The following is a 57,671-nucleotide window of genomic DNA, read 5'->3' on the forward strand; positions in this document are numbered from 1 at the left end:
CCGATATCTACACATTCCACCGTTACACCGGGAATTCCAGTCTCCCCTACTACACTCTAGCCTGCCCGTACCCAGCGCAGATCCACCGTTAAGCGATGGACTTTCACACCAGACGCGACAAACCGCCTACGAGCTCTTTACGCCCAATAATTCCGGACAACGCTTGCACCCTACGTATTACCGCGGCTGCTGGCACGTAGTTAGCCGGTGCTTATTCAAAAAGTACACTCACTCTCGCTTGCTCCTTAATAAAAGCGGTTTACAACCCGAAGGCCGTCATCCCGCACGCGGCGTCGCTGCATCAGGGTTCCCCCCATTGTGCAATATTCCCCACTGCTGCCTCCCGTAGGAGTCTGGGCCGTATCTCAGTCCCAATGTGGCCGGTCGCCCTCTCAGGCCGGCTACCCGTCGAAGCCTTGGTAGGCCACTACCCCACCAACAAGCTGATAGGACGCGATCCCATCACATAGCACACAAGGCTTTCCCAACAACCCATGCGAGTAGTTGGAGCATAGGGCATTACCACCCGTTTCCAGGAGCTATTCCCCACTATGCGGCAGGTTGATCACGCGTTACTCACCCGTTCGCCACTCTCACCACCCTAGCAAGCTAAGATGGATCCCGTTCGACTTGCATGTGTTAAGCACGCCGCCAGCGTTCGTCCTGAGCCAGAATCAAACCCTCCACAAAAAAAATCGTGAAAGAATCCAATCAAAGACTCTTAAAATAATAAAAAATCAACGAAAAACAACTAAAAAGTCATTCAACGCACAAAAATAGACACTCATTAAACTCTTCCAAGTACCCATATACACGGGCGAGTATCACTGGCATTATCAAAACATAAAAAGTAGTACAAAACACGCTCTTGAGTTCTCAAACCACCACAACACAAACACACACAAAACACTAAGAAAAATGATTCATGCCGTATCAGGCAGCGAATAAAAACAATACACCACCACACCCACCCCACGCAACCCACACCCCCACACACCTACAAAACACACGCCCCACCGGCGTGTCGCACACTGGTGGGGCGTTCGTGAGATATTACTTCTTCATTCGCAGTACTGTCAGGCCTACTCCTGCAAGCAGCATTCCCGCACAGAGCACCACCATCACACTCACACCTGTCCGTGCGAGTACTGGCTTAGCTGGTGTCACTGATACGACCACTTCTGGTTTCAGCAGTGCTGAGTACATAACATCGACAGACAGATCTTCCGGTTCACTCACCTGAACCTCGTCGATCTGGCTCGGCAGTCCAGCGTTATATCCCTCTACTACTGGAGACATCAGAGCTGTGAATACAGCTTCGCTCCACTGGCCGTACGCCACCTCGCCTGTAGCCTTATCCCGAGTATTCACACGCTGCAGCGTGACTGTCTGTGTCACACTGTCTGCCACACTCGTCTTCGTCACCACGTCCAGGAAGCGAATCACACGCTTCACCTCACGAGACTCTGTGACGTTTTCGAAAGCATGAGCATAGAGCACATCCACAGTCACAGCATCCTGTGGCTCACTCACAGTCACTTCTGGAACAGATGCAGGTTCACCTGCTTCATACCCGTCTACAGATGGAACATCGAGAGCAGCAAAGCTACCAGCCACCCACTGGCCCTGTACTACATCACCCGTCACCAGATCTCGCGTATTCACACGCGTAAGTGTCACAGCCTGTGTCACACTATCGGCCACACTCTCACCGTTTACAGCATCCAGGAAGCGAATCACACGCTTCACCTCACGCGATTCAGGAATCTGCTCGTGGGCATGGGAGTACTCGACGGTGAAGGAAGAATTGGCAGAAGCAGGAGCAGCAGGAACGATGGCCGGAGAGCCGGTCTCGTAGTTCGTCACGCGCGGCGCGGTCAGAGCGCTGAACTCGCGGACGCCCCACGCGCCTTCGGTCACCTCGCCTGTCACGGTGTTCGTGCGGACGGTGCGCGTCAGAGTGACGTCCTGCAGCACTGAGTCAGCCACGCGCGCACGCGTGACGGCATCCACGAACTCGACCGTACGCGTGACGGTGCGGGACTCGGTGCGGTCGGTCACGCAGCCAGCGATGCCCGAAATGGTGTACTCGAGGGTGACGCTGAAGCCGTTCGGATACGCAGGCGTGCCCTTCGTGTACGTGATGCTCACGGGGTACGTGCCGTCGTGCGTAAAGTCCACCTTCGAGGAATCGATGCGCAAATCCGCAGCGGTCCAGTTCAGCGCGGAATCATCGTCTCCATAGATGCCTGCCACGGCGGCCACTACCTGGCTCTCGTCCCAGCCACATGGGTCGAGCGCAGTGATCTTATGTGTCTTCAGCTCGATGCGAGCGCGAGACGGCGTCCACTGCGCGTAGAGAGTCACGTCACCCGAGATGCCCATCATGGTAGCGCCGAGGTCATACGCTGTCCCCGACCCGTTAGCAGCCATGTTCCACCCAGCGAGGACGAAGCCTTCGCGAGCGTACTCAGTACCCTGCGACAGTGTAGCCGAGCCTGGCTCGCCTTCCGTATACGTGACGGACGCGCTCGGGATAGTGCCCTGGCCGCCATTCGGATCATAGGAAATCGTGGCAGTGCGCTGCGGATAGGCTGCGAAACTCCACGCTCCCACGAGATGAAGATCTGCGCCAGCGAAGGAGACGGAATCTCCAGACACCTTATTTGCGTCGTCTACAGAGTCCTTATACCAGCCTTCGAAAGTCCAGACACCCGTCCTCGTGCGGACAGTCTGCGGGATGTTCAGCGCGGCGAGATTCACCGTGTCCGTGCCGAGATGCTCGGACGGGTCGCGCGGCAGAAGCTTCGTCACATCCTCTGGAAGTTCGGAGCCAGCAGTCACGCTCGTAAAGTCATAGGTCACGCCCACGTGGCGGATGTATCCGAGAGCGAGCGCGTTCGAGGTGGACTCGGGGATGTCATTCTGCGTGTTCGTAGGAAGGCTGAGCCATCCAGATCCGATGCTCCCTGCATCTGCTACAGCCACGCCACGTACTGTACCCTGCACTTTCAGAGTCTGAGCACCCGCTGTCGCTCCGAGCTCAGCTGCCTTCGCATCGGTAATCTTCAGAACGCGAGAGTTCAGCGCTTCTGCACTCAGATCACTCCGTGCTGATTTCAGCTCAGCTGCTGGAACGGCTCGAAGACTCATATCCTGAAGCACAGTCTCTGCAGCACTCTTCCCCTCTGCAGGAGTGACCTTATCTTCTGTAATACGGTCTGCAGCGGTATCACGCATAATCATGCGGATGATGATGGTATGCGCGCCATTCGGTTTTACAGTAAAGCGCACGCGCGGATCTGTATTCGAAACGAGGGAATTGAAGCTGTGTTTCGTAGAACCTAAGCTCGTATCATCTGCAGGATTCAGAATCTCCAGACGATTTCGCGTTCCATCCATGGCATAGAGTGGACGCCAGGTGTACGCACTCGTCTCAAGAGTCAGCGTCTCTGGCACAGTAATGCCCGGATCCAGCGTGGTCACCATGTCCACATACGTGTATCCCACCTGGCCAGAATCTGTGCTGAGCTCAGCATCTGAGGCCATCAGCGTCGGATAGTTACGCGTCAGCACATTCGTGTGATTCCCATACCCAGCCGTAGGGTTCTTATAGGCGAGCATGGCTGTGGCATCATCCATATGAATATGCGAACTCAGCACTACTTCGTTTATGCTCGAGGTGTCATCTTTCTTCGCATAGGTATCCAAAATGGTCGTGGTCTTCTGGCCGGAGGCTTCCTCAGTGGACGTCCGTTCGAGCTTCGTGTCTGGCAGAACTGCTTCAGCAGCAGCCTCGCCTTCACCATCTACAGTGACTGTACTCGTCAGGTTTATCTTCGCCATGCCGCCTATGAGCGCCAGACCGAGGCCGAAATTACCCGTAGGAAGCGGATCATTCGGATCATTCAGACTAAAGTAGATTCCGTACAGCTTCGCGTCTGCAGGAATCCCATTCGGGAATGCCATACGCACAGTATCCTGTGGCGAGAAAAGACGCGCTCCGCTCTGGATCCAGCCCGTTTCACTGTCAGGCTCTTTATCTGACCAGCCGAGGAACGTCTTTCCTATACCGCGGAAAAGCCCGAGATTTGCTTCAGGAGCGCCGAGTTTATCATCCAGCGAAGCGAAACTGCGCGTCGTATCCGTCTTCGAGCCTGATTCATTCACCCACTGGCCCACGAATGTGACGCTTCCCGCGCCTACATCACCCTCCGCCGCGAAGGCCGCCGTGCCGCCTCCGAAAGCCAGGCTTCCACCCAGCATAAAAGCCACGCTCAGCACGAGCGCGCACACTGCGCGGAGCATAGACCGCCCCTTTTCCCCCATTCTCTTCATCATGTCTCTCTTCTCGTACACTTCTCGCCATCGCTGTCTGCGAAGTACTAGTACACGCCCCATTTTACTGGGCAAGGCATACGTCTAGAATGAAAATATGACACGCCATGATTTCAGCGCTGAAGATTTCTACCGTGGGCTCGACGAGATCTTCGCGCACCACGAAGCGGCTACGAAAGCCCTACCCTACCTCGAGCACGCCCTCGCCTCGGCTCGTGCCACGCAGGACCTCACAGCCGAGCTCACCGTTATCAGTGAATTTCTCGGTTTCGACCGCTCGCATGGCCGCCACGAGCACTCCCGGGAGCTTTCGGCCCGCGCACTCGACCTACGCACCCAGCTCCACCTCGAGAACACCCCCGAAGGTACCATCATCCTCATTAATGTGGCCACCGCTCTGCGCCAGGCTCAGGATTACACGCGAGCGCACACTCTCTACGAACGCGCCATCGACGAGGCCGAGACCACTCTGCCAGACACGGACCGGCAGAAGGCCGCTCTGTATAATAATTTCTCCATGCTGCTGAGCGATACAGGAGATCTTCCGGGATCGCGTGAGCAGCTCCTGACCGCGCTCGAGCTGATGCGCACGTCGAGCCCCGCTCCTGAAAAGGACCCGGACATCGCCACCACGCTCACGAACCTCGGCCTGCTCGACCTCCAGCTCGACGCGAAAGATAGCGCTCTCGAGCACACGCACGCCGCGCTGAGTATCTACGAGGAGCATCCTAAGCTGCAGGAATCGGCCCATTACACCTCCGCCCTCGCCGGGTATGCGCAGGCGCTCTTCGTCAGCGGCCGCCCAGAACACGCACTCGTCTACTACGAGAAAGCGCTGGCTCTCATAGAAAAGTATTACGGGAAGTCGAGCGATTACTATGCCACGACGCTCGAAAACGTGCGGCTCGTTCGCGCATCTATCCCCCGCGAGCATCTCACCGGTCTGCAGCTGAGCCGCGCCTACTGGGAAGAGTACGTGGACACGCTCTTCGCTGGAGACCTCGCACCGCTGAGGGCCCGCGCGGCTGTGGGACTGTCTGGTCATGGATCAGAATGCTACGGTTTCGACGATGAGCTATCGCGCGACCACGATTTCGGCCCGCGCTTGTGCATCTGGCTGACGGACGAGGACTTCGCGCAGTACGGTGCCGCGCTGTCTGCTCGTTACGCCGCGCTTCCGAGCACTTTCCGTGGGTATACGCGTTCGGCTGCGTCCCCGCGCAGTACGGGACGTTCAGGCGTGATGAGCATCGACAGCTTTTTCGAGTCCATCACTGGTATGAGTCACGCGCCGGCTCAGGTGGGCGAGGAGCATCTGTGGCTGAGTTTAGACGAAGCGACGCTCGCAGCTGCCACGAATGGCGAGGTCTTCGCCGACCCGCTCGGCGCTTTTTCCGCGCACCGCCGCGGTTTTCGGCTCATGCCTGAGGACGTGCGGCTGTACCTCATCTCCCAGCGCCTCGGCATGGCTGCGCAGACCGGCCAGTATAACTATGCGCGGATGCTGCGCCGCTCGGACCGCGCTGCTGCCGTTCTGTGCGTCAGCGAGTTCGTGCAGACCGTCTGTTCGCTCGTTTTTCTGGTCAATTCTCCCGCCAGCGCAGGCTACCTTCCGTACTATAAATGGCAGTTCGCAGCGCTGCGCCGCCTGTCCAGCCGCATGGGCACGCGGCTCGCAGACGTGGGAGACACACTGGAAAAGCTCGCCACCTGCCCGCTCGACGCTCACGCTCAGGAGTGGATCGATGAGGTGTGCGGGAAAATTGGCAGACAGCTCAGAGCAGACGGGCTGACCACGAGCACGGACAGCTTCCTCGAATGGCAGCGCCCGTACGTGGAAGCGCACATCGCGTCCAGCAGCCCGCTCGTCCACAGCATCCAGGAGGAAGCATGAATCCAGAAGACATCGTATCCGCGGAATGGCAGCAGTTCCAGCAGGTGAATAACGAGGGCGGACGCGCGAATTGTCAGGGAAACTGGCCTATGTTCCACACCATGCGGCTCAGCCAGTTTCTCACGTGGCCGGACGATCTGCGCGAAAGCTATGCACGCGACCTCAGCTCGGGCAGAAACCTGCTCATGGAAAAATACGCGTGGATGATGGCCTCCACCGAGCCGGACTACTTCCACCGCGAGCTCGAACCGTATCTCCTGCACATCTCAGACGAACGACGCGCCGAGCAGGAACGCATCATCGCCCAGCAGGTCGAGTGGGCGCGAAGCTTCCACGCGCGCTACCCGCACCTCGGCGCGAACATGCGCGTGCTCACCACACAGCAGGACACGCGCGAATCCACGAGTTTCGAGACGTATCTGCGCGGCGAGCTGTGCACCTACTCAGACGAGACGGTCCAGCTCTACGCGGCATTCGTGCGCTCACTCGCGGACTCCGGAACGAATCTCACAGAGCGGATTCTCCTCGAAACTGTGCGGCTCAGCGGATATGACACACTCGAGCAGGCGGAGAGCTATCTCAGCATGTGACCATCTTTTTTCGGCACAAAAGGGCGGAAATAAAGGCGTTAGCACACTCGTAACATATCCGTAATTCCCTCCACGCGCTCACATTTATATCCTAGGTAACTAGACAGAGGGAAGGATGCACGCCACAAGCAGCTCCTCCACGCTGTGTTCGACGAAACGAAATCCTACGAAAGAGTAAGCGAGGATACATCATGGCTATAACGAACGACTACCTCAAGCGCGTCTACGCACAGGCAGAAAAGCGCGACGGCGATCAGCCAGAATTCCTGCAGGCAGTACGCGAGGTCTTCGAAACCCTCGGCCCAGTGGTGGAAGCAAACCCACAGTACGAGGCAAATGGCATTCTCGAGCGCTTCATCGAGCCAGAGCGCGTGGTGAAGTTCCGCGTGTGCTGGGTGGATGACGAAGGCAAGACCCAGGTGAACCGCGGCTACCGCATTCAGTTTAACAGCGCCATCGGGCCATACAAGGGCGGCCTGCGCTTCCACCCTACTGTAACCGAATCCGTGGTAAAGTTCCTCGGCTTCGAGCAGATTCTGAAGAACTCCCTGACCACCCTTCCTATGGGCGGCGGTAAGGGCGGTTCCGACTTCGACCCTAAGGGCAAGTCTGACGCGGAAGTGATGCGCTTCTGCCAGGCTTTCATGACCGAACTGCAGCGCCACATCGGCCAGTTTACAGACGTTCCAGCAGGTGACATTAACGTAGGCGCTCGCGAAATCGGCTACCTCTTCGGCCAGTACAAGCGCATTCGCGACGAATTCACCGGCGTTCTCACCGGTAAGGGCCTGGAATGGGGCGGATCCCTCGCTCGCACCGAGGCGACCGGTTATGGCCTGTGCTACTACACCGCAGAAGCGATGGATAAGCTGCGCGGGGACTCCTTTGAGGGAAAGACCGTGGTCATCTCCGGCTCCGGTAATGTGGCCATCTTCGCCACCGAAAAGGCGCAGTCCCTCGGGGCGAAGGTCGTGACCGCCTCGGATTCGAACGGCTACATCTACGATCCAAACGGCATCCAGCTCGACGTGGTGAAGGACATCAAGCTCGGCCACCGTGGACGCATTAAGGAATACGCCGACCGTGTTCCAGGATCCGAGTATCACGAGGGCTGCGCAGGCGTATGGAGTGTGCCATGCGACATCGCTCTGCCATGCGCGACACAGAATGAGATAGACGGAGCTTCGGCTCAGACGCTCGTGGATAACGGCTGCACCGTGGTGTGCGAAGGCGCGAACATGCCATCGACCCCAGAAGCCATCGCGGTCTACCAGAAGGCTGGCGTGCTCTACGGTCCAGCTAAGGCTGCAAACGCTGGTGGCGTGGCGGTCTCTGGCCTGGAAATGAGCCAGAATTCGTACCGTCTGTCCTGGAGCTTCGAAGAGACTGACGCGAAGCTCAAGGCCATTATGGAAGACATCGTGGCTAGCTCGCTGGCTGCTGCCGAGAAGTACGGCACGCCTGGCGACCTCATGGCTGGCGCGAACATCGCTGGCTTCGTGAAGGTGGCGGATTCCATGGTGGCGCAGGGCGCGTACTAGGGCGCGGCTGGGGTTATTACTCCGCGATACTGAGAACGGAGCTGCGCACAAAATTGGCCAATACTTTTGTCCATTTTCCCACTTTCCATAGGCTGAAAACGGACAAAAGTATTGGCCAAGTGTGGAGACTCATACAGTCTTCACACTTCCATCACATCTCTTTCCCTAAGAGAAAACTTCCTCCAGGATATTCTCGTTTTTCATGCTTACAGCCGCTAAAAACGAGAATATCCTGGAGGAAGTTGAGAGAAGTAGCTCCCACCTTCACATTCCATTCACATTCTCCTTACTGATATAAAAGTTACGCTAAAGATTTAGCCATTTTTGACCCCCGCCAGGGCGAAAAATGGCTAAATCTTTAGCGTAAGTTTTTGCGCGCGAGACTTTCCCGTTTACAGCGCTTCCTGCTCCTGTCCTTTAGACTCTTCAGGATCCTGAGACTCCATGAGAACAGTTGCATCGTCGTCGTCTTCTCCCGGCTCAGCAACTGCTGCACCTACTGTCTCACTCTCCGGGGATGCTTCGCTCTCCGCAGCCTTCGCGCGCAGCATCCGTCCACGCACGACGGCCACCACGGCCGCCACTACGAGAACGAGGCCGGCTACCACGAGCACTGCTCCCATTCCGAAGAACCGCATATTATCCGCGATAAAGAGGCTGTCTGGGTATCCATCCAGCACGATGAAGCTGATGGCTGTGATGACCATGCCGAGGATGGCGAGGAACGCGACGAAGACGTTTGGCGTTTTATTATCCTCGTATTTATTCACGAGATGCACCTGGACTCGTGGACGGTCTGCCGCGCGGTACAGCGGCGGCTGGGCCATGCGTGGAGTCTGCGCGTAGAACGGCACCTGCTGGCCCGGCTGAGACCCCGGCTGAGCCTGCACGCCCGGCTGAGCATACGGCTGCCCCGGATATCCCGTACCTGGCTGAGGGTACCCACAGTACGGAGTATATGGCATGTATGGCGCTGCGCCCGGCTGACTCGGCTGACCCGGCTGTGCAGGCATCCCCTGTGCAGGCTGAGGCTGACCCGCCTGCGGCATCGCCTGAGTCGGCGCGCCCTGCAGATACGCTGGGTTAATAGGCTGCGTCTGATCCTGATCCTGGCCCTGAGCCTGCCCCTGATTCTGACTCTGGCCCGCCGAGTGCGGACCTGCTGGCATCGGCATCGTCGTGTTCTCGAAATTTTCCATGATGTATTCCTTTATGCTTCCGTGAATGTGACGGTTCCGAATGGCATGAGCGTGCGTACGTGCAGTTCGATGTCCTTGTCGAGGCGACCGTCGCGCTCCTGCTCGTACGCCTTTTCAAGCGCGTCATACGTCGAGCCGAGCAGCGGCCCCACGTCCGTCCAGTTCCAGCGCAGGTCGTCGTTATCCGTTTTTACTGAGAGGAAGGAGAAGTTATCGAAGTCGTCCGCATCGTATCCGCGCGAGTCCGTTCCGTTTGGCGAGTTTTCCAATTCTTTCTTCTTCTCGCTGAATGCATCGCGGAAACGCTGGGCGTACTTACTCCGGACGTTTTCGAGCACACGGTTATTCCAGCCTGTGCCACCATCATCAGTGATTACTCCTAGCTTATCCGACCCATAGCTGCAGCCGCGAGGCACGCGCACATTCAGGTTTACGCTGCTCACATTCACGTTAAAAGTGCCTGCTGGGCAGGAGGATTCCACGCTCTGACCGTCATAATTCGTCCACGTGTGCTTGCCCATCACGCTCTCCCAGTCAGTCAGATCCAGGGTCACGTTCGCCGTGTGGAACTTATCCGTGGAAGTGAAAACTACTCCTTCGGTCAGCTTCTTCTCGAGGTTCTTCGTAATCTTCAGCGTCTCGCCATTACCCACCATGACGCGGTGTGGATATGTGCTGGAGACCTGACGCCCGTAGTTCAGCGTATAGCTCGACTCATACGCGTAGCTCGAACCCACAGCCACGGTGGTGATAATGAGGCACAGCACCACCCCGAAGGCAGCAAGTCCCGCATATCCGCCGCTCCTGCGTCCCATGAGTGCCAGCACGAGAGTGAGAATGCACAGTGCCATAGTCACTGCCGTGCCCCACATCATCCACAGGCGAGCCCATGCGAGGTAGTCATAGGCGGAGATGCGGATGAATTGGCCAGAAAGGTACGTCACTCCCGCACTCAGGAAGATCACAGCCCAGACGAGCAGACGCACGACCGGACCGGCGCTCTTACGCGTGCGGATGACGCGTTCGCGCTCGACGACGGGCAGCGGCGCGGCCACAGGCGGCACATACGCGGCCTGCGCGAACGCTCCAGCAGGCGCAGCAGCGGGTGCCGGCGCCTCAGCCTGGCTCACCGCGTGCTGAACGAGGATGAAGAAGGCCGCCACCGAGGCGAGCCCCCAGAAAGTCACCGCCGTACTCAGCGCGCCGATGATGAAGACGATGAGCGCCGCGATGGCCTCACCGCTCGAGCGGCCCGCGGTAAAGAGGTCCTGCAGGAGGATCTCGCCGCGCGTGTTCGGCAGCAGCAGCCAAGCCAGCGGATAGACGAGCAGGCCTGCGCCCACGATGGTGAGCAGAATCATGAGGACGCGCACGAGCGCCACGTCCCAGCCGAGGCGCTGCGCGATGCCCGAGCACACGCCGCCCACCCAGCGCTGGTCGCCGCGAGTCATCTCAGAGCGGCGGAGCCAGGAAAAGAATGCATTATCGTTCATGCTTCCAGTATGCCGAATCTGTGGCGCGCGCGTTATCGGGGACACCCCTGAATAACCCCCTATTCTCGCCTGATTCGAGGCCCGACTACTCGCCCTGACCCTCCTCGGATGGCATAATGGACACTATGACTGAAAAAACGACTCCACCACCACTCTACCCCGCGAAAGCACCGCTATACCGGCCCTACCAGGGGCGCGTCTTTGCCGGCGTATGCCGGGGAGTCGCACAGCATCTGGGGATTCCCGTGTGGCTCGTGCGGCTGGTGTTCGTGGTGCTCACACTGTCCTTCGGGCTGGGGATTATCGCGTATTTGTTCCTGTGGATTACGCTGCCGTCGTATAACACGTCATATAACGTGGCGTATGGCATGGTGCCGGCTGGGCTGGCGCAGGCTCCGCTTGCGCAGGCTCCGCTGGCACAGCCGCTCGATCCCTCGGCGACCGGCGCACCTGCCGCCACCTCTCCTGCCGCCGCCTCCCCAGCTGAGTATGTGGGAGATACCATCGGCCGCGCCTTCGCACCCTCTGTAGGAACGGACGCCGCTTCGAACCGCACGTCATCCACACACAGTCAGGCCCCCGCTTCCACAGGCCCGTACCTGTGGAATATCATCGGCATTATTTGCGTGGGACTCATCATCATCTTTCTGGGGTTCGACTGGGCCGTGGAACGTCACATTCTCTCACCCGTTATCGCTGTGGAAGTGGCCATAGCCGCCGTGTGTGCGCTGGCTGTGTGGCTGTACTTCGAGCGCGTAAATAAAGGGAGCATTCTTATGACGGGGGCTGCCCTGGCTGCGTTCATCGTGGGAGTCTTTCTTCTGCTCATGGTCATGTACGGGCGCCGCGCAGGCCTTCCTATGTTTGGCGTGTTCGTCATCGGCATTTTCAGCGCGTTTATCATCGCCGCGCCGTGGCTCGCGCACGCACATCAGAAATTGGCAGAAGAAACAGCGCAAAAAGAGCGCGAAGAACAGCGCGCAGATATGGCGGCTCATCTGCACGACTCGGTGCTGCAGACGCTGAACCTCATCCGGCAGAACGCGCAGAACGCGGAGGCCGTCGCCCAGCTCGCGCGCACGCAGGAACGAGAGCTTCGGCGCTGGCTGTACGAGGGACGCGAGGCCGAAAGCGTCTCGCTCGCCAGCAGTATGAAGCTCGTGGCGGGGCGCGTGGAGGACACGTACGGCGTGCCCATCGAGGTGATTACGGTGGGCGACGTGCAGCCGAGCGAGGCGACGGACGCTCTCGTGAGCGCGACGCAGCAGGCGCTGACGAACGCGTGCACGCATGGCGCGGCGCCAGTGTCGCTGTATGTGGAGTCGAGCGGTGGCGCGGGCGGCTCAGGCGGGCGCGTCGAGGCGTTCGTGCGCGACCACGGCGAGGGCTTCGATATCGCGAACGTACCGGCGGACCGCCTCGGTGTGCGCGAGTCTATCGTGGGCCGCGTGGAGCGTGCTGGAGGTACAGTAAAGATAGTGTCGCGCGCTGGCTGGGGGACGGAAGTGCGCATGAGTATGCCGCTGGGCTAAGTGGTGCTGAGTGAAGGAGTGTCAATTGATCCGAGTAGCTGTAGTAGATGACCACGAGATGTTTCGCGCGGGAGTCATCGGCGCGCTGAGCAGCGTGGGCGCGGATACGGTGGAGATAGTGGGCCAGGCGGGAGACGTGGACGGCTCGGTGGCCATGATCGCGGATACGCAGCCGGACGTGGTGCTGCTGGACGTGCATGTGCCGGGCGGTCAGGGAGGCGGCGGCGCGGAAATTCTCACGCGGTCTCGCGCTTTTTCCGCCGCGACGACGTTCCTGGCTCTGTCTGTGTCCGATTCCGCGGAGGACGTGGGAGCTGTGATCCGGGCGGGCGCGCGCGGATACGTGACGAAGGCCATCGGGCCGGCAGATTTGCTCGCATCCATTCAGCAGGTGTATGACGGGTATGCGGTGTTTTCCCCTCAATTGGCCGGATTCGTGCTGCAGGCGTTCCAGGGGGCGGGGACTGCTTCAGCGTCTCCTCAGCCGAGCGAGGCATCCGTTTATGAGGACGACGACGAGCTGAACTCACTCAGTGAGCGCGAGCAGGAAGTCATGCGCCTCATCGCGCGTGGATATACCTATAAAGAAGTAGCAGCGGAGCTGTTCATCTCCATTAAGACAGTGGAAAGCCATATGTCGAAAGTGCTGCACAAGCTCCAGCTCTCGAACCGCGCTCAGCTGACGCGGTGGGCGGCACAGAGGCGGATAGTGTAGGGGGGCGAGCGGCACGGCGACGCAGCGACGCAGTGGCGCAGAGGCCCGGCAGAGGGGCTGCCAGATAGTGCTTCGCTGCACTGAGAAAATTTTCGGTAAAACTGCGAGTTTGTAGTCACGAATGACCGTTGACTTTATGAAGTCAACGCATAAACGGCTTAAGTCCGTAAAATCGGTGGTCATTCGTGACGACAAACTCGCGTTTTTCACATTTCGTTCACATCAGATAATGCATCTGCGAACGCGTCCTCTACAGACTGGTACCGCGTGGCATCGCGCTCTCCACGCATTATCTCGCGCGCTTCCTCTAGAGCAGCTTCAGTCTCCGCATTATATCGAGTTTCCTTAGTCATACTTCCCTCTTCTCTTTCCTGAGTTTGTAGTCACGAATGACACTCCCCTTGACGAGATTAAGCCATTCTTGCGTTGACTTCATAAAGTCAACGGTCATTCGTGACTACAAACGCGCACTTATGAGCAAAATTTCTCTATTACGCAAAACCTACTCCTCGCGCCGCGCATACTGGCGTTCCATCCCCACCACCCCTGTCAGCACGAATGGTCCGCAGTAGTAGTCAGGATTCGTGGCATAGTCCTCTGGCCCATACGGCACGGCATCGCGGAAGATGTTCTCGTACTCCCCCACGCTCACCTTCCGTCTCGCATCCAGCAGAGCATTCACGTCTGGCAGGAACTTCTCATACCCCTCGACCAACCGCCCGGTAAAGAGCTCGCCGACGGCTCCAGATCCGTAAGAGAAGAGGGCGAGTTGGCCTTCGAAAGCAGGAGAAGAGCACAGCAGCGAAAGCAAGCCGAGGTACAGCGACGCGGTGTAGAGGTTCCCCACGCGGCGGGAGAAAGCGATGCTCGACTGGAAGCGCGCGCGAAGCTCATCCGACACCGCGTCCAGCTCAGCGAGCCGAGCCAGCGCCTTCGCGCCCATTTTCGTATACGGAAGATGGAAAAGCACAGCCGCGCAGTCAGCAGCGGACAGGCCAGACGCGCCCCATACGCGCGCGAAAAATTCGAGGTACTGCTCGGTCGAGTACTTGCCGCGCGCCTGCGCCTCATCCGTGTAGACCGGACGCCAGAAGTCCTGAATGCTCTCCGAGTAGACGGTCGAATCCGCAGAAAGCGCGAGAATACGCGGATTTTCGGACACGAGCATGGCCACTGCGCCGCCGCCCTGCGTCACCTCGCCGCCCGTGGCCAGACCGTACCGCGCCACGTCAGACGCGATGACGAGCGCCTGCGCGCCCGGATGAGCAGCTACGTAGTCGCGCGCGGTCAGCAGGCCAGCCGTGCCGCCGTAGCACGCCTCTTTAATCTCCATCACGCGAACCGTATGCGGAAGCCCGAGCAGCTCATGAATATACAGCGCACCTGCCTTCGATGCGTCCACGCCAGACTCCGTGCCGAGGATAACGAGGCCGAGACGCTCCGGGTCGATGTACGCGAGAAGATCTGCAGCAGCAGCCGCGCCCATGGTCACCGCATCCTGGCTCGACGGGATCACGGCCTGCTCATCCTGCCCGATGCCGATGGTGTACTTATCCGGATCCACGCCGCGCGCTTCGGCGAGCTCGCGCACGTCGAGGTAATACGCCGGAGTGTACATACTGATGCGGTCTATACCTATGTTTCCTCTGCTCGGCTTCATGTCAGTCTCCGTTCTCGCTCTGCTCATCCTGTGCGACGAGTTCGCGCGCGCGTGCAGCCGTGCGCTCGCTCGCCGGAAGTGCGCGCAGCTGGGCAGCGATACGTTCTATCTGCCCTCCGCTCGCTCCTGCAGCGATGGCGAGTGCATTCATCTGTAAATTCATATGCCCCGCCTGAATCCCTGGCCCGGCGAGCGCGCGGATGGCAGAGAGATTCTGCACGAGACCGAGGGCAGCGAGGACGTTCTTAAATTCCGTTATACTGCCGTACGCGCCCATAGCGCGCGCGGCCTTCGCGAGAGGAATGGAGCTCGCCGCTCCCCCCACGATGCCCACCTGAAGAGGCAGGCGGATACGGCCGAAAAGGTGACCGTTATCGAGGACAGTCCACGTGGATAGCGGCTGGTAGGAGCCATCATACGGTCCGGAGTGCGCAGCGAAGGCGTGCACGCTCGCCTCCAGCGCACGGGTGTCATTACCCGAGGCAAGAACAGCCGAGGATATGCCATTCATAATGCCCTTATTATGGGTGACAGCACGCAAGTAATCACTCTGAGACAGCTCAGACAGAAGCGCGATACGCTCCACAAGTGCTTGAGGATCCATGCCACGCACAGCTACATCCACCGGCTCGAGCTCCACCTCGGCCGTGGTTACACTGTCATCACCAGCATTCGACAGGATGGCCACGAGGGCCTGTGCACCGAACCAGTCTTCGAAGACCGCACGGAGAGCTTCGGATATGGTATTTACCGCATTTGCTCCCATGGCATCGCACGGATTAATAGTGAGAAGGATGCGCGTGAAGCGCCCGTCCGGCGTAGCGCGCACCTCGAGAGACTCCAGTCCCCCGCCCCGTGCATGCATACTCGGTAGAGCCTCCTCAGCACGAGCGAAAAGGAATGTTTCACGTGAAACGATGACTTCCTGAGCATAGTCTGCCGAGACGTCATCCGAAAGAAAGACCACTTCGCCGAGAACGCGATGCGGCTCAGACTCGGCATGAATACCCGCGCGCGCAGTCATCCGCGCACCGTTCGACGCCGCTGCCACCACCGAAGCCTCTTCGACCACGAGAGGAACGGTATACTCGCGGCCATTCACGCGAAGTCCCGGAACTACGCCGAGAGGCAGAGCATACTGGGATATCTGATTTTCGATGAGATGCCCCGCCACGTCAGGCTCCAGAATGCCATGAGACTGCGCACGCGCAAAAGCCTCGTACTCCTCAGACCCGCCGAGTACGCCCTGCTCGCGCAGGACATCCAGACGCTCAGCAGCACTGAGCTGATAAAACTTCCTCGCAGCCATACCTAGGCCACTTCCACCTGCATAGCCACGCCGATGCCGCCACCCACGCACAGTGCAGCCACGCCATGATGTTCTCCGCGAGCGCGCAGCGCGTGAATAAGAGTAGTAAGAATGCGTGCACCTGAGCAGCCCAGCGGATGCCCCAGAGCTATGGCTCCACCGTGTACATTCAGCTTCGCTTCATCCAGGCCGAGCTGCTGGCTGACTGCCAGCGACTGAGCAGCGAAGGCTTCATTTACTTCCACGAGGTCCATGTCATTCAGGCTAGCCCCCGTGGTCTTCATAAGCTTTTCGATGACGTGCTTCGGAGCATAACCCATAAAGTCGGGGTCGATGCCACCTTCGCAGTATCCGTGAATCTCAGCGAGATACTCGACGCCCTGCTCTTCAGCGAGATCCTTACGCATGAGAATAAGCGCGCAGGCACCGTCATTAATACCACTGGAATTACCGGCGGTCACAGTCCCGTCCTCCACAAACACGCTCTTGAGTCCAGCGAGCTTTTCGAGAGACGTATCTGGGCGTGGAGCTTCATCTGCATCCACGACCACATCACCACGGCGTGTGCGCACGGTCACCGGCACGATTTCAGCCGCGAAAGCGCCAGACTCGGCCGCCGCTACAGCCTTCTGATGGGATGCGAGCGCGAAGGCGTCCTGCTGCTCGCGCGTAATGCCGAACTCTGCGGCCACATTTTCTGCAGTCACCCCCATGGCTTCCCCGGTAAACGCGTCGGAGAGACCGTCGCGGAAGATGGCATCGACCATTTCCGTGTTCCCGTACCGGAAACCGTCGCGCAGCTTCGGCAGGTAATGCGGAGCATTACTCATGGACTCGGTACCGCCCACGAGGACCACGTCTGCGTCTCCCATGACGATGGCCGCCTGGCCGAGGCGCACTGCTTTCAGTCCCGATCCGCACACTTCATTAATGGTCATGGCTGTGGAGCCGGTGGCCATGCCTGCTTTCAGCGCTATCTGCCGGGCGACGTTCTGCCCGGAGTTCGCCTGGAGGACGTTCCCGAAGATAGACTGGTCTATGCTGTCCGCGCTCACTCCGGCGCGCTCGATGGCCGCGCGTGCGGCGAGCGTACCGAGGTCTACTGCGGACAGGGAGGCGAGCGCGCCGCCGAATCGTCCTATGGGCGTGCGCACGGCGCTGACTATAACTACATCTATCATAACGGATTATAGTTTACGAGTTTTCTGGACGTTCGTGGGGTATCTGCTGAGCCTTTGCGCTATTCCTCTACAATTTTTCCTCTCTGAGCGTTCCGCCGCAGCGACGCATTTCCCGACACGCGCTTACGAAGCATCAAAAAATCCCCTACGGTGGAAAAGTTGGCTCCCCTCCGTAGAAGAGGTCTATCCGCTCACGGGAAAATTGGGAGAAATAAGACAGAAGGAGAAAACTGTGCCAGACGCACAGAAGCATACTCGCGCCCGCGTGGCGCATCCATACCGCGTTCTGAGCGCGCTCTACGTGGCCGCGTTTACCGGAATGTACAGCGAGACGGCCATGAACATCATCCTGCCGACTATCGGCGAGCAGTTCCACGTCTCGACCTCGCTCACGCAATGGCTCGTCGTGGGCTACATGCTCATGATAGGCCTCGTCCTGCCGTTCTCGTCCATCCTACTCAAGCATTTCAGCCTGAAGTCGCTCACGCTCTTCGCGCTCGGATGCTTCGCGGTGGGCGCCGCCATGAGCGCCCTGGCGCCGAACTTCGCGCTACTGCTGACCGGCCGCGCCATCCAGGGCATAGGCCTGGGTCTGGCACTACCTATGATGTTCTCGCTCGTGCTCGAAATCATGCCGCCGGAGAAACTCGGCGCGGCTATGGGCATGACCACTCTCGTCATCATGATCGCGCCTGTCATAGGACCGACTCTCGCCGGCATACTTGCAGGGCTGCTCAGCTGGCGCGACGTCTTCTGGTCCATCGCTCTGCTGGCTGTGGTGGGCATGGTTCTGGCTGTGCGCTTCCTCATTTCTCCATATGAACTCACGCGTCCGCACGTAGACATGCTGTCCGTAGTGCTGTCTGTGCTCGGCTTCGGCGGTCTCGTGCTCGGCGCGGGTATGGCCAGCGAGTACGGCTGGCTGAGCGTGCCTGTGCTGGCAGCGCTCGTGGTGGGCGTTCTGTGCCTCGTATGGTACTGCACGCGTCAGCTGCGCTTGGCTGAGCCTGTGCTGAATCTGCGCGCCTTTGGCTTCCGTGACTTTACGCTGGGCGTGACGCTCGTCATGCTGAATTTCGGCATTACCCTCACCGTCATGTTCCTCCTGCCTCAATTCTTCCAGAACGGCGTGGGCCTGGCTGTGGCACTGGTGGGCGTCATCATGATTCCTGGTGGCGTGCTGAATGCCTTTACGGGGGCTATGTCCGGGCGCGCATATAACCGTCTGGGTGCGCGAGTACCAGGACTGGCTGGCTTCGGTGTGGCCGTGCTGGGCCTCCTGGTACTGCTGTCCCAGACTTTCGTGTCCGAGCCGAACGCTGTGGTGGTCGTTCTCGCACACTGCATCATCATGGTGGGCGTACCACTGGCCATGAGCCCACTGCAGACCTATGCCTTAAGCACGCTTCCTCGCGAGCTGAACCCGGATGGATCAGCCATTATGAACACGCTTCAGCAGGTCGTGGGCGCTGTGTTCACCGCTGTGGCTACCTCACTGCTCGTGGCAGGTCAGTCTGCGTATGGGGATGCGGGATCTGCTTCTGCACGCTTCTCCTTCGGAACGCGCTGGGGTCTGTTCTTCTCGCTGGCCATAGCACTGCTGGGCTTCGTGGGCGCTTTCTTCGTGCGCGATACGCGTAAGACTATGGCTCGTCCTGCTGCTGAGGCTCAGGATGAGCTGAGTGCGCTCATGAAGACGGATGTGTATACCATTTCCGAAGATGCTACTGCTATGGATGCCATTCGCGTGCTCACCTCGCGCGGTATCTCGGGCGCTCCTGTGGTGCGCGCAGATGGCTCTCTGGCTGGCTTCGTCTCCGACGGCGACATCCTGCGCCTCGTGGCGGACCAGGTGCCAGAATTTACCACGTTCTACAGCGCCATTATCCTGCATAATACGGAAAGTTTCTCCGACCGTGTGCGTGAGAATATGTCCCGACCAGTCAGCGACTTCGCGACCACGCGTGTGATTAGCGTGGATGTGCACGACTCCATGGCACACATCTGCGAAGTGCTCGTCACCCATCACCTGAAGAAGGTGCCTGTGATGGACAGTGGACGCATGGTAGGCATACTGAACCGCTCAGATGTACTCGGCTACGTGATGGAACAGTACTAAAGGAAAAGGGGACCCGGCAGGGTCCCCTTTGTGTATGTGCTAGTGGTGGAATTGGCCTTAACGCCGCGCCTTCCACCACGCGCGCACGTAGTAGAACGCATAGCACAGCGCGGTAAACGGAATCATGTACAGCAAGGTGTCGCGCTGAGCGGCATCGAACAGGATGAGCACGAGGACCGCGGCCGTCAGCACAAGGGCGAGAACCGGGATGAGCGGGTAGAGCGGAACGCGGTAGCCGAGGTCATCCGCGCTCGTCCCCTCGCGCTCGAGCGAGCGCCTGAAGAGCATCTGGCACACGACGATGGCAGCCCACACGACCAGCGTGGCCAGGCCCGAGACCGCCACGAGGGCGAGGTAGACCGTATCCGCGGCGAAGACCGACGTGAGCAAGCACAGCATGGAGCCCACCATGGAGACGAGGACAGCGCGGACCGGAACACCGTGCGCATTCGTGCGGGCCAGTGCCGGAGAAATCATATCCTCGCGCCCCAGCGACCAGACCATGCGCGCGCAGACATACAGGCCGGAATTCGCAGCGGACAGAACAGCCGTCAGCACCACGAAATTCATGATATCCGCCGCGTACGGCAGACCGATGGCCTGGAACACCATGACGAACGGAGACGTGCTCACACCCGAACGATGCCACGGAATGAGAGCAGCCATCACGCCGATGGAGCCGATGAAGAAGATAACCAAGCGGAAGACAGTCGTATGCACAGCCTTCGGGATAGCCTTCTGCGGATCCTTCGTCTCGCCGGCCGCGACACCCACCACTTCCGTGCCCGAGAAGGCGAAAATGACGGTGAGAAGCGTGGAAAAGACAGGCAGAATGCCCACCGGGAACCAGCCGCCCGAGTAGAAGTTCGAGAACCATGGGGCGCTGTCGGGGGCGCCTGTGTTTTGTGTAATCTGTGCGGCTCCCGTGGCTCCCGTAGCTCCCGTAGCTCCCGTGGCTCCCGTGGCTCCTGCGGCTCCTGCGGCTCCCGTGATCTGAGCGGACATGGGAACGAAGCCCACGATGGCCGCCGCACCGATGAGGATAAAGGCCACGATGGCCACTACTTTAATGCTCGAGAACCAGAACTCCGCTTCCCCATACATGCGCACACTCAGCAGATTCAGCGCGAGAACGGCCGCCATGAATAGCGCCGACCACACCCACTCCGGCGAATCCGGGAACCAGAACTTCATGAGCATGCCCGCCGCCGTAAACTCCGAAGCGAGCGCGACGGCCCAGTTCAGCCAGTAGAGGATGGCCACAGCGAAGGCCGTACCCGGGCCGATGAATTTCTTTGCGTAGAGGTGGAAGCTGCCTGCGTACGGCATGGCCACAGAGAGCTCGCCGAGGCAAATCATGACACAGTACACGAGCAGAGAGCCTGCAGCGTAGGCGAGGATGGCTCCGAGCGGGCCAGCGGCATGGATGGTCTCGCCAGAGCTCACGAACAGACCCGTGCCGATGACTCCGCCGAGGGAGATCATGGTCAGGTGGCGCGAGGACATGCGGCGCTTGAGGCCGTCTGGGGCGGCTTCGGGTGGGGCGGCTTCGTCTGCGGTCTCTGGGGTGGGTTCAGTCTCGGTGGCGGTATCTGCCATGGTGCTCCGTTCATCGTTCATCCACGTCTCATCAGGGAGATTCTGAGATTTGTGAAAAATTATGTAGATTTCTTCAGTGTAGCGCGCAGCACGGTTATTTCACGGACACGTTGTGTGTAAATCATCTCACGCAGAGGCCCATTTTCTCTGTTCCGAGGACCTTTCTGGGCAAAAAGTGAGACGATTTACACACAACGTGGCCACGCGGGTATACGCAGCACCGCCCCACAGCCCGCACCCCCGCAGCACCACCCCACAGCCCGCACCACAGCCGACCCCACAGCCCGCACCCCCACGCAAAAAGGGCGAGACCCGCATACCACACACAGGTCTCGCCCTCATAACCGCTGAAGCTGCCCTACCCTTGCTGCTTCAGCAGGTCTTATTATACCGGGAGTACAGCGAACTCACCCCCGCACTCCCCTTACGCCTTCGCGCGCTCAGCCGCGTAGTCCTCGAGCAGGAACTGCGTCAAGCGACGCCCTTCCTTACCGAAGAGGACTGGCATGGAGTTAATAGGCATGGTCTCCATGAAGAGCTGCACGCCGAGGTTATCTTCTGGGATGGCTGGCAGCTCACCGGTGGCACCCTTCTCCAGCATGTGCTGGACTGCGAGCGCGCCCCACGTATCGGCCTTAAACTCGCCATAGTTCGACCACTCGTTCAGCTCCGCGTAGAAGTCATCTCCGGCCAGAGACATCGTTTCACGTGAAACGATGTCACGCGAGGACGTAGCCACTTCCACCCCATACTCGCCAGCGACTACGCGCCAGCCGCCGTCCTTCTCGGACCAGTAGGCGAAGGCGCGGTCGTCGAGGTCGATGCTTACGCGCACACTCTCGCCAGCCTTCACGAAGACCTTCTGGAAGCCCTTGAGCTCGTGGACTGGGCGCTGCACTGGAGTGGTATCTGCAGGATTTACATATACCTGAATCACTTCAGCACCATCCACTGCAGAGGTATTCGTCACTGTGGCGCTCACACGCGCAGAGGTCGCGCCCGTAGCTTCCACAGCCACGTCCGACACAGTAAAGGTGGAGTAGCTCAGGCCATAGCCAAATGGATAGGCCACGTCCACGTCGAAGGTGTCGTAGTAGCGGTAGCCTACGAAGATGCCTTCGCCATAGTCTACGACGCGGTCACCGCCAGGCCAGTTCACCATGGAAGGGTCGTCCTTGATGTCCAGCGGGAAGGACTGAGCGAGCTTACCGGAAGGATTGGCATCACCAAACAGGATATCCGCCACAGCAGAGCCGCCCGCCTGACCGAGCAGCCACGTCTCGAGGATAGCTTTCGCGTTCTCCTGCCATGGGTTCATCTGCACGGCCGAGCCATTCGAAAGAACGGCCACCACGTTCGGATTCACCTCAGAAACAGCAGCCAGAAGCTCGAGCTGCTTGGCAGGCATGTCCAGATGCGTGCGGTCAAAGCCCTCAGACTCCTCTTCCTCAGGAAGACCCATAGCGAAGACCACCACGTCTGCCGCGCGTGCAGCCGCGAGAGCCTCAGCCGTCAGCTCATCCGTCTGCTCCGAGCGGTCCAGCGTGAAGCCTGGCGCGAAGGTGAAGTCTGCACCGCGCTCCTCAAGAGCGTCCAGCAGAGAAGTCATCTTCGTCGGATTAATGTGCGAGGAACCGCCACCCTGATAGCGTGGTGTACGCGCGAACTCGCCGATCACAGCCACGCGCACACCCTCAGCGGCCTCAGCACCATCGCCAGCCCCCAGCGGCAGCAGCCCATCCTCGTTCTTCAGCATGACGATGGATTCCTGAGCCGCACGGCGCGCGATGCGGTGGTGCACGTCCTTGTCGAAGACGAAGCCTTCCCGCTCCATAGCTTCGCGAGCCTTCTCCACGAGGTCGAGCATACCCTGAGCCATGCGGTCGAGCTGCTCTTCTGGTATGCGGCCATCCTTCACAGCCACGACTATCTCGTCATCCGTGTAGCTCGGTGGCATCTCGAGATTCAGCCCAGCATTCAGCGAGGCAGCGCGGTCATGAACTGCACCCCAGTCACTCATGACGATGCCCTCAAAGCCCCACTCGCCGCGCAGAACGTCGGTGAGCAGCCAGCGGTTTTCCGAGCCGAAGACACCATTCAGCTGGTTATACGCGCACATAATGGTCCATGGCTGTGCAGTCTTCACGATGTGCTCGAATGCTGGCAGGTAGATCTCGCGCAGAGCACGCTCGGATATGCGTGCGTCGATGCGCAGACGGTCGGTCTCCTGATTATTCGCAGCGAAGTGCTTCAGCGAGGTGCCGATGCCCTGAGACTGCACACCTTCCACGATGCCCACAGCCTCGTGTCCGGCGAGGAAAGGATCTTCCGACCAGTACTCGAAGGAACGCCCGCCGAGCGGATTACGCTTGATGTTCACGCCAGGGCCGAGGATGACGGCCACATCTTCCTGAATGCACTCTTCACCCATAGCCACGCCCACTTCGCGCACGAGGTCTGGGTTCCACGAGCTGGACATGCCTGCAGCTGGTGGGAAGCAGGTAGCTGGCACAGTGTTCTTCATATCCAGCGCTGCCGTCTCGCTCTTTTCCTTACGCAGGCCATGAGGTCCGTCCGTCAGCATGTATCCTGGCACGCCGAGGCGCTCTACTGGCTGGAAGTGCCATGCGTCGCCACCCGAGGTCAGGGACGCCTTCTCTTCTACTGTTAAATCGTGTACGTTCACCATTGAGTTATCTCCATTAACGTCTATGTGAGGTAAGTATCTTCCCGCCCATCCCGACGATGGTGAGTAGGTACTTACCTCCGTATTTTAGTCCGACAGTCTTACCGCGACACGCTAGCCGAGGATGACCGCGAGATTCCAGCGACCGAGAGTAATCTCCTGGCCCGCTTCTACGGCCGTGCCTGCTGGCAGTGGCGCTGCTTGCCCCGTCAGCTTTCCGTCCTGTCCGATGACTTCCGGCGCCACGAGCACTTCGCCGGCTACCGGCGAGGCGAAGGTGACTGGCTCGGCCGAGTAGTTCAGCAGATACGTGGCGGTCTTTCCTTCTGGCGTGACGGTCTGGCGCACGGTGACCGTGCCTGCGAGGTCTGCGCCCGGCACACGGATGCCCGCATGCTCGACGGCTTCGCGCAGGATAGCGCGTGCAGCGTCTGCAGATGGCAGCGTCGCGATGTACTCGGCATCGCCCGCGCCGAAAGCGTGGCGCGTGACGGCTGCGTACGAGTTCCACGCGTAGTGGTCGTATGCGGCGAGCACCTCGACATCGTCGCTTTCCGGCTTCAGAAGTTCAATTAATGCTTCAGCGTGCGATGCTCCCTCGAGCACCGGTCCCGAGATGGTGACCACACCATCAGGGCGGGTGAATTGGTTATACGAAACGCCGAACACATCGGTCAGATCATGCGGAGCCTTATCCTGCCAGACCTTCGTATTCTCGTCAGTCACGAACGAACGCAGCGAGCTGACGAGGTGGCCACCGTCGCGCACGTACTCGCGCAGCGTGTCGATGGTGGACTGAGGAGCCACGTACAGAGCAGGCGTGAGCACCATCGCGTACCGGTTCACGCGCTCAGCAGGCGCATTCACAGGCAGAATGTCCACTTCCACGTTCAGTTCAAAGAGCGCGTCATAGAAGCGGCGCACGACGTCGTTATACTGCGTACTGCCACCGAACGGGAAGCCCGACTCGAGGTTAAACCAGTTCAGCGCGGTCAGAGCCTCATTCGAGACCATGATGGCCACACGGTTCTGCTTTGTAGAGTGCAGGAGGCGGCCACCCACAGCAGGGTCGGCCATCTCACGGCCGAAGACGCCAGCCTCTTCGTAGGTCGGATTCTTCTCGAAGTCGTGCGAGAGCACACCCTTCCAGTACGTCTCGAAAGAGTTATGGATGGAATGCCAGTGCCAGTACATGACACCGTCAGCACCGTTCGCCACGTGAGAGTACGCCTGCAGGCGCAGCTGACCAGCGTATGGCAGCCAGCCGTGCTGTCCCTGTGCCTCGGTCTCGAGGACGATGAAGTTCCGTCCGTCCTTCACGCTGCGGGCCACGTCTCCACCGAAGCCTATCTCCTTACCGGTCAGGTGCTCTTCGGTCGGATGGTAGATATCCACGCCGGAGATATCCAGAGCCTTACCGGCTTCGAAGTGGTTCACTGCTGGCTGGACGCCGTAGGAGTATCCACGCCACTCGTAGTCGAAGTTCTGAGTGATGAACTGGTCGTCACGCATGTACTCGCGGACGATTCCCGCCTGCCAGGCGAGGAATTCGGTGACTACAGCGCGGCGGAACTCATCGAAAGTGCCCTTCAGCGAGCCATTAATAGTTCCGGACACATCAGGGAAGTTTTCCCACGCATCCACGCGGTTCGACCAGTAATCCAGACCGAAAGCCTTATTCAGTTCGTCCGTCGAACCATGGAAGCGCTCGCGCAGAGACTTCACGAAGAGCTTCTGCATGTCTGGGCTGCAGGAGTCATAATACTTCGTCTCGTTATCCACCTGGAAGCCGATGACCTGAGGATGCTGAACCGTGTGCGAGATGAGCTGGCGGATAATGCGCTCAGCGTAGAAGCGGTACGTCCCGTTCACGATGTCCATGTTCTGGCGAGCACCATACTTCGCCTGACCAGAGCCGTCCTGGACAGCGAGCACGTGAGGGTCGAGCTCCACGAGCCAGCTCGGCACTGCTGCCGTAGGCGTGCCGATGATGACCTTAATGTCATACTTTTGCGCAGCTTCGAGAGCGCGGTCCACGTGAGCGAAGTTAAAGACGCCTGGCTCTGGCTCTTCGGTGCTCCACGTGAATTCGGCGATGCGGATGACGTTCATGCCCGCTTCGCGCATCATCTGGAAGTCCGTCTCGATGCGGTCGAGATTATGAGGAAGGATATATTCGTCGTAGTACGCAGCTCCGAAAAGGAACTGATCGACCTGTGTGTGTGCCATGAGAGATACCTCGTCGTATGTAGGTGAATGGATGGATGGATGGTTGGATGGATAAAAGGTGGGTTGTGTAAGAATTCGCCGTTTCGTACAGCCGAAGAAAAAGGAAGAATTGGCCATACGAAACAGCGAAAACGAAAGGTTCGAGCGGAACTCAGCGAAACGCCTTAGTCCAGCACGAAGGTGTTAAAGGAGCGCGCCGGCAGCGTAACGCTCAGCCCCTGCTCAGGGCGTGCAGGGTTCGCGAAGGTGAACGGCATATCCCTATCCAGCGCGTTCTGAGCCACGACCACGACCGTGCCGTCCTCGTTCTCGAACGCGATGGCCATGGAGTTAAAGTGGCCGGTGCTGCCCAGCACGCGTGCGCCAGACTTCACGAACTTCGCGAAGTGCTTCATGACGTAGTACTCCGGGTTACGCGTGAGCTCGCCGGTCTGGGAGTTCACGGTGTACAGAGAGTTCTGCATCCAGCCCCACGTGGACACGACCTCAGTGAGGACCATGTTCCAGTAAGTGTAGGTGGTGGAGCCGTTACGGAAGTAATGGTTCATGAGGTGGAAGATGTACTCGGCGTAATCCCACGCGTTTTCGCCATTACCGCACTCGGACTCGGTCTGGAAGATCTCCAGCTCTGGCCAGGATTCGTTCGTGCGCTGGATAGCTGCGCGGCCAGCCCACTGGTAGCCCACGCCGGAGATGTACTTGCGGGCCTCGTCATCGAAGAGGATGTTATCGACCCAGCGGTTATAGTTATCCATGCGCATGCCGTAGCCCACGCCCGTGAAGGCCATGTCTTCTGGGCCGTTCAGCGTACCGAGGCAGATCTTCGTGTCGAGGCCTTCGCGCTCGAAGGTCGGCCCGAGGTAGTCGCGTACGAAGACCTTCATGTCCTCGCTCGTGTACAGGCAGCTCGGGAACTTCTGGTCTGCGAAGACTTCGTTCTGTGGGAACAGGTGCGTCACCTTAATGCCGCGTTCTGCATACGCACGCACGTACTTGACGAAGTAGTTCGCGTAGGCCTGAAGATTTTCCGGCTCCATGACCAGACGGCCGAAGTTATACACCTTAGGGAACTTCATCCACGTCGGAGGCGACCATGGGCTCGCGAAGAGCTCGAGGTCTGGCTGGTACTTCTGTGCGCGGCGGATGTACGGGATGAGCGTCTGCTCGTCGCGTTCGACGCTGAAGTCCTTCAGCTCGGTGTCGCCGTCCGTTTCGTCATAGCTATACCAATTCAGCGAGAAGTCGTTCGCTCCTACAGGCGCGCGGTTAAACGTGAAGTTCATCTCGCTTGGGTCGAAGAGCTCCTTAAAGACCTGCTCTGCGTCGTCCTCGCTCGCATACTGCGTCAGCGCCTGGTAGCCGAGTTCGTTAAAGCAGCCGCCGAAGCCGCGGATGGCTTGGAACTTTTCGCCCGTCAGCTGGAAGTCTGCGGATGCGTTCTGCGTACTGCTGTCAATCTTCTGCTCGACAAACTTATTCTCTTGCGTCGTCGAAATCCATGTAGTCATGGTGTTCACCTTTCACATAAGTAGATAAGTAGTATTAAGAGCGCACCTGATACAGCGGAGAAATGAGAGGCAGGTACGCTCTTAAGTTTTGTGTTTTGTGTTTTGTGTGGGGCTTCCCTACTGACTGCGTTACTTCGTCGAACGAATCATGTAGAAGAAGACCACTGCTATGACCGAGAAGGCGATAGCTACTGGGAAGACACCGTTATATCCAGCGACGCCCACGAGGATACCCGTCAGGATAGGTCCTACCATCTGGCCGAGCGTGGTAGCGATGTTCAGGATACCGAGGTCCTTACCCGACTCTTCTGGGTTCGGCAGGACGTCGATGTTCAGAGCCTGATCCACTGCGCCATATACTGCGTAGCCGAAGCCTGCGAGTGCCGCGAAAGCAAACATGGACCATTCCGTCTTAAAGACCCATGGAAGCAGGTAGCCCACACCCATGCAGACAGATGCTGCTGCTACTGGGAGCTTACGGCGGCCTATCTTATCCGAAATGAAGCCAGAGCCGAGGGAACCGATGAGACCAGCCACCATAACCACAGTGGACATGCCAGCCATGATGGTAGCAGAACGAGTCTTTTCGATACCCATGTAGTCCTGCAGGATGAACAGCTGATAGTTCAGGATCATGTAGTAGCCGAAGATGAGGAAGGTACGGCCGAGGAAGGCGAGCCAGAAGTCGCGAGCACCCTTCGTAGGAGGGATGAAGGACTTGAGCAGATCACCAAAGCCGGACTCTACAGGAGGCAGGTCTGCTGCAGACTTTTCCGTAGGCCAGATGAGCACTGCTGCCAGGCCGGAGATACCCATGAGGATACCAGAGACGAGGAAGCCAGGAAGCACAGCATTAATGAAGAATGCTGCGATGATGGTACCCATAGACTGGCCGATGGTGGTACCCAGAGACATGAATGCAGACATCGATGCGCGCATATCTTCTGGAACGCGGTCAGACAGAGCAGCGATGATAGGGGCTATCATGGCATTCAGGCCGAACATGCACACGCAGTACCAGAAGCCGATGAGCCATGGGTTATCGAATGCGCCCGTCAGGAAGAGGGATACGCCACCGACGACGCCACCACCCAGAATCCATGGGGTACGGCGGCCGAAGCGCGAACGGGTTCGGTCTGAAAGGTTACCGAAGAGCAGGTTCGAGACGAGGGACGCCAGAGCCGTAGCCGAATTCAGTGCAGTGAAGATGGCCGTGTAGTTCTGTGGCGCGACGTCCTTCAGATGCTGAGGCAGCAGAACAGCCGAAACTACAGCAAGTCCGCCCATCCACAGCAATGCGAAGAAGAGGAATGCGAGGTAGTAGCGCCAGCGGTCGAGGACCGTAAGCTTTGCCTGTGGCACTTCAGTAGTTACTTCACTCATGTAAATCTCCTTTGATGAGTGTCTCCATTAACGTGAACTATGAGTGTTCGTTTGTTTACTTATGCGTTAAATGTGAACGTTCACATTTTCCTGTTCTACTGTAGCACAGGTTCTGCCGAGCTGCCAACCCATCGTGCTCACTTTTAACGAAAATCTAGTGTAGCACAGGGTTAGTAAATTCATTTAACTAACGTATCTCCTCGACGAAAAACGCTCAGAACCCATGTAATTTCAACGCGTTCGAGGTCCACACTCTGAGACACACTGATAACGTTCACAGAAAAATTGACCTGCGACACGCAGACAGATGAAGCACCCAGCAGAAGCTCCCCCACGCACTTAGCACACCCTGTCCGCTAGAATAGAGCCATCAGAGAAGAATGACACGAAAAAATGTAAGGGAAGAACGGAATATGACCGATGAACACGGCATCCCATCGATGGGAAACTTCAGCCCACGCGATGACGGCGCGGACAGTGGCGACGTTCTGAACGAATCGCGCTGGGAGATACCGAATCTCGACGGCATCGACTTCGGAGCGCGCGCTCAGCAGGATATCGAGAACACTCAGTCTCTCACCCAGCTCTCCGAGCACACCTCCAGCGCACTGCACTCTCTCCAGGCTGAAGAAAAGCGTGAAGCAGATGAAGCACTGAAGGATCCTGTAGGAGAAGCCCAGCCGGCCCAGCCAGCTCAGCCTGCTGAAGAAACGCAGTCCTTCGACCCTCTGGCTGAGTTCGCTGACGAGCCGGAGCCTCCAGCTGAGCCTGTAGCACCAGCCACCGCATTCCCGGTCACAGTACAGCAGCCAGCACCAGCGGCAGTGGCAGAGCGTGCAGAGACGCCAGAGTCTCAGTCCGCACTGGATGAATTGGACGAGTTTGCAGAATATGAGCAGACGAATGCCACGGGCTCGCTGCCTCCTGTAACGGGCGCTATCCCAGCCGTCCAGCCAGCCGCGCCGGACTCTCTGCGCTCCTCGCACCGCTCGCCGAAGTCCGAAGAAGCCAAGCAGCAGAACTCCACGAACCGCTTCCTCATCATAGGCGTCGTCAGCGTGCTCGTCCTCGCTCTCATCATAGGCTTCACCATCTTCTTCAGGAATACAGCCAGCGCTGCCACCCATGAGCAGCTGCTGAACACCTGCACTCAGAGCCGCCAGGCCGCTACACAGTCCTCAGCATCACTAAACACCACCATCTCTGACGCACAGAGCGTGGCGGACACCCAGTCTGCAGATGTAGAAGACACGGCAGTGCTCACGAAAGCGAAGAATGCCATAGACCAGGCGAAGGCATCCATAGAGAACGAAAAGAATCTGGATTCCTGCGCCACTGAGATGACGGATAACCAGCTGCGCTCTCTGGCGGATAATGCGGATAAGATAGTAGCGAATCAGAAGACCTATACCACTACTATCAGCCAGACGAAGTCTGCCGTGGAAAAATCGAAGCAGAGTAAGACCCAGGCCACCGCAAAGAACTCGCTGACCGCAAAGCGCCAGGAAGCGCAGTCCCTCTACGAACAGTCGAAGGGGAAGGTGACGGATGAAACCACACGCGAGAATCTGAAAAAGGCCATCGACGCAGCAGATGAACTCATCGCTCAGAGCACGAAGAAAGTAACGGCAGACCAGTACTCCGCAGCTGTGGAGACCCTGACGAACACCATCACCGCTGTCCAGAACTCCATGAAGACCTACGAAGAACAGGAAGCGAAGAAGAAGGCCGAGGAGGAGCGTAAGAACGTGGCAGGCATCTGCTCGGCGTACGCTGGAACCTACTCGAGCGGGGCTACACAGTTCACCCTGCGTGGGGACTGCTCACTCCAGTATGGCGATAGCTCCACCGGCACGCCGACTACCTGCACCTTCGCAGACGGCAGCTCCGGAGCGTGCGCCACCGTGGATAACGAGGATAATCCGTCGCGCATAAACTGGTCCATCGCCTGCTCAGCCGGCTCGGAGGGCGCCGCTACTGGCACGCGTGAGTGTCAGAATGCGAACGTTACCCTCTCGAGGAACGGTGCAGGCGCTAGTATAAACGTAGGTGGACAGAGCTTCACGCGGCAGTAAGCACAGTAAGTACACTGCTGAGAGAACGAAGGCGGCACGTCGGAACCATCTGGCGTGCCGCTTTGCGTTTCGCCCTGCCACGCAAGAAGCACACGTCCGCCACTTCAGCTAGAGAAAACCTAGAGAGAGGCTGAAATTGACAGAAAAAGAAAAACACAACACAGAAAAACCGGGCGGTGAGCAGCTCACCAAAGGCCTGCAAAACCGGCACATCCAGCTCATCGCGCTGGGCGGCGCCATCGGTACGGGCCTGTTCTACGGCTCGGCCGAATCCATCCAGCTCGCCGGGCCGTCGATTCTGCTCACGTATCTGCTGGGCGGCGCGCTCATCTTCCTCATCGTGCGCGCGCTCGGAGAGATGAGCACGTACGACCCGAAAGCCGGCGCGTTCAGCTACTACGCGAGTCATTACTGGAGTAAGCGCGCGGGCTTCGTCAGCGGTTGGAATTACTGGGCGAACTATGTGCTCGTATCCATGGTGGAGCTCGCCGTCGTAGGCCAGTTCGTCCAGTACTGGTTCCCGGCCATTCCCGCGTGGGTGAGTGCAGCCGTGTTCATGGTGGTTATCACCGCGGCGAATCTGCTGGGCGTGAAGGCATTCGGCGAGTTTGAGTTCTGGTTCGCCATTATTAAGATCGTGGCCGTGGTGGCCATGGTCGTGCTCGGCATCGCGGTGATCCTGCTGGCTGTGCCGGGTGCGTCGGGAGCTGTTCCTGGGCTGCATAATCTCGCGAATTTCTTCCCGCATGGATTCTTTAGCACGAGCTCGCCTTCGAGCGCAGGCTCAGGCGGCGTCGCGTATTCCGGCATCCTCATGGCGCTCGTCGTGGTCATGTTCAGCTTCGGCGGCACCGAACTCATCGGCATTACGGCCGGCGAGGCGGAAGATCCGCAGAAGTCCATTCCGAAGGCCACGAATGAGGTCGTCTGGCGCATCCTGCTCTTCTATGTGCTCGCCCTCGCCGTCATCATGTGCGTGGTTCCGTGGGATCAGATAGGCGTGCCGAACGCGGATGGCGTGGTCGTCAGCCCGTTCGTGCAGATCTTCGACTCCGTGGGCATTCATTTCGCGGCCGGTCTGCTGAACTTCGTGTGCCTCACCGCGGTCATCAGCGTGTATAATTCCGCGCTATATTCTAATTCCCGTATGCTCTACTCCCTGTCCATTCAGGGAAACGCGCCGGCCTACCTCGCCCGCACGAACGCGCGCAGCGTTCCGGCATGGGGCGTTCTGACGTCTGCTGGCATCACCGTTATCGCGGTCGTGGTCGTCTTCCTCTGGCCTGACTTTGCGTTCAATTATCTCATGAGCATAGCGACCTTCTCCGGAATCCTAAACTGGTCGCTCATAGCCATCACGCAGATGAAGTTTAGACGTTCCATCGGCGAGGACGAGGTACGCAAGCTCACCTTTAAGCTTCCTTTCGCCCGCGTCACCCCGTGGATCATCCTCGCTGGCATGGCGGTTATTTATGGCCTCATGTGGCTCTCGCCGAGCTACCGTGTGGCAGCATGGCTAGGACCAGTGTGGTGCATCGTGCTGCTCGTAGCCTATGAAGTGCGCGAGCGGATGGGCAGGAAGAGCTAAGAAACTTCCCTACCACTCTGAAAAAGCTCCCGAGCAGTCATCTGCCGGGAGCTTTTCTCGTCCGCTCAGCGCGGATACGGTCGAGGAAAAATTGACCTTCAGACTACACGCGCTCTTCGACGATGTAGCGCGGACGATGCTTCACCTCGAGGTAGATCTTCCCGATGTACTCGCCCACGATCCCGAGCGAAACGAGCACAGCGCTGCCGATGAGCCACAGCGACAGCATGATGGACCCCCAGCCGGCCACAGCAGCGCCGCCGAGGACGGACACCACCGTGTAGACGGCAGCCAGCAGCGCGACGAGGAAGGACGCGCCACCCAGCCAGAAGATCATGCGGATGGGCGTGACGGAAAAGGACGTAATGCCGTCGAGTGCGAACGCCACCATCTTTCCGAGCGGATACTTCGACTCTCCAGCCTGCCGCTCAGCGCGCTCATAGAAGACCTTCGAGGAACGGAAACCGAGGTCGGGCACGATGCCGCGTAAGAACAAGTTCGACTCGCCATACTGGGCGAGAGCCGTCAGAGCCGCGCGGCCGAGCAGGCGGAAATCGGCATGATCAGGGATGGTATGCGTGCCCAGCGCGGACATGAGGCCGTAGAAGGCGTGCGCTGTGCCGCGCTTAAACGCGGTATCCGTGGCGCGGCTGGACCGCACGCCATAGACTACTTCCGAGCCAGCGCGGTACTGCGCGACCATCTCATCGATGGCATTCGGGTCATCCTGCAAGTCCGCATCCAGAGAGATAGCGCAGTGTGCGCCCACAGCCAGAGCTTCCATCATGCCCGCGTAGACCGCGTTCTGGTGGCCGCGATTATGGGCGAATTTCAGGCCGGAGAAGACGGAGGGTCCAGCGCTGTCCTCCGCGCCGGAGTCTGCTGCTTTCACGCCACCAGCGCCGCCAGACGCCAGCCGCGTAATCTTCTCCCACGTGTCGTCGCGCGACCCGTCGTCCACGAACAGCACGCGACTACTCGACTGAATCTGACCAGCAGCAGCGAGCGCGTGCAGCTTCTCACCGAGCACGCGGGCCGTCGTCTCGAGGACTTCCGTCTCGTTATAGCACGGGACGACGAGCAGCAGGCGCGGGGCGGGACGCATGGTTTCGGAGCCGCCAGCAGAACGGGCGGGACGTATGGCTTCGGGACGGGTTTCGCTCGTATCCATTCGCATATCTGTCATCCGCGCTACTCCACGTCCACACCCACAGCCTCAGCCACCGAGCTGAAGCCGTCGCGGCGCAGAAGCGAGGCGAGTCCACGCTTGAGAACGGTGATATTCTGCGGTCCGCGGTACATGAGCGAAGTGATGAACATGACCAGGCTCGAGCCCTTCCGGATCTTCGCGTAGGCCTGTTCTGGAGTAAACACACCGCCGATGCCCGCTATCTCGAAGCGGTCATGATACTCGCGGTATGTCTTTTCGATGAAGGAATTATTCAGCTCACCGGTCGGCAGACCGGACAGGCCACCCACCCAGTCTTCTGGCACGTCGAGCCCCTCGCGGTTTTTACGAAGGTTCGCGATGGACACTCCCTGCACGTTATGCGCAGCGAGCACGTCCAGCAGCTCCTTAAATTCTTCCCAGCTTTTATCGCTCGGCATCTTCACGAGCACCGGCTGGGTGCGCTCTATGGTATCCAGCTTCGTGAAGAGCTTATCGAGGTTCTCCGGCTTCGTAAACTGCTCACCCACCGTGGTATTCGGGCAGGAGATGTTTATCTCCAGCATGTGGGTGTGGTCGGCTGCGCGGCGGAAGGACTTCGCGTAGTCCTCCACGCCTTCGTCGATGTCTCCCACGAGCGCATCATTAGTGCGGGCGATGGAGGCAGAGATGCGCATGGTAGACGAGTTCAGGTACGCTTTCTCCACGCGCGGCATGACCACGCCGATTCCTTCATTCGCCAGACCCACATGCACCATCATGGATGCATACTCCGGCAGGCGGTGGAACCACGGGCGAGGATTTCCAGCACACGGGCGCGAGGTGATGGAGCCGATGGTCTCGAAGCCGAACCCGGCATTCTCGAGGAGCACAGGCAGGTCACAGTTCTTATCCAGCCCAGCCGACAGGCCGAATGGATTCGCGAAGGTGAGCCCCAGCGCCTGAGTCTCGAGGATAGGATCCGTGTAGTCTATCATGGCACGCAGCGCCCACATGAGTGGCGGGATGTTCCGCGTGACGCGTGCGAACTGAATCATCTGGTCGTGGGCTTCATCCGGAGACTGGTCGAAGACGATGGGCTTGACCGCCTCCTTATACGCGAGCTGGAAAAGTCCTGTGCTCGCTCGGTTTACCGTGTCTCGGATGATGTTCTCGCTCACGTATCCCATAAAGCCTCCTCAGTGCTGGATGTACAGCCGGATATACTGTGACCCAGTTTACTCCCCCGTCTACTCTATCCGGTTACTCTATCCGTCTACTCTATCCGCCGCGTCCACGCCTCGCTCGAGTACACACGCTCGGCGAGCTCACGCGCAGCGGCCAGAGTCTCTGCTTGGTGCGGGGCGTTCATCGGCTCCACGTGCACGTGCGGGATGACCTGCTCGGCTTGCTTCTGCAGAGCCGCGCACAGCTCGTCGCGCGTGAGGGACGTCTGGCTTTTCAGCGGATCGACGCGCTTGGCTGCGGACTTGACGGCTTTATCTGCCATCTTTTCGCGGGAGATGCGCAGCACGTCGAGCATTTTCGCCGCGTCGATGTCGTACGCCATGGTGACGTGATGGAGCACGCTGCCGTTCGCGTCGTGTGCACCCGCACCGTTCGCGTCGATTCCGTCCGCGCTGCCCGAGTCTCCCGCGCGGAAACGCCGCTGCGCCGCCCCGCCTATCTTCCCGGCTGGCGAGGTGATGTCATTAATCGGCTTATAGTGCGCGCGGATACCGAGATTATTCAGCGCGAGCAGCACCCATTCGTCGCAGCGTCGGTACGCCGGGTACCCGCTCAGCTGAGCGCCCTCGCCGTCCACGCCCGCACCGGATGCAAGGAAGCGTCCCGGCACGTACAGCGAGTACGTGATGGTATTTCCCGGCTCCACGAACATGGCGCCGCCGCCCGTCATGCGCCGCACGACCGTAAATCCGAGCTCGCGTGCGCGCTCTTCATCCACCTCGTTCGTCACGCTCTGGTGCAGGCCTATGATGACCGCGCCCGCGCCCCACTGCCAGAACCGTAAGGTCGCGCCGCGCTTTCCGTCCGCCACTTCCCGCGCAAGCACCTCGTCGAGCGCCATGTGCATGGCCGGCGAGCGCGGTTCCGGGTCGTCGAGAATGGTCAGGTCGAGCTTTTCCCACGCTGGGCTGAGGATGTCAATTTCCTCGTCTTTTTCACTCGTCCCCGCCATCGCTGCAGATGCCACTTCCACGCCGCGAGCGCGCGCTATGGCATTATCGATAGCTTCAGCTGTCAGTCCCACGAGCTGAGCTTCGGGGTAGGTGCGCTGAACCTCGTCCAGTGCTGCAGAGGCGCTCACACCGAGCAGCGCGTGCTCGAGGGTGGAGACCACTGCTGCTGGGTCGTCCACGCCGTCGATGAAGAAGTCTCCATCGAGGCTGATATGGCGAAGCCGCCCGTCTTCACGCGATTCGTGAAGCTGGACGGCTACGAGCTTTCCGCCGGGGACTTTATATTCTCCGCGGCGTATGACGGTGTCTGTGTTATTCAGAAAGTCTGTCAAGGATATCCTGTCCTACCTGCTCAGTAGAGCGCTGAGTGGACCCCTTTTCGGCTATGTCTGCTTCCACAGCTGCTTCGATGCGCTGGGCTGGCTCTTCGAGACCGAGGTGACGAAGAAGCATGGCTGCAGACAGGATAGCCGCAGTAGGGTTCGCTATGCCCTGTCCTGCTATGTCTGGAGCAGAGCCGTGGATAGGTTCGAACATGGATGGATACTGGCCGGAGGCATTAATGTTCCCGGAGGCTGAGTATCCTACACCGCCCACCACTGCACCTGCTTCATCGGTTATGATATCCCCGAAAAGATTATCGGTCAAGATAACGTCGAAGCGGCCAGGATCAGTGACGATGAAGATGGTGGTAGCATCGATGTGCAGGTAGTCGTGCGTGACTTCTGGGTACTCTTCCGCTACCTCGTTTACGATGCGCTGCCACATGTCTCCCGCATTCACGAGAACGTTCTTCTTATGCACGAGAGTCACATGCTTGCGGCGCTTCATGGCCAGCTCGAAAGCATAGCGCACCGTGCGTTCCACGCCAGGCGCGGAGTTAATGGATACTTCCGTGGCCACCTGCTGGTTCGTGCCCGCATGGGTGGAGCCGCCGGCGCCTGCGTAGAGACCTTCTGTACCTTCACGCACCACCACGAAGTCTATCTCCCCTGGATTCGCCAGCGGTGAGGTGACTCCCTTATACAGCTTTGATGGACGCAGGTTAATGTAGTGATCCAGAGCGAAACGCATCTTCAGGAGGAGCCCGCGCTCGAGGATGCCTGCCTTAATGCGTGGGTCGCCGATGGCTCCGAGCAGGATGGCATCCGTCTTCTTTATCTCCTCGAGGATCTCATCCGTGAGGATGACGCCATCCCTCAGGTAGCGGTCTGCTCCGAGGTCGAAAGGAACATAGCGGAACTGGGCCACGCCTTCGGTAGCCTTCTCCATCACGGCCTGAGCCTGTGGAGTAATCTCTTTACCGATGCCGTCTCCTGGGATGACGGCTATGGTGTATGTCTGTGCTTCGGTCATGCTCCCAGTGTACGAGAGCATGACCAAGATGCGACCTTCATGTCCACGAAGCGGACATCGATGTATGTGCGTGTGTTACTCGTGGATACCCATAAGGTCGAGTGTCCACGCATTTTCGAGGCTTACTTCATCCCACTGCTTATAGCGTCCGGAGACACCTCCGTGGCCGGCTTCCACTTCTATCTTCGCGAAAGCCTCCACGCCCACTTCTGGCTCGGTCAGGCGCGCTATCCATTTGAGCGGTTCCACATAGAGCACGCGGGTGTCATTCATGGATGTGGTGATGAAGATGACTGGGAAGTAATCCGTTCCGAAAGTCTCCTCACGCTGCTGAGAAGTCATCACATTCTCGTACGGCGTGTACGCCTTCATGTAGTCATACACCTCAGGGTTATGGAGAGGATCTCCCCATTCATCCCATTCGGTTACCGTCAGAGGAAGGGACTCATCGAGGATGGACGTGAGCGCATCCACGAATGGCACGTCCGCTTCGATGCCTGCGTAGAGGAATGGCGCAGCATTCGCTATGGCACCCATGAGCAGACCGCCAGCGGAACCACCATTCGCCACAGTACGGCGAGGATCTGCTATGCCTGCGTGCTCGAGAGCAGCAGTCACATCCACAAAGTCGTTAAACGTAGTGGTCTTCTTCAGACGCCTGCCCTGCTCATACCAGGCACGGCCCATTTCGCCGCCACCGCGCACATGCGCCACACAGAAGACCACGCCACGGTCCATGATGCTCGGGCGCGCCACGGAGAAGCTCGGGCTCATGCTCGCCTCGTAGGAACCATACCCATAGATGTACATAGGGGCTCCCGTACTCTCCTTCTCCTGTGCTCCATACATCTCCTCGAGAGCGGGAGCAGTAAGCCCAGAAGCGGAAATTGGCAGAGAATCCAAAGCCGGAACCATGCCGCGACGCCAGACGAGCGAGACAGGAACGCGCACGCCGTCTCGCGCCACCACCCACAGGCGGCGCTCCGCATACAGGCTCGCGTCGTAGTTCTGCACGTGCGCCTTACGCAGCAGACGGTCCTCGCCGGTCAGCGGATTCAGCTCGCGCAGCTGGCTCGGCTGCGTGTACGAACCGAAACCATAGCGCAGAACAGGAGACTCATAGGACGGATTCGCGCCGAAGCCCACGGATGGCAGCACGTCCGGATCACTCTCACCGAGCTTCGTGAAGGAGAGCGGACGCCCCGCCTTCCAGTCCTCGAAAGCCTGATGCTTACTCATCACAGCGCAGTGTCCCAGACCGTCAGCACGGTAGCTGAGCGTCACGAAATTCTTATAGATGCCCAGTCCCCCCACCTGCAGACCGGCCGTCCCCTGCAGAATCTGAGGGTTCACCTCGCTGAAGAACGGCTCACTGACCGCACGAGCACGGTCCTCGTGCGACGCCTGCTCACAGCCGTAATCCGAGCCCACAGCCACGCACGTGCCCTCGCCGAGCTCATACTGCTGACCAGGCTCGTGGCCACTCATGTCGATGATGTCTATCTCGAAGTTCGGATGGCGTACATTATGGACCACCACGGCCACAGGCACGTCTGCACCGCCCTCGCCACAGCCTTCGAAGCGCGCGAAGGTGACGTCATACTCCACACCTTCCTTTCGCGCGATGAATGGGGCGAAGCGGCGTGCATCTGCGCTGTCCGCATCCTCTACAAGAAGCCCCGGAATGTCTGCCACAGGAAGATGCAGAACTTCCGACGTCGTCTTCGAGGACGACTCGATGATGATCATGGATTCGTCGAAGGACAGGCCCGCACCCATCCAGAAGCGCTCATCCAGCTCGGTGAAAACGCAGCGGTCGTCCTCACCAGACGCATCCCCTACACGGTGAAGCCACAGCTCGCACGGGCGCCACGCGTCATCCGTGCGCACATAGAAAATCCACTGGCCATCCGGCGTACAGAAAGCGCCGGAGCTCACACGGTGGATGACGTCCGGAAGATCCTCGCCCGTGGTGAGGTTACGCAGATGCACGTCATAGCGCTCGTCGCCTTCCGTATCCAGGCTGTAGACGAGCAGGCGACCAGCCTTATCCAGGTCCAGTCCGCCCGAGCGGAAGAAATCATGACCCTGCGACTCGAGGTCTGCGTCGAAGACGACCTCTTCGCCCTCAAGCAGCTCGTCCACACTGATCTCCGGCGCTGTCCAGTCATCCGCGCCGCGGACAGGCACACGGCACTGGCGGCCATACTGCTTGCCTTCTTCCGTGCGCGAGAAGTACCAGTAGTTTCCCACGCGCGTGGGCACACTCATATCCGTCTCCTGGACGCGGCTCTTCAGCTCGTCGAAAAGAGTCTGCTTGAGCGGGGCCAGGCCCGCAGCCACTGCATCCGAGATGGCGTTCTGCGCAGCCACATACTCCTGCACCTCAGCGGAGTCTTTCTGGCGCATCCACTCGTAATTATCCACGAATTCGCGGCCGTGGTGGACGCGCAGCTGCGGTACCTTCTGTGCATGAGGAAGCTGAGAGCGGTCTATGCCGTGAGAAGAGAAAAAGTCTGTCATAGGAGGGTCCTTCGTCAGGAGAGGAAAAATTAGGAAAGTGGAAAAACTTAGGAAACGCCAGCACTACCAGGCACGCCATCCGCCGCATCCACACGCTCAGCCATATGCGCCAGCCCAGCCTGCAGCTCACGCTGGAACTCAGCCGCACGTTCATCGCGCGCGAGCTTCTCCAGCAGCGGAAGCATGGTGGACATGAGGCTCACGCCAGACTGCCCATAAAAGACCGGAACATCCACATCCGGCGCACTCGTCGGCGCGAGAATCTGCTGCAGATGCTTCTCATCCGAAGTCAGCTGCCGTATACCGATGGCCAGAATCCGCCCCGGATACAGCCGTGTAATGCGCGCATACGTCGTCGGATCCTGCTGACCGTCGTCGCCGAGAAGAATAAAGCGCATCTTCGGGAAATCCGACATAAGCTGCTGGACGAACTCGAGCTTATGCTGCACGCCCGAAGGAATGAAGGTCTTCGGCCGCGGATCGATATCCCGCAGCAGGATAGGCCCCTGCGGAAAACCATGCGCGCGAATAACCTCACGGATAGTGCCCTCCACATTCCACGGCGACGTGGACAGGTAGAAGAACGGCGCTCCCGGGAAGAGATCAGAAATCTTATTATAAAAAACGCTCATGCCCGGCACCGACGAGCGCTTATACGGGTTCGTAAAGAGGAACTTCATGGCCGCCTGCGCCACGTTCGGCACCTGCGAGACCATGATCGTGTCATCCACGTCCGAAATGATGCCCACCGGCGAACCGTCTGGCGAGATGAACAGCGGCGAGGTAACGGGAGCGCGGTTTTTCACGGCATACGTGATGGTATGCACGCCCGGAGTCATGTCCCGCTTCGCAAGCAGATCCATGTATCCCTGAGCGTCCGTGTTTATCTCGCTGACCTCCGAGACCGCGAGCGCGTCGAGGTTTTCGAAGCTCTCGAGGTTTTCGAGGCTCTCGAAACTCTCGAAGCTCTCGAACTGTGAAAGGTCGCCCACTTTTCCGGCTTTCCCCGCGAGCACCGGAATGCCGTCGATGCTGATGTGCACCGGCACTTTCGGCGCCGGCACCATGAAGATGTTCCGGATACCGCGGCTGACCGTGCGGCGTATGCCGTGGCCCGGCGCGCCGTATACTGTCCGGCAGATGACGCGCGAGAACTTCTCCGTACCGTAGCCCACGTACGGCTCGACGCGCGGATGCCACCCGGCTTTACGGGCAGCACGCGTGGACGCCGCGTACCAGCATCCGAAGATGCCGGTGATAGCGCGGCGCGTCAGCTGAATGAGCGGCGGCTTCCGGTCCGTCTGCTCGCGCACGGACGGCCGGTCTATGGTCGTGCGCGTGCGCTGAGCGAGGATAGGCTGCTTATTTGGTTTATTAGGCTTATTTGGCAATTTCCGCGTAACCTTCGGCGTCCATCAGCTCAGGCGAATCCTCATCGAGGTCTATCTTCAAGATCCAGCCTTCACCGTACGGGTCGGAGTTAATCACTTCCGGGTCATCTGCGACGGCAGAATTCACGTAACGGATGGTGCCCGAGACAGGAACCACGAGCGTGGAGATAGCCTTTGCGGACTCGAGCTCCACAGGCTCATCTCCCGCCTGAACGTCCGTGTCTACCTCAGGCAAGTCCACGAAAACGAGGTCTCCCAGCTGCTCCACAGCGTAATCCGTAATGCCCAGCACTGCAGGCGATACTGAGGTATCCACCCACACGTGGTCTTCCGAGTACTTCAGGTTCTCAGGGATGCTTAAGTTTGGTGCATTTTCAGTCATACGTTTATCTTAGCGCACGAGGAGCAGTTTCGCGTACAGAGTGAGTGTGATGCTCATTCTGTACGCGACTAACCGTACGAGACTAACCGAGCGCATGCGTCTACCGCACGAGATTAACCGAGCTCATGCGTCTACCGCAGCGTCGCGCCATACCACTGCTCTATCATGCGCAGAGCGATGGAATCCACACCAGGCAGATGTACCTGCCCACGCGCGAGCGCGCTCATAAGCTCATCACGGCTGAACCACTGAGCATCCCGCACTTCCGTGTGGTCCACGGTGATGTGCACGGACCCTTCTTCCGCCTGCGCTTCATACGCGAGCATGAGCGCTCCCGGATATGGCCACGGCTGAGAGCCGAGGTAGTGGACATTCTCCACATGTATTCCGAGCTCTTCGAAGACCTCACGGCACACGCTATGCTCCACGCTTTCACCTATCTCCACGAAGCCTGAGCACACCGAGTAGCGCCCTTCCTCCCATGCAAGGTTATTCTGCAGAAGGATACGGTCCTGCGCATCCGTAATGCGTACTATCATGGATGGCTCGATGCGCGGGAATCCCTCATGCGTAGGAATCTCGCTGCACTTCATGGCCCATCCTGCATGGTTCAGACGGTTTCTCGCTCCACAGTATCCGCAGTATAGTGCCTTCGAATGCCAGCGTTCGAGGCCTACGGCGATGGCAGCAAGCTGTGCGTCACGTGCACTCAGTAATGATGCCACTTCACGCAGGTTTATCCAGTCATACTGGACCACAGCCTTCTGAATGAGCTCTACCTTCAAAGCTATGCGGCTCACATCCACAGCTACGAAAGACTGACCGTCCACAGAACCGAGGAAGGAGAGAGCATTCCGATACACTCCTACCTCATCTGAGACGTAGGATCCTGGCACCACTGCGAGATGACGCTGATGCCCTGTAGTAACCGATGGAGACATGCCGTCCTTCGCGAGGGCCACACGCCCATTATGCACGAATATGACGTGCATATCCGGGCTCTTCAGTGTCTCGCACCAGTCCGCTTCTCCCAGCTCTTCGCGCTTCTCCACATTCCACTGCACGCCACCCAGAGTCAGCGGTACGTCGCGTAGCGGCTCAGATACGCGCAGATCCTGCAGCTGCTGCAGAGCGCTGTGGGAGCTTCGCTGTGCTGGGGCATCCGCCTCACGCACGACCGTCTGAATGAGCTCGTCCAGAGCGCGTGCCACCTGCTCCGGCTGCTCGAAGCTCGTGAAATGGCCCGAATCGAGTATCTCGGTAAACTGCACGTGGGGATTTCCCCCATCCACGAGAGCCTGAGCCATAGGCCGCATAACGTCCGGTGCTGCAGAATCGTCGCGCGTGCCACTGATGATGGCTGCTGGAGCAGAAATGGACCTCAGCGTATCCCACTCGTCGCGCCTCCCAGCCGCCATCCGCTGACGCCACGCGATGCCGGCCGGCGTCTGCGCGTTTATCCACGCGCGGAACTGCTCGATGAACGTACTCGACTTTTTAAAAGCACTGTCGCCATCCTTCGGCTCAGCGAAATGCAGGACGGGAGCGAGCGTCGCGTCCCGCTCAGCCAGCTCAGCGGCCGCAAGACGCCGCGCACGCTGCTCAGCACTGTCCGCGTCCGGCTTCGTATCGCACAGAGCCACGCCCGCGAGCGCATCTGGGAACTGACGCGCGAGCGAAAGCGTCGTATAGCCACCCATCGAAATACCGGCATAGATAGCTTTCTCGTAGCCACATCCCTCGACCGCACGAACGATAGACTCCGCCAGCCGGTCCATCGCTTCGGTGTATGCGCCATCCTCGGCTACCTCACCCACGACGTCAGCATCTGCAGGAGGATTTACACCCGCTCCAGGCATGTCCACAGCAAGAACGGTCACATCGTGGTCACTACCATCCAGAAGACTCGTCAGAGCTCGGGCCGTCTCATCCCATACGTGGTGGTCCACAGGGAACGCATGAATAAGTACGAGTGGCGGATTCTCTGGCGCCGAGCTCGCGGTTAGTGCACGGTGATACGTGTACACAGGTATATCAAAGTACTGAAGTGCCATACTGTGTACGCTACCACGCGAGGCTTACACACCTTCTTTCATTTCTTCCATGCGAAGCCTCGCACACGCCGTCTATGAGGTGCAGTTCTCTTACACGCCCGCCGCATTCAGTCCCTGCACGAGGATGCGGTCGAAGCCATTCGGAAGCTGAGCGAGAAACTCTGGAGCGAGTGCCACTTCTGGGCGCACCCACTCCACATCCAGCGTCTCATCCTTCGGCTGGCACTCTCCCACCATATCCACCATGTAGCACAGGGCTATGGCATGCTGACGCGCATCAAAGTACGGGCTCACGCCGGGAGTCGGGAAGAACTCGGCTACAGTGAACGGCTGGAGACTAGCAGGTAGATGCGGCAGTGTGACATCTCCAAGATCTCGCGCGATGTTCCGTACGATGGCCTCACGGATAGTCTCATGAACCACGACACGGCCTGCTATGAGAGTGCGCGAGACTGTGCCATCCTCATCACTGGCCGTAAGCAGCGTGCCCACATGGGAGATCCGCCCATACTCATCCGTATGCACGGGCAGGACCACGATGTACGGGATGGGCATCTTCGAGCGCAGGTCATCTATGGTCTGACGGTCCAGCCAGCCCGGAGGAACAGGCGTGCCACCGCGACCCGAGCCGGAGCCTGCGCCTGAGCCGGACGCACGTACGAAATCATCCGGAGTAATGTGGTCGAACTCGCCACGCTTACGGCCGGCATCAAAGTCATCATCATCTGGAACTTCATCATGGAGTACTGGCATGCTTCCATTATGACACTTAGCTGTGAGCAAATCTATGGAATGTTTTCCCTGTGTGGGTAGTTAGACGTACTATAAATACGGAACCAGCCGTGAAGGGGACGGCAGAGAGCACGAAGGGAACGCACATGGCCACTCACGCTATAGCACAGGCAGAGTTTAACTCCGTCGTAGATTCGAACGACATCATTCTCGTAGACTTCTGGGCCACGTGGTGCCCACCATGCCGCGCATTCGGCCCAGTGTATGAGAAGGCATCCGAAAAGCACGAGAATATCTACTTCGGTAAGGTGGACATCGACCAGAACCAGCAGCTGGCCCAGGCTGCGAACATTCAGGCAGTGCCTACCCTTATGGCCATCAAGAACGGGACTGTGGTCTTCCAGCAGGCAGGTGCCCTGCGCGCGTCTGACCTCGAAGATGTCATCGCTCAGGTGGAGAAGCTGGACATGAGCACGGTGGAGACGACGGAGGCTGCTGAGGCGTAGGCTCATGCCCTGGGGCACCGCTTTCTCGCGGTTATGCTACAGTAAAAGTATATGAACGAGGGAGACTCGACGGGATTTATCCAAGCGGTTTTCCACTGTAATGGCAGGCGATTTCGTCTGCCATTACTTTTTTCTATACTTCTGATTCTTACTCGGAAAATTTATCTTGGTCGCTATCTTGGTCGGTCGAGTGATTATTTCTATCCCAGTTCGCTCAATATCCTCACTCTTCTCTTTCCGCCACGTGAAGGAGGCAGGAGTGCAAAGAGAAAAATTGACCTTCTTAAGCCGTCTCGCTCTCAGCACATTCTCGCGGACCGGTGGCACAGATAGAGAGCTGATGGTAAGATAGAAGAACGCGTGCGTGAGCATGCGCAGACTTTTACTCGGACATCCGGCGCTGGGTTCCACAGGAATTCAGTCATGCGTGAGGTCTGAGAGATATAACTGAAGATCGATATTATCCGCAGAACAAAGGAAACGAATGCCTGGTAGACATGGACAGCCCACTGTCCCATTACGCAAGAAAATGACCCGCAAGCACTGGATAGCTGTAGGCGCTGGAGCCACAGCTACGGTACTGCTCGCCTCCGGCGGCATCTTTGCGACGGCTGCGTATCTGGGCGGCTCACATGCTACTGGAATAACCGCGTACTCCATTAACGAACTCGCGAGTAATACACAGGATGTATCCCGAAGCACGCTGCGTGCGGCTCTGAAGAATGGCGAAGGTGACTCTTCAGCAGATTCGCAGTACATCCAGGTCAGCATAAATGGCGTCAAGCGCATGGTCGTGGGCACGAAGTTCACTACTGTCCGCTCCGTTCTGGCCGCGGGGAACATCACTCTGGAAGACACGGACACCGTCTCTCCATCGCTGGATACGAACGTGACCGAGTCCACCACCATCACCATTACCCGTGCGAACTCGGAAGTGCAGACGAGCGAGCAGGCTATTCCATATAACACCGTAGAAGTGCAGGATGATACGCTGACCGAAGGCACCCGTAAGGTGACCACGAAGGGTCAGGAAGGCGTCCTCGAACAGACGAACCTCGTGACGAAGAATGGCGAAAACGTCATCTCCACCACGACCGTCGCAGAATATGTGAAGACCGCACCAGTAGACGAAGAAGTGCACGTGGGCACGAAGAAGGCAGCAACGAGCTCGTCTTCCAGCAGCTCCTCGAGCTCTTCCTCGAGTAGCGCGGCGAGCGCGAACCTCGGCACCACTACCCCAGTAAGCGAAGCACAGTCCATCGCTCATGACATGGTCATCGCTCGCGGCTGGTCTGAGTCTGACTTTACTGCGCTCGTGAAGCTCTGGAATAAGGAATCCGGCTGGCGTACCACCGCTGCAAATCCTTCCGGCGCTTACGGCATCCCACAGGCACTGCCTGGAAGCAAGATGGCGTCCGCTGGTGCTGACTGGCAGACGAACGCTACCACGCAGATTACGTGGGGCCTGAACTACATCGCCGGACGCTACGGTACTCCATCGGCTGCGTGGGCGCACTCGCAGTCTATGAACTGGTACTAAAGCTAAGCGGGGTTTGGGCTTGAGATCTTGAGGCCACAGGCTGAAGCTTGCAGCTAAACGCTAAAAAAGGGCTCCGAGATTTATTCCTTATGGAATGAGTCTCGGAGCCCTTTTTTCTCCCTCTTTTCGTATCGCGATACGAGGGCGGAACGAAAACACACTTCGCCCGCCGCCGAACATGCAGGTCGCAGGCACGTAAGCTGTAAATCATCTCATTTTGCCCTCTACGCTCCCTCGATGAGGAGCCTTTAACGCCGAAAAATGAGACGATTTACAGCCAACGTTCCTTTCAGGCTCGCACTCCTCCTTCACACTCCCCTTCCCGCTCTTCTCACCCCTTACCGGTACATATTCCCCCGGTCTATCTGCCGCGATATCTCGCGCAAGTCGCTCGCCATCTGTCGGTCATACTCATCTCCCCGAGCCAGCTCCTGTGCTTTACGGTCGAGATGCCCCTGCACGGCGAAGTAGGATATCCAGGCGATTACGGCCACGATGCCTGCGATGATGAGGATGACTTTCAGCACTCCCCACACAGCTGCCCACGTCATCATGAGCTGCTCCTTTCTCTATCATATTTAACCGCGAGAGCCTACTCCATATACAGCAAAACACTGTTGTTGCTGCCGAGCTGTGCCCCAGATTCCTACTCCTTTACATGTCTCTTCAGTAGGAATCCAATGATCAAAACATTCATTACCCCGCATAAAGTCGCAACGCTTCCTTAATGATGCATAACCATGCGAAACACTTTCACCGGTGCTATCAGCTGCAAACGAATAATTCATAGTAAAACCAAAACCAACTATCACGATAGCTGATACCACAACAGAACATACTCTAGATATATGCTTCATAATATTCCTTTCTATCATCGTTGAATAGGTTCTATTATTTTACTCTAGCAATAATATGAAGTGTCCCTTTTGTCCAAATACCGAACAAAAAGGACACTCCAAACATACCAGTAGTAAAAATCTATGAAGTCGAGTTCCTACTGAAATTTTTGCCAGTTCTGTCCATATCGTCCACTACCGGCACATACGGCTCACCGGCTGCCATGGCTCGACTTCCACGGTCTCCGCTTCGAGCAGCTCAGCCGGCAGATACTTCTTCAGCACGATGACCTCACGCACGAAGCGGTCGAACCATGCACCCGACGCTACATAGTAGCCATCCTTACCGTTATCCTTACCCCAGCTGTTTTCCACCTTCCAGCGGTTCGGCTGGCCATTCTCGTCAAGGTTCAGGCCCATGAAAGTCATAGCGTGGTTGCTCGGGTAGTCCATGTACTCGAGCCCCTGCGCCTTATCCAGCATGAAGCTCGTGCCGAAGAGCTCATCCACGCGCACCGTACCCTCGTCGAAGTACCCGGCACGACGCAGAGCGAACTGGGTGCAGTCGCAGGCGAACCACACTGGATGGCCGTCCTTAATCATGCTCGTAGCAGCCGCACGGAACGTATCGAGGTCCACGTTCAGCGCATCCATATTCCCCGCCTCGATGACCGTGGCTGAGTTCTTATACGCATAACGCTTTCCGTATGGAGTGGACTCGAGTGGGCTGTTTATGACAGTCTCGTAGTCATTCACATCCACTGGCACATACTTTTTATAGAATTCCAGCGGCGTGATGCCGAGATCCACGATCTGCTTGCGTTCGTCCTTTCCGGATTTTCCAGATTTCTGCTTCTTTTCGTCTTCCTTCTCGCCCTTCTCCGCGTCATCCTCCACGCGCGCGAAGAAGTCAAACTTTACCGGCGGCTCACCCAGCGAGATAGCGCACATGCGGTACACGAGATCCATGTACTCGTCCTTGCGAGCGCGCAGCTGCTCGAGCGACTCGCCCTGCTTGTGCGCCTCGCGCATCTGGATGGCGAATTCGCGCAGCTTCGAGTTAATGTACTGGATGAAGTCATCCGAACTGCGCGAGTTTGCAGACTCGGGATACGCGCTCTTCGGCACGAGACCGTACTTCGTGACGAGGTCTGCGAAGCCCTTCCACCAGTTTCCGTCCTGTACCGGGCCCTCGTTAATGAGCTGGAAGCGGCGGTCGTCCGTCGGCGCGTCGATGGTCTCGAGCACGTATTCGAGATACGTGTTCGCCTTCTCCATCTTCTCCCAGAAGAAGAGATAGTTTTCGGAGAACTCGAAGTCTGCGATGTTCCACTTATGCATGAGTTCGTAGCGCAGGACGTTCAGTCCGGCGAACATCCAGCAGCGTCCAGAATTTCGCTGGTTCGTGATGCTTCCCTGCTTGAGTTCCACGTTAAAGTCCATCGGCACGGCGCGCGCTCCGGCGTATGCCGTGGCCGCCTGCAGGACTCCCATGCTGACTGCTGCGTTCGCGGCGACGCGGTTCGCGCGGTCTGCATTAAAGTGCTCAGAGTACGTCTTCAGTGATGCTATGTTCAGAGCTTTTTCTGCCAATTTTTCCTCCTATGGTCACTTCCTTCTAGCATACGCGCGTGGCGGTATTTCGAGGTACGAAAAGGGCGCAGTCCTCGTGTCGAGAACTGCGCCCCCTGTACGTGCGTCTGTACGAGACTCTTACACGATGGCCTGCAGAGCCAGATCTGCTATGAACAGAATGGCCACAGCCCAGATGATAGGGTGTACCTTCGTGGCTTCCTTTGTGCAGGTCTTCACGATGCAGTACGTGATGAAGCCAGCCGCGATACCATACGAGATGGAGTACGAGAAGGCCATGAAGATGCCCGTGAAGAAGGCTGGAATGGCCACAGACAGGTCATTCCACTCGATGTCTGCGAAGGAGCTCATCATCATGCAGCCCACGATGACCAGAACTGGCGAGGTGGCTGCGCTAGGAATAGCGGAGATGATAGGAGCGAAGATGGTGGACAGTGCGAAGCCGATGGCCACGACCACAGAGGTCAGACCCGTGCGTCCACCTGCAGCGATACCCGCAGCAGACTCCACATACGTGGTGGTGTTCGACGTACCCAGCAGGGAACCGATGGAGGTAGCGGTCGCGTCTGCGAAGAGAGCCTTATCCATCTTCGAGCTGAAGCCGTGTCCTTCTTCCATCTCCTTCTCATCCTGCTCAGAGAAGATGCCTGCACGACGACCCGTTCCGATGAACGTACCGATGGTGTCGAAGGTGTCAGACAGGGAGAACGCGAAGATGGTCACCAGCACGAGTGGCAGGCGCGATGCGTTCGAGAAGAGGGATGGGAAGCCAGCAGGAGTGAAGATGGCCAGGAAGGTCTCTGGAAGCTGCTGGAATGCCTGAACGATGCTCACCGACTGACCCATGTTCGTCACGCCGTATGGAATACCGATGAGTGCTGCCACAGCGATGGCGATGACGAAGGCACCCTTATTCACCCAGGCGAGTGGTTCTGGGAACTTCACGAGAAGCATGGCCACTGCTATGACCAGACCGATAAGGAAGATCTGCAGGTTAGGATCTGCGAAGGAGGAGAGCGCTGGAGCGCCAGACTCGAAGTTTATCACCTTAATGTTCAGCAGACCCACGTAGGCGATGAAGATACCGATACCGCCACCGATGGCATGCTGGAGCATAGGTGGGATGGATTTGATGATCATCTTACGAAGCGACGTCGCGGTGATGACGATGTTTATGATACCGCAAACGAACACCATGGCCATAGCTTCCTGCCAGGTGAAGCCCACGCCCTTCACGACGGTGAAGGTGAAGAATGCGTTCAGACCCATGCCCGGTGCGAGACCGTATGGCACGTTTGCGAACAGACCCATGATAAGCGTACCTATCATGGATGCGATGATGGTAGCGAGGAATACTGCACCCCATGGCATACCCGTCTGGCCGAGCATGCTAGGGTTTACTGCGATGATGTAGGCCATCGCGAAGAAGGTGGTCAGACCTGCGGTGATTTCGGTGGATACCGAGGTTCCGTTTTCCTTCAAGTGGAAGAACTTTTCCATGATCTTCGATTTTCTTTCTTCTCTAATTTTTTGTATTTACCGTGTCCGCGCTTGAAGACCTCCCGCGTACACGTCCCAGTCCATACGACATATGCCTCTGAAATGAGTCGAGGCTGCACCTACAGGGCAGCCTCGCATATCTCCTATTTAACCAAAACGACCGGAAATGTAATTTTCCGTCTCTTCGGATTGTGGATTGGAAAAAATCGTGGTGGTATCCGCCATCTCCACGAGATGGCCTGGCTTACCAGAACCTTGGGTGTTAAAGAACGCCGTCGTGTCGCTGACGCGCGCAGCCTGCTGCATGTTATGCGTGACGATCACTATGGTGAACTCGTCCTTCAGCTCGCCGATGAGATCCTCGACCGCCAGCGTGGAGATAGGATCCAGAGCCGAGCACGGCTCATCCATGAGGAGCACTTGCGGGTGTACGGCCACGGCGCGCGCGATGCACAGACGCTGCTGCTGACCACCAGACAGACCTATTCCCGGCTTATCCAGACGGTCTTTCACGTCATTCCACAGCGCTGCACCACGCAGAGCCCATTCGACGAGGTCATCTGCATCCGACTTCGCGATGCGCTTGTTATTCAGACGCACGCCAGCCAGCACATTATCGCGGATGGACATGGTAGGGAATGGATTCGGGCGCTGGAAGACCATGCCCACGTCGCGGCGCACAGCCACAGGGTCCGTATCTGGCGCATAAAGGTCTTTACCCTCGAGCAGCACTTCGCCCTTCACATGCGCGCCAGGAGTGGTCTCATGCATGCGGTTCAGTGTGCGCAGCACGGTAGACTTACCGCAGCCCGAAGGGCCTATGAAAGCCGTCACTTTATTCGGCTCGATGACCATGTTCACATCATCTACTGCGTGGAAGTCCCCGTAGTAGACGTTCAAGTGATTCACGTCGATGCGTTGTCCCATAGAAACTACCTTACCTTATTACTTCGTCTTTACGGCGAAGACCTTCGCCACGAGTCGGCCTATACCATTCAGCACCAGCACGAGCAGAATGAGCACGAGAGCTGCTGCCCACGCACGCTCCATGCGGATACCTGGCACACACACGCCCCACGCGTCCGTTCCCAGCGCAGATCCTGCTGGGCAGGAGGCCATACCCTGCTGGAATTCGTTATACACGTACACCGGAAGCGTGGTCATACGCCCGGAGAAGAGATTAAAGTTCGTGCTCGAGATGGATCCGGCCGCGATGAGCAGCGGCGCCGTCTCGCCGATAACGCGCGCTATGGCGAGGATAACGCCCGAGACGATTCCTGGCAGGGCAGTGCGCAGCACGATGCGCACGATGGTACGCGACTTCGGGACTCCGAGTGCGTATGCGGCTTCGCGCAGATCCACCGGCACGATGGAGAGCATCTCTTCGGTGGAGCGGACGATGGTCGGAATCATAAGAATTGACAGCGCGGCCGAACCCACGAAACCGTTCACCGTACCCGGCCCGAAGATCAGGCTGAACATGGAGTACGCGAAAAGTCCGGCGACGATGGACGGAATACCGCTCATCACGTCGATGAAGAACGAAATGGTCTTATGCAGACGTTTTTTCGCGGAATACTCGACGAGGTAGACGGCCGTCATGATGCCGAGCGGCACCGAGATGACCATAGCGCCGAGCGTAATTTCGAGCGTCCCCACGGCCGCGTGCAGGATGCCGCCGTACGGATACAGCCCGCCCACGACGCCGCGCATGTTATGAGTCAGGAAGTACCAGTCGAACCGCGTGATGCCGTGGACGATGGTCGTATACAGCACGGAAACGAGCGGAATGACCGCGACGAGGAAGGCCGCGTAGATGAGCACGCGCATGAGCATGTCCGTGCGTTTGCGCGCGGCGAGCGAGGAGCGCGTCGGCTTGAATTTGTCGAAGTCTGGAGTGCGCATTTACTTCTTCTCCTTCTTTCTGAAGGTCAATTTTCCGCCGCCCTTCGTGATGCGCCGAGCGATGTAATTCACGATGAAGGTGATGACGAAGAGTACGAGGCCCGACGCGATAAGCGTAGACACGCCGAGCGAATCCGCTTCAGGGAACTGAGCAGCGATGTTCGCGGCGATGGTCTGGTTCTGCGAGGCTGTGAGCAGGTGAATGCCGTATGTGCTTCCCGGAGACAGGATCATGAGCACAGCCATGGTCTCGCCGAGTGCACGGCCCAGGCCCAGCATCGAGGCGGAGACGAGGCCATTCGCGCCAAATGGCAGAACAGCGAGCTTAATCATCTCCCACTTCGTGGCGCCGAGTGCCAGCGCAGCCTCCTGCTGAAGCAGCGGAGTCTGAACGAAGATGTCGCGTGCCATGGAGGTGATGATAGGCAGAATCATCACCGCGAGAACCACAGCGACCGTGGCCACCGTGCGCGGAGGATTCGAGACAGGACCCGCGAAAAGTGGAATCCAGCCGAAGACGGCATTCACCACCTGCCACACCGGATACATATTCGGCACGAGCACGAGCGCTCCCCACAGGCCATATACCACAGACGGAATGGCTGCCAGCAAGTCCACCACGTAGCTCAGCAGCGACGAGAGTCGCTTCGGAGCATAGTGCGAGATGAACAGCGCGATGCCCACGGCCACGAAGAAGGCCAGCGCGAGCGCGAGGCCCGAGGCCAGCACTGTACCGAAGATAAGCGGCCCCACGAAAGCTAAGAAGCTCGTGGTGCGGCCACCTGTAAAGGAGGAAATAGTCTTCTCGGCGGCAGCACGGTCTCCGAAAAAGACAGGCGATGCCTGGATGAGCAGGAAGACGAAGACCGCGGCCAGCACACCGAGGATGAGGATGCCTGCAGCAGTGGCAGTCCAGCGGAAGAGTTTATCTGCAGTGAGTTTTTTCATACGGATGTCTCTTTTCTCGCCTAGTTCTTCGCCGCTGTGCCCGAAGAAGCTGCTGTGATGGAATCGATAACCGGCAGCATCTTCTCCCGCAAACTCTGTGGGATAGGCGCCGAGCCAGCATTATCCTGAGATATCTTCTGACCTGCGTCGCTGAGGGCATAAGTGAGCCACTGCTTCGTGTACGTGGCTGTGCGCGCGTCCTTATACACCGGGCAGGCGATGTCATAGCTGACGAGCGCTATAGGATACACGCCCGATTCCTGGGTGGCGTAGTTCACATCTATAACGAAGCGCCCATCTGCACCGAGCGAGTCCGAGCTCGCAGCCGATTCGTCGATGAGCTTCGCCGTCGCTTCAGGCGACGGAGCCACATAGTCGCTGCCCACACCCACAGCCACGGTGCCGAGGCCCGAAACCTGCGCGAAGTCCGCATATCCTAGGGTGCCCTGCGCCTGACCGATGGTCATGGTCACAGCTGGAGTGCCCTTCGCACCCTGTCCGAGGCTGTTCGGCCAAGTCTCGCTTGGCTCGCTCGTCCAGTCATTCGGTGCGGTGTGATGGAGGTAGGTCTGGAACGTCTTCGTGGTACCGGACTTATCCGAGCGCCATACGGGCGTAATCTCGAGAGAAGGAAGCTTATCCGCTATATCCGGGTTTTCTTTCTTCAGCTGTGGGTCATCCCAGGAAGTGATTTTCCCTGTAAAGATCTTCGCTATGGTGCTCGGGCTCATGTGCACCGAGCTGTCATTCAAGCCATAGTCAGACAGATTATAAGCCACAGCTATAGGAGAGACGTAGACGGGAATCTCGAAAGCTGTGGATCCTAGACATACGGCCTGGGAAGACTGAATCTGCTCGTCGCTCAGTGAGGCATCCGAACCAGCCCAGGCCACTGCTCCCGTGAGGAAGGTATTCACGCCAGCTCCAGACCCCGACGGGTCATAGGACATGGCTATGTTCGGCTGAAGTGCACTGTAGCCCACGATGAGGGCATCCACTGCCGACTTCTGAGACGATGCGCCCGCTGCAGCGAACTCTCCGCTTAACTTTTCCGTATACGAGCCCTGCGCCTGAGCGCTCGACTGTGTCAGAGATGGGCTCGGAGTGTTATCTCCGCAGGCTGCGAGGCCACAAAGCAAAACCGACGCACTCGTGCCCACGAGGACAGTGCGAAGGATACGACGCCATGGCTGTGCAGACTGCACACACTCAGAATGATCATTATGTGATAGACGCATAACTTCTCTCAGTATTCATGATGTAATTCATGGAACATATACATTCGCATTTTACCGCATCGGCGTGCCAAATATGTTACGGCCCTGCTACAGCGCGCTCTGCACGCTCCCCGCGAACGGCGCCCGTCCATCGCGCCCCGCCCCACCTTACGTAAAGATGCCTTACATAACGCCCACTCGCACCGAGAAACACCCGACGCGCTCGGTTTCGTTTACCAGCCTAACTATTTTTTTTCCTAGTAAAATCAACTATTAAGCCATTCTTCGCCGAAAGAATAAAAGAATTTTGTTTTTTACGGCGCGTTCATTTGAAATGCCGCCCGAGAGTTGCTATATTTTTAAGTGGGCCGGTGATTATCCTCTATTAACCCTCTTCTCTTGGAATCATCGGCTTTTCTCTATGTCGCGCAGGAGCGAACCGTCAGGGACGTTCCTGCGCACTTCTTTTCTGAGAGGAAAAATTGACCTCAGCTGCTCGGCACAGCCTGAGCAGGACAGCCGTGCAGCACCTTCAGCATCGCGTCCTTCTCCGCGCTCGTCACACTCAGCGCATACTTCGCCTTCACGCCTATCTGCCGCGCCACGTACGCACAGTCGAAACTCGCGTTACTCGGCAACCACTGATCCGCCGCCGCATCCGACTTCTCCTGATTCGCCGGGCCGTCCACAGCCAGCAGGTTATACGGGTCGTTCCCGAAACGGCGCAGCTCGTCCGTCTTCCACTTATACGCGCCGGAATTCCACGCGTTACTCAGCGCCACCACGTGGTCTATCTGCACGGCTTTACTCGTCTGCACGCCGCGCTGAAAATGAATGGTCTTCCCGGTATACGGGTCCGCGAGTGTGCCCGACTGCACTTTACACGAACTGCCCGCGCGGAACTGCACGTTCGTCAGATCGCGGGCGAGCACATCTTCGCGCGCGTCGCACCCGTTTGAGTCCTCGTCCGTCTCCCGGAAACCGAAATACTCGCGATTATACCGGCTCAGCGGCTGCGGGTCGTCCACCACCTGGAGCGTCTGCAGAACGTCCGCCGCCTGCCCCGACGCCGTATAGCCGCCCGTCGCGCGGTCCACGCTCGAGCTGATGTACGGCAGCAGATACCCGACGAGCACGCCGAGCAGCACGACCGCCGCGACGAGCGTGTTCCACCTCTGCTGGGCTTTGCTCAGCTTTCTTCTTTTTCTTCTGGCCAATTCTTCCTCGTCCTTCCGCTGGTTAACTGTACGACTTAGCTGTACGAGAACGTGGCGGGATCGTGGCCAGCACGCGTCTGCGTATTCAGAGAGTCGAGGAAAGCTATGTCCTGCGAGGTCAGTGTAATCTGCGCGGATGCGAGGTTCTCGGCGAGACGGTCGCGGTGGACGGACTTCGGAATGATGATGGTGCCATTCTGGAGATGCCAGGCGAGAATAATCTGCGCGACTGTGGCCTGGTGGTTTTTCGCTATATTCTCTAGTTCTGCCCCGCCCGCTGTCAGGTCCGCACCGCGCGCCATCGGCGAGTATGCCTGCACGGCTATGCCGTGGTCCCGGCAGTACTCCACGACGTCGCGCTGCTGGAAGGTAGGGTGTAGCTCTATCTGATTCACAGCTGGGTACTCTCCCACCTCTGCATAGAGGCGGTCGAGGTCAGACGGCATGAAATTACACACACCGAGGGTTTTGACACGTCCATCAGCGCGCAGCTCAGTGAACGCGCGCCACGTTTCCTCGCTACGCCAATCAAACGGCGTCGGCCAGTGAATCATATACATATCCACATAGTCAGTGCGAAGGAGAGCGAGCTGACGGTCGAACGCTTTTCGTGCGGAGTCGTAGCCCTGCTCGGAGTCGCGCAGCTTCGTGGTCAGCCAGAGCCTTTCGCGGTTTTCTCCTGTGGCGAAGCCTGCTTCGGCCAGGCCACGGCCCACACCGTCTTCATTCCCATAGCCCGCCGCCGTGTCGATGTGCCGGTATCCTACCTCGAGGGCGTTCTGCACGACCCGCGCTACGTCACCGTTATCGATGCGCAGGACGCCTGCGCCTATCTGCGGGATGGAGCGGCCATCGTTCAGAGTGATGGCTGGGGCTGGGGCTGCTGGAGCTGCTGGGGTTGGGGTCGCTGGCACAATTCGTTCGTCTGTCATGCTTCCAGACTAGCGGAGGGCATGCCCGCTGAGGGCGGCGCCGTGCACTTATGCGCACTTTAGGGCTAATCCCGACGCAGCCTCTGACAGTTTCTGGCTAATCCCGACGCTCGCCCTCGTCGAGCCTGGAATTCCCACCGTGCAGAATGGCTTGAATACGGGAATCATCGTTCCAGATCCCTGTCCGGCGAAAATTGAGCGTCGGGATTAGCCCAAAAGTGACGGGTCCGCGTCCTAATTAGCCCAAAAGTGCTCGAAAAGCAGTCTGCACTCCTACGAACCCCACCTCTCACAGCAGGAGTGAGCTTTTCAGGACACCTGCAGCTCATCCCCACAGCACAAATCGGCATAAACACTAGGTTCTCCTCTGCATGGAGCCAGCACGCAAACCCTCGAAACGTCCCAAAAAGCTCACTCCCCCCTCGAGCAAGCCGCATATCCTTCCACCCAAGCCACCCCAGTCAGCCCCAGCCCAGCCCCACACCAGCCCCACGCAAAAAGCGCCCACACTCCGGACGGAGTATGAGCGCTTTCGCGTACGTACATAAGTACAAGGTTCTCGTCGCGAACCTTTACCGGTCCCTAAAGCTAGAAGCCGGTCAAGCCGAAACTATGCAGCCAGTGGAGCCACATCCAGTGGAACACCAGGGCCCATCGTGGAGGTCATGGTGACCTTCGTGATGTAGCGGCCCTTCACGGTGGCTGGCTTCAGACGGCGGATTTCGTCAGCTACTGCGCGGAAGTTCTCTTCGAGAGCCTCTTCCGTGAAGCTGAGCTTACCCACGATGAAGCTCAGGTTACCGTGGCGGTCCACGCGGAACTCGATCTTACCACCCTTAATGTCAGACACAGCCTTCGCCACATCCATGGTAACGGTACCAGTCTTAGGGTTAGGCATCAGGCCACGAGGACCGAGCACACGACCCAGACGGCCGACCTGACCCATCATATCTGGGGTAGCTACTACTGCATCAAAGTCGGTGTAACCCTTCGACACCTTCTCGATGAGCTCTGCATCGCCGACCTCGTCTGCACCAGCTTCGAGAGCTGCG

The 57,671-nt window shown here is 58.4% G+C and carries 42 protein-coding genes and 1 rRNA gene (1 of these 43 running past the window's edge); 10 read left to right on the plus strand and 33 right to left on the minus strand.

The window, feature by feature from the left end:
• A 16S ribosomal RNA gene (locus ALMA_RS02440) occupies positions 1–690 on the minus strand; the annotation flags it as partial.
• 363 nt (positions 691–1,053) lie between these two features.
• A complete protein-coding gene (locus tag ALMA_RS02445; RefSeq protein WP_158520633.1) occupies positions 1,054–4,308 on the minus strand; it encodes a mucin-binding protein in 3,255 nt (1,084 codons plus the stop codon).
• 127 nt (positions 4,309–4,435) lie between these two features.
• Between ALMA_RS02445 and ALMA_RS02450 the strand changes: the two genes are divergently transcribed.
• From ALMA_RS02450 to gdhA, 3 genes are all read left to right on the plus strand, one after another.
• On the plus strand, positions 4,436–6,232 hold the full coding sequence (locus ALMA_RS02450) for a DUF4037 domain-containing protein (protein WP_094726250.1): 1,797 nt from the start codon (positions 4,436–4,438) through the stop codon (positions 6,230–6,232).
• Entirely contained in the window at positions 6,229–6,822 is a 594-nt protein-coding gene (locus ALMA_RS02455; RefSeq protein ID WP_094726251.1) for a DUF4125 family protein, read from the plus strand. Before ALMA_RS02450 ends, ALMA_RS02455 begins: the two co-directional genes overlap by 4 nt.
• Positions 6,823–7,013: 191 nt before the next feature.
• Positions 7,014–8,363: an NADP-specific glutamate dehydrogenase gene (gdhA, locus tag ALMA_RS02460; RefSeq protein WP_094726252.1), complete on the plus strand. Its 1,350-nt coding sequence runs from the start codon at positions 7,014–7,016 to the stop codon at positions 8,361–8,363.
• A gap of 392 nt (positions 8,364–8,755) precedes the next feature.
• Here the strand turns inward: gdhA and ALMA_RS02465 are convergent, their stop codons facing one another.
• Both ALMA_RS02465 and ALMA_RS02470 read right to left on the minus strand, forming a co-directional pair.
• Entirely contained in the window at positions 8,756–9,562 is an 807-nt protein-coding gene (locus ALMA_RS02465) for a hypothetical protein (protein WP_094726253.1), read from the minus strand.
• A gap of 11 nt (positions 9,563–9,573) precedes the next feature.
• Positions 9,574–11,055, minus strand: a complete 1,482-nt coding sequence (locus ALMA_RS02470; protein ID WP_094726254.1) for a PspC domain-containing protein — start codon at positions 11,053–11,055, stop codon at positions 9,574–9,576.
• A gap of 125 nt (positions 11,056–11,180) precedes the next feature.
• Between ALMA_RS02470 and ALMA_RS02475 the strand changes: the two genes are divergently transcribed.
• Both ALMA_RS02475 and ALMA_RS02480 read left to right on the plus strand, forming a co-directional pair.
• Positions 11,181–12,587 (plus strand): ATP-binding protein, encoded by a 1,407-nt coding sequence (locus ALMA_RS02475; RefSeq protein ID WP_094726255.1) that lies wholly within the window; start codon positions 11,181–11,183, stop codon positions 12,585–12,587.
• Positions 12,588–12,612: 25 nt separating this feature from the next.
• Entirely contained in the window at positions 12,613–13,302 is a 690-nt protein-coding gene (locus ALMA_RS02480) for a LuxR C-terminal-related transcriptional regulator (RefSeq protein WP_094726256.1), read from the plus strand.
• A 206-nt stretch (positions 13,303–13,508) separates the two neighbouring features.
• On the opposite strand, the gene ALMA_RS08125 is transcribed toward ALMA_RS02480, so the two are convergent.
• From ALMA_RS08125 to ALMA_RS02495, 4 genes are all read right to left on the minus strand, one after another.
• The gene (locus ALMA_RS08125) at positions 13,509–13,655 is read right to left on the minus strand and encodes a hypothetical protein (RefSeq protein WP_158520634.1); all 147 of its coding nucleotides are present in this window, start codon (positions 13,653–13,655) and stop codon (positions 13,509–13,511) included.
• A gap of 149 nt (positions 13,656–13,804) precedes the next feature.
• Entirely contained in the window at positions 13,805–14,962 is a 1,158-nt protein-coding gene (locus ALMA_RS02485; protein WP_094726257.1) for a hydroxymethylglutaryl-CoA synthase, read from the minus strand.
• Between the two features lies 1 nt (position 14,963).
• Complete coding sequence (locus ALMA_RS02490) at positions 14,964–16,271, minus strand: hydroxymethylglutaryl-CoA reductase, degradative (protein ID WP_094726258.1); 1,308 nt, start codon at positions 16,269–16,271, stop codon at positions 14,964–14,966.
• 2 nt (positions 16,272–16,273) lie between these two features.
• A complete protein-coding gene (locus ALMA_RS02495; protein WP_094726290.1) occupies positions 16,274–17,452 on the minus strand; it encodes an acetyl-CoA C-acetyltransferase in 1,179 nt (392 codons plus the stop codon).
• Between the two features lie 232 nt (positions 17,453–17,684).
• Between ALMA_RS02495 and ALMA_RS02500 the strand changes: the two genes are divergently transcribed.
• On the plus strand, positions 17,685–19,571 hold the full coding sequence (locus ALMA_RS02500) for an MFS transporter (protein ID WP_244568836.1): 1,887 nt from the start codon (positions 17,685–17,687) through the stop codon (positions 19,569–19,571).
• Positions 19,572–19,628: 57 nt separating this feature from the next.
• On the opposite strand, the gene ALMA_RS02505 is transcribed toward ALMA_RS02500, so the two are convergent.
• The 5 genes from ALMA_RS02505 to ALMA_RS02525 all read right to left on the minus strand — a co-directional run bounded on the left by ALMA_RS02505 (position 19,629) and on the right by ALMA_RS02525 (position 28,976).
• Positions 19,629–21,077 (minus strand): amino acid permease, encoded by a 1,449-nt coding sequence (locus tag ALMA_RS02505; RefSeq protein ID WP_148140238.1) that lies wholly within the window; start codon positions 21,075–21,077, stop codon positions 19,629–19,631.
• 517 nt (positions 21,078–21,594) lie between these two features.
• Complete coding sequence (locus ALMA_RS02510; RefSeq protein ID WP_094726259.1) at positions 21,595–23,859, minus strand: exo-alpha-(1->6)-L-arabinopyranosidase; 2,265 nt, start codon at positions 23,857–23,859, stop codon at positions 21,595–21,597.
• Between the two features lie 111 nt (positions 23,860–23,970).
• Entirely contained in the window at positions 23,971–26,085 is a 2,115-nt protein-coding gene (locus ALMA_RS02515; protein ID WP_094726260.1) for a beta-galactosidase, read from the minus strand.
• A gap of 164 nt (positions 26,086–26,249) precedes the next feature.
• A complete protein-coding gene (locus ALMA_RS02520; protein ID WP_094726261.1) occupies positions 26,250–27,593 on the minus strand; it encodes a glycoside hydrolase family 30 protein in 1,344 nt (447 codons plus the stop codon).
• A gap of 129 nt (positions 27,594–27,722) precedes the next feature.
• A complete protein-coding gene (locus ALMA_RS02525) occupies positions 27,723–28,976 on the minus strand; it encodes an MFS transporter (RefSeq protein WP_094726262.1) in 1,254 nt (417 codons plus the stop codon).
• Positions 28,977–29,389: 413 nt separating this feature from the next.
• Here ALMA_RS02525 and ALMA_RS02530 point away from each other — a divergent pair, with 413 nt between their 5' ends.
• A complete protein-coding gene (locus tag ALMA_RS02530; RefSeq protein ID WP_094726263.1) occupies positions 29,390–31,051 on the plus strand; it encodes a hypothetical protein in 1,662 nt (553 codons plus the stop codon).
• Between the two features lie 136 nt (positions 31,052–31,187).
• Positions 31,188–32,639, plus strand: coding sequence for an amino acid permease (locus tag ALMA_RS02535; RefSeq protein WP_244568837.1), 1,452 nt, complete (start codon positions 31,188–31,190; stop codon positions 32,637–32,639).
• Positions 32,640–32,742: 103 nt separating this feature from the next.
• On the opposite strand, the gene ALMA_RS02540 is transcribed toward ALMA_RS02535, so the two are convergent.
• From ALMA_RS02540 to ALMA_RS02580, 9 genes are all read right to left on the minus strand, one after another.
• Positions 32,743–33,744, minus strand: a complete 1,002-nt coding sequence (locus tag ALMA_RS02540; RefSeq protein WP_094726293.1) for a glycosyltransferase family 2 protein — start codon at positions 33,742–33,744, stop codon at positions 32,743–32,745.
• 86 nt (positions 33,745–33,830) lie between these two features.
• Positions 33,831–34,976, minus strand: coding sequence for a quinone-dependent dihydroorotate dehydrogenase (locus ALMA_RS02545; RefSeq protein WP_094726265.1), 1,146 nt, complete (start codon positions 34,974–34,976; stop codon positions 33,831–33,833).
• 86 nt (positions 34,977–35,062) lie between these two features.
• Entirely contained in the window at positions 35,063–36,319 is a 1,257-nt protein-coding gene (locus tag ALMA_RS02550; protein WP_244568838.1) for a lipoate--protein ligase family protein, read from the minus strand.
• Positions 36,300–37,343, minus strand: coding sequence for a 3-isopropylmalate dehydrogenase (locus ALMA_RS02555; RefSeq protein ID WP_094726294.1), 1,044 nt, complete (start codon positions 37,341–37,343; stop codon positions 36,300–36,302). Before ALMA_RS02555 ends, ALMA_RS02550 begins: the two co-directional genes overlap by 20 nt.
• A gap of 75 nt (positions 37,344–37,418) precedes the next feature.
• Positions 37,419–39,866: a S9 family peptidase gene (locus ALMA_RS02560; RefSeq protein ID WP_094726266.1), complete on the minus strand. Its 2,448-nt coding sequence runs from the start codon at positions 39,864–39,866 to the stop codon at positions 37,419–37,421.
• Positions 39,867–39,913: 47 nt separating this feature from the next.
• On the minus strand, positions 39,914–41,257 hold the full coding sequence (locus ALMA_RS02565) for an App1 family protein (RefSeq protein ID WP_094726267.1): 1,344 nt from the start codon (positions 41,255–41,257) through the stop codon (positions 39,914–39,916).
• Complete coding sequence (gene gcvH / locus ALMA_RS02570) at positions 41,247–41,639, minus strand: glycine cleavage system protein GcvH (RefSeq protein WP_086106809.1); 393 nt, start codon at positions 41,637–41,639, stop codon at positions 41,247–41,249. Before gcvH ends, ALMA_RS02565 begins: the two co-directional genes overlap by 11 nt.
• 131 nt (positions 41,640–41,770) lie before the next feature.
• Positions 41,771–43,693, minus strand: a complete 1,923-nt coding sequence (gene nudC / locus ALMA_RS02575; protein ID WP_094726268.1) for an NAD(+) diphosphatase — start codon at positions 43,691–43,693, stop codon at positions 41,771–41,773.
• A 90-nt stretch (positions 43,694–43,783) separates the two neighbouring features.
• Positions 43,784–44,446: a DUF4916 domain-containing protein gene (locus ALMA_RS02580; RefSeq protein WP_094726269.1), complete on the minus strand. Its 663-nt coding sequence runs from the start codon at positions 44,444–44,446 to the stop codon at positions 43,784–43,786.
• Positions 44,447–44,571: 125 nt separating this feature from the next.
• On the opposite strand from ALMA_RS02580, the gene trxA reads away from it, so the two are divergent.
• Together trxA and ALMA_RS02595 are read left to right on the plus strand one after the other, a co-directional pair.
• Positions 44,572–44,931, plus strand: a complete 360-nt coding sequence (gene trxA, locus ALMA_RS02585) for a thioredoxin (protein ID WP_094726270.1) — start codon at positions 44,572–44,574, stop codon at positions 44,929–44,931.
• 484 nt (positions 44,932–45,415) lie between these two features.
• On the plus strand, positions 45,416–46,471 hold the full coding sequence (locus ALMA_RS02595) for an aggregation-promoting factor C-terminal-like domain-containing protein (RefSeq protein ID WP_094726272.1): 1,056 nt from the start codon (positions 45,416–45,418) through the stop codon (positions 46,469–46,471).
• Positions 46,472–46,809: 338 nt separating this feature from the next.
• Here ALMA_RS02595 and ALMA_RS02600 read toward each other — a convergent pair whose 3' ends face one another.
• From ALMA_RS02600 to rplA, 11 genes are all read right to left on the minus strand, one after another.
• Positions 46,810–47,025, minus strand: coding sequence for a hypothetical protein (locus ALMA_RS02600; protein ID WP_094726273.1), 216 nt, complete (start codon positions 47,023–47,025; stop codon positions 46,810–46,812).
• A gap of 24 nt (positions 47,026–47,049) precedes the next feature.
• The gene (locus tag ALMA_RS08025; protein WP_148140236.1) at positions 47,050–47,328 is read right to left on the minus strand and encodes a hypothetical protein; all 279 of its coding nucleotides are present in this window, start codon (positions 47,326–47,328) and stop codon (positions 47,050–47,052) included.
• A 174-nt stretch (positions 47,329–47,502) separates the two neighbouring features.
• Positions 47,503–48,900: a C1 family peptidase gene (locus tag ALMA_RS02605; RefSeq protein WP_094726274.1), complete on the minus strand. Its 1,398-nt coding sequence runs from the start codon at positions 48,898–48,900 to the stop codon at positions 47,503–47,505.
• 120 nt (positions 48,901–49,020) lie between these two features.
• Positions 49,021–50,400, minus strand: a complete 1,380-nt coding sequence (locus tag ALMA_RS02610) for an NCS2 family permease (protein ID WP_094726275.1) — start codon at positions 50,398–50,400, stop codon at positions 49,021–49,023.
• A 147-nt stretch (positions 50,401–50,547) separates the two neighbouring features.
• A complete protein-coding gene (gene pstB / locus ALMA_RS08185) occupies positions 50,548–51,327 on the minus strand; it encodes a phosphate ABC transporter ATP-binding protein PstB (RefSeq protein ID WP_086106801.1) in 780 nt (259 codons plus the stop codon).
• Between the two features lie 18 nt (positions 51,328–51,345).
• Complete coding sequence (pstA, locus tag ALMA_RS08190; RefSeq protein ID WP_211278327.1) at positions 51,346–52,305, minus strand: phosphate ABC transporter permease PstA; 960 nt, start codon at positions 52,303–52,305, stop codon at positions 51,346–51,348.
• A complete protein-coding gene (pstC, locus tag ALMA_RS08035; protein ID WP_148140237.1) occupies positions 52,306–53,253 on the minus strand; it encodes a phosphate ABC transporter permease subunit PstC in 948 nt (315 codons plus the stop codon). It abuts the gene before it with no gap.
• 20 nt (positions 53,254–53,273) lie between these two features.
• Positions 53,274–54,491, minus strand: a complete 1,218-nt coding sequence (locus tag ALMA_RS02625; protein WP_094726276.1) for a phosphate ABC transporter substrate-binding protein PstS — start codon at positions 54,489–54,491, stop codon at positions 53,274–53,276.
• A gap of 467 nt (positions 54,492–54,958) precedes the next feature.
• Complete coding sequence (locus ALMA_RS02630; RefSeq protein ID WP_094726277.1) at positions 54,959–55,687, minus strand: HNH endonuclease family protein; 729 nt, start codon at positions 55,685–55,687, stop codon at positions 54,959–54,961.
• A gap of 35 nt (positions 55,688–55,722) precedes the next feature.
• Positions 55,723–56,619, minus strand: a complete 897-nt coding sequence (locus ALMA_RS02635) for an aldo/keto reductase (protein WP_094726278.1) — start codon at positions 56,617–56,619, stop codon at positions 55,723–55,725.
• Positions 56,620–57,229: 610 nt separating this feature from the next.
• Positions 57,230–57,671 carry the 3' portion of a 50S ribosomal protein L1 gene (rplA, locus tag ALMA_RS02640; RefSeq protein WP_086106795.1) on the minus strand. Its footprint extends 254 nt past the window's final position, so 442 of the gene's 696 nt are visible here — the last part of the coding sequence; the start codon falls outside the window, past its right edge — the gene reads right to left on this strand; the stop codon is at positions 57,230–57,232.

The organism is Alloscardovia macacae (assembly GCF_002259705.1).
GTDB classification, from domain to species: domain Bacteria; phylum Actinomycetota; class Actinomycetes; order Actinomycetales; family Bifidobacteriaceae; genus Alloscardovia; species Alloscardovia macacae.

Bases quoted from the DNA above. Each gene is read 5' to 3' on its own strand.
- ALMA_RS02530 (WP_094726263.1), top strand. From the start codon at position 29,390: ATGACCGATGAACACGGCATCCCATCGATGGGAAACTTCAGCCCACGC.
- ALMA_RS02495 (WP_094726290.1), bottom strand. From the start codon at position 17,452: ATGATAGATGTAGTTATAGTCAGCGCCGTGCGCACGCCCATAGGACGA.
- ALMA_RS02625 (WP_094726276.1), bottom strand. From the start codon at position 54,491: ATGCGTCTATCACATAATGATCATTCTGAGTGTGTGCAGTCTGCACAG.
- ALMA_RS02470 (WP_094726254.1), bottom strand. From the start codon at position 11,055: ATGAACGATAATGCATTCTTTTCCTGGCTCCGCCGCTCTGAGATGACT.
- ALMA_RS02635 (WP_094726278.1), bottom strand. From the start codon at position 56,619: ATGACAGACGAACGAATTGTGCCAGCGACCCCAACCCCAGCAGCTCCA.
- pstB (WP_086106801.1), bottom strand. From the start codon at position 51,327: ATGGGACAACGCATCGACGTGAATCACTTGAACGTCTACTACGGGGAC.
- ALMA_RS02580 (WP_094726269.1), bottom strand. From the start codon at position 44,446: ATGCCAGTACTCCATGATGAAGTTCCAGATGATGATGACTTTGATGCC.
- ALMA_RS02445 (WP_158520633.1), bottom strand. From the start codon at position 4,308: ATGCTCCGCGCAGTGTGCGCGCTCGTGCTGAGCGTGGCTTTTATGCTG.
- ALMA_RS02520 (WP_094726261.1), bottom strand. From the start codon at position 27,593: ATGACTACATGGATTTCGACGACGCAAGAGAATAAGTTTGTCGAGCAG.
- gdhA (WP_094726252.1), top strand. From the start codon at position 7,014: ATGGCTATAACGAACGACTACCTCAAGCGCGTCTACGCACAGGCAGAA.
- ALMA_RS02540 (WP_094726293.1), bottom strand. From the start codon at position 33,744: ATGCGTCCCGCCCCGCGCCTGCTGCTCGTCGTCCCGTGCTATAACGAG.
- ALMA_RS02485 (WP_094726257.1), bottom strand. From the start codon at position 14,962: ATGAAGCCGAGCAGAGGAAACATAGGTATAGACCGCATCAGTATGTAC.
- ALMA_RS02510 (WP_094726259.1), bottom strand. From the start codon at position 23,859: ATGGTGAACGTACACGATTTAACAGTAGAAGAGAAGGCGTCCCTGACC.
- ALMA_RS02555 (WP_094726294.1), bottom strand. From the start codon at position 37,343: ATGACCGAAGCACAGACATACACCATAGCCGTCATCCCAGGAGACGGC.
- ALMA_RS02610 (WP_094726275.1), bottom strand. From the start codon at position 50,400: ATGGAAAAGTTCTTCCACTTGAAGGAAAACGGAACCTCGGTATCCACC.
- nudC (WP_094726268.1), bottom strand. From the start codon at position 43,693: ATGGCACTTCAGTACTTTGATATACCTGTGTACACGTATCACCGTGCA.
- ALMA_RS02455 (WP_094726251.1), top strand. From the start codon at position 6,229: ATGAATCCAGAAGACATCGTATCCGCGGAATGGCAGCAGTTCCAGCAG.
- ALMA_RS02490 (WP_094726258.1), bottom strand. From the start codon at position 16,271: ATGGCTGCGAGGAAGTTTTATCAGCTCAGTGCTGCTGAGCGTCTGGAT.
- ALMA_RS02525 (WP_094726262.1), bottom strand. From the start codon at position 28,976: ATGAGTGAAGTAACTACTGAAGTGCCACAGGCAAAGCTTACGGTCCTC.
- ALMA_RS02515 (WP_094726260.1), bottom strand. From the start codon at position 26,085: ATGGCACACACACAGGTCGATCAGTTCCTTTTCGGAGCTGCGTACTAC.
- ALMA_RS02600 (WP_094726273.1), bottom strand. From the start codon at position 47,025: ATGATGACGTGGGCAGCTGTGTGGGGAGTGCTGAAAGTCATCCTCATC.
- pstA (WP_211278327.1), bottom strand. From the start codon at position 52,305: ATGCGCACTCCAGACTTCGACAAATTCAAGCCGACGCGCTCCTCGCTC.
- ALMA_RS08125 (WP_158520634.1), bottom strand. From the start codon at position 13,655: ATGACTAAGGAAACTCGATATAATGCGGAGACTGAAGCTGCTCTAGAG.
- ALMA_RS02545 (WP_094726265.1), bottom strand. From the start codon at position 34,976: ATGGGATACGTGAGCGAGAACATCATCCGAGACACGGTAAACCGAGCG.
- ALMA_RS02465 (WP_094726253.1), bottom strand. From the start codon at position 9,562: ATGGAAAATTTCGAGAACACGACGATGCCGATGCCAGCAGGTCCGCAC.
- ALMA_RS02595 (WP_094726272.1), top strand. From the start codon at position 45,416: ATGCCTGGTAGACATGGACAGCCCACTGTCCCATTACGCAAGAAAATG.
- trxA (WP_094726270.1), top strand. From the start codon at position 44,572: ATGGCCACTCACGCTATAGCACAGGCAGAGTTTAACTCCGTCGTAGAT.
- pstC (WP_148140237.1), bottom strand. From the start codon at position 53,253: ATGAAAAAACTCACTGCAGATAAACTCTTCCGCTGGACTGCCACTGCT.
- ALMA_RS08025 (WP_148140236.1), bottom strand. From the start codon at position 47,328: ATGAAGCATATATCTAGAGTATGTTCTGTTGTGGTATCAGCTATCGTG.
- ALMA_RS02475 (WP_094726255.1), top strand. From the start codon at position 11,181: ATGACTGAAAAAACGACTCCACCACCACTCTACCCCGCGAAAGCACCG.
- ALMA_RS02560 (WP_094726266.1), bottom strand. From the start codon at position 39,866: ATGACAGACTTTTTCTCTTCTCACGGCATAGACCGCTCTCAGCTTCCT.
- gcvH (WP_086106809.1), bottom strand. From the start codon at position 41,639: ATGACTGAAAATGCACCAAACTTAAGCATCCCTGAGAACCTGAAGTAC.
- ALMA_RS02450 (WP_094726250.1), top strand. From the start codon at position 4,436: ATGACACGCCATGATTTCAGCGCTGAAGATTTCTACCGTGGGCTCGAC.
- ALMA_RS02505 (WP_148140238.1), bottom strand. From the start codon at position 21,077: ATGTCCTCGCGCCACCTGACCATGATCTCCCTCGGCGGAGTCATCGGC.